Below are 57,671 nucleotides of genomic sequence, written 5' to 3' on the forward strand. Positions count from 1 at the left end.
ACCAATTGTATACAATTTAGAACTTGATAAGTCCCTTAATCGGGGTGCAAAACGGAATCCCAACAAGTGAGTTAAGCCGAATACTTGATCAGTATAGCCGGCTGTATCCGTATAATGCTCTTCAATCATTAAATCAGATTCATGATGAAGTAACCCATCAATCACATGTATAGCATCTCTTGCATTCGTGTTAATAACTTTTGTGTAAAAGGAAAAAAATTGATCACTTACGAATCTATATATAGTCGCTCCTTTACCAGATCCATAGTGTGGATTCGAGCTAGCACTCAAAGAAGACACCCCAATTTGAACACGCATTCCGTCCGATGATGAAGTAGTACCGTCACCCCAGTAAGAAGCCAAAGGTAGCCGATGTTGAAAATTAACCAATATCGCCTGAGCACGATTTAGTGCATCATCGTACATACGCCACTGACTTGCATTAGCTAACTGATGATAAGAGATATTTGGTGTAGCCTCTGCCATTTTCGTAAGTCCAATATTTGTTCCCATAGCCATAAGTGAAGCAAGTGTAATAATGATTTCTTCCTCTTTAGGTGGTTTGTTTGTGGATGCATGAATAAATTGTTGCTCGAAGCCTGTCCAGTTCGCCACTTCTAGAAGTAGGTCTGCAAGTTTAACCCGAGGTAACATGTGATAGAGTTTAGAACTTAGTTGTTTGGCTTCCTCTGGAGTATCCTTTTCTAAACGCTGGAGATGTAGGTTTCCCTTGTCAATATCTAATACTGTTCAACTTGTAAATTAGAGATAAATAGACACTTGATACAACTTGAGTTCGGAGCTAAATGGTAGTCAATTATCATCACTATTTTTTACTATGACTTCACCATTAGGGTATCTATGCTTAATATAATCTCCTCCCCAATCACAAAGTACCTTTAAAACTTTTTTTAACGATTCTCCATGTTCTGTAAGGGAATATTCAACTTTTGGTGGCACTTGATTGTATACTTTTCTAGATATTAAGCCATCTTTTTCGAGCTCTTTTAATTGCTCGGTGAGCATCTTTTGTGTAATACCAGTTACCAAGCGTTTTAATTCACCTGTTCGTATAGGACCTCTTGTTAAGTGATATAAAATATGCGATTTCCATTTTCCACCAATAACTTCTAAAACCACTTCGATTCGATTATTGTATTCCTTCTTCATAATGAACTCCTTTATATATCCAATAGGTACTTTTTCGTGCCTATATTACGAAAAAGTGTCTATATCACGAAAAAGTGCGTACTTTTCATTATATCAGTACTATACCATAATAGGGTTTGTTAGCAACTTATGAACAAGAGTGTTGTGACTTTATTCATTGAACACCTCATGCATAACGAGTTAATTATCATACATGATGGAGGTAGTAAAAATATGAAAAAAGAAAATCGTACTGCAAATTTTTATGACGTGATTCGCGAACGTCGTTCGGTTCGCTTTTATGATCCTTTAGTTAAGATCAAAGAAGAAGAAATTAAAGAGCTGCTTGAAGAGGCTATTCTTGCACCAAGTGGAACAAATCTAAATCCTTGGCGTTTTATGGTATTTACAGATTCTACTCTTAAAGAGAAGCTACTTCCAATGGCTTCAGGACAACAACAAGTGGTTGATGCATCCGCAGTTATTGTGGTGTTAGGAGACATGAATGCTTATTCAATGGAGAACGCTGATAAAATCAATCAAAGAGCTGTAGATGCGGGGTATATGACAGAAGAAATTAAAGACAGAATCAACAACAGTGTACAGGGATATTATGGTTCTGTAAGTGAACAAGTAAAAAAAGAATGGCAAATGCTTGATGGTGGTCTAGTAGCCATGCAACTCATGCTAGCTGCAAAGGCAAGAGGATACGATACCGTACCTATGCTTGGCTACAGCATTGAAGAATTCCGTAAGGAATTTAATGTCCCAGAAAACTTAGTTAACATCCTAATGCTTGCTGTTGGTAAAGCAAGAGAACCAGGATTCCCAACAGTAAGATTAGGGGTTGATGAAGTAACTTACTGGAATGGAAAACTTTAATCATTACTATTTAATAATGTATTTTACTATTGTAGGGGGACCATCGACAAAGAGGTTCCCCCAATACTAAAGGCGCAATAAAAAGTAAATTATCAAAGTAAAGAATCGGGCGAAATTTTTATTAAATCAATATTGAAATGAAAATACGCTCCAATTATGGATATTAAGTATCTATATAAACTACGAAAGAAGGTTTTTTTATGAAATTAAGTGTTTTGGATCAAACTCCAGTTTCAAATGGACAGACTCCTCATGAAACTATACAAAATACTATTGAATTAGCTCAATTAGTAGATGGTTTAGGATATCAAAGAATATGGTATTCCGAACATCATGGATCTGCAAACTTAGCTAGTGCTTCACCTGAAATATTGATTGCCCATATTGCATCAGTGACGAACCAAATTCGTGTTGGTTCTGGTGGAATCATGCTGATGCATTACTCTCCATTAAAAATGGCTGAAATATTTAAAACATTAACGACATTATATCCTAATAGAATTGATTTCGGTGTAGGCCGTGCACCCGGTGGTGACCAATTTTCTACTCTTGCATTACATGAAGGAAAACAACCGAACCTGTTCAACCAGTACGATAAATTAGTGGAAACGATGATGTTTATGTCAGAAACGATGCCTATTGATCATCTATATAATCGTACACTGGCAGCTCCATTGAGTGCTCCATTACCTGAAGTTTGGCTATTAGGATCTAGTGGCAGCAGCGCTGCACAAGCAGGACGATTTGGTATTGGATATTCGTTTGCTCAATTCATTAGTGGACAATTATCTGCCGAAATGTTGGAGTCTTATCGTACAAATTTCACTCCTTCGGAGTTTATGCAAAACCCTCAAATTAATGTTGGTTATTTCGTGATGGCGGCAGAAACAGCTGAAGAAGCTGAATATCATGCAGCTAGTTTAGATTTAAACTTATTATTTTTAGATAAAGGGATGCCTTTGCAAATATTATCTCCTGAGGAAGCATTAAATTATTCTTATACCGAAATGGATAAGATGCATATACAGAATAATCGTAAACGATTCTTAGTTGGGAATGCAAAAGATGTTGCAAATACGTTACGTGCACATGATGAAAATTTTGGTATTAATGAAGCTGTGATTGGGACAATCAGTCATAGTCATGAAGCAAGACTACAGTCTTATAGATTACTTGCACAAGAACTTTTATAAAAAGAAAGGTGGAGAAAGAAATGATTGAAATTTTAAATCGAATTAACATATTAGCTAAGAAACAAAAAGAAGATGGTTTAACACAAACAGAATTAAAGGAGCGTCAAGAATTACGTCAAGAATATCTTCAAGTTATTCGTGGTCAAGTAAACAGCACAGTTACAGGGTTAACAATATTAGACCCTTTAGGTAATGATGTTACACCTGAAAAATTGAAAGAAGAACAGCAAAAACAATCATTAAAAAAGAATGATGACGCATGAAAATGACGGCTGGCGTGGAACAAGCTGTATATGCTCTTTTATTGCTTAATCGTTTACCTAAGCGTGCTATGTTATCAGGTGAATCATTAAGTCAACAACTACATGTTTCTCCAACTTATCTTCAAAAATTAATGAGAAAACTTGTACGAGCAGGGCTTGTTTCTTCAGTGCCAGGTGTAAAAGGAGGCTTTCAATTACAAGCTGTTCCTGAAAATATTCGAATATATGATGTGTATATTGCTGTAGAAGGCTTAGAATCTCTTTATCGTTCAAATGGCATCTTTCATACAATGTTTCAATTAAAAGAAAATACAACCTGTCTATTATCCGATGTAATGAAAGAAGCTGAATATGCTTGGCAATCTATCTTAAAACGTACAACGATTGCTGTATTACACCAGGCACTTAATAATACCTCTTCAAAGGAATCTCTTACTAAAATTGATTCTTGGTTAAATGAAAAGGTTGTCTTATAAAATCATTCTCATTTTGCTGGTTAAGGGAAATGAGAATTACTAAAACAATTCAACAATAGAAATAAAGGTCTGTTGAAATATATGTTCTAAATAAATAATTTTTAGGAGGGAATTTAATGTTTGTTAGAGTGGTAACTTTAGATTGTAAAGCGGGAATGGAAGAACAGCTTCGAGAAATGGGACGGCTTGTGCTCGTACCTATCAACAAAGAGGCAGGCTGTATTAGTGCATATTTCTTAGAGCCTAGCATTGAAAACGATAATACTTCTTTTGGTGTAGTAAGCATTTGGCCAGATAAAGAAACATTAGACACTATGAAGAATAGTGAAAGATATCGAAATTCAATTCAAAACATGAGTCCTTTAATTGAAACATTAACGGATCGTCTATATTTGACTGTTTGAATGGTTGACATATTGATAATTTTACGAATAATGATCATGAAAAATATAAGACGTATAAATCAAAGGTGCAATACTAGTTTATAAACGGGTCATAACTGGAATTACAGTCCAAATTATGACCCGTTTTTTCTTGTATCTAGGTCGCATCCCTAATCACTACAAAAAGCGTCATAGTTAGAATAGACAATCTAACTCAGTGTATGTAAAAATTTTCTTAGCGTATATTCTCGTTAAAATGTGGGTGGGACCCCTCGTTGATCCATCTGGTCTAAATCTTTTAGAGATAAGTATCCGAAATCTCGAATACATAAATCTCCTGGGCATAAGGTATCTAAACACTCTGTACCAAAGGTTTTATCATTATTTTTACCTGGTTCCATTTGAAAATTGAGGAATTTCCCACTATGTAAATCATACTCTAGTTGAATCTTAATACCGGCTGTTTGTGCACATCCTCCTGAACCAGGATAAATAGGGGATAAATGATTGGGTACTTGAAAAATAGTAGCATCTAAAATACTTATACGTTGAAAATAAGAAGTATATTGGTTTTGGATTTGAGACGAATCGTTTAGTTAGCTTTTGACTAAAAGAGAGAATATACGCTGTAGAAATAAAACAGCGCATCGGTTAAAACGTTGATTAAGTCCTTCTGGACTCATGAGTGTAGCTGTATTTGCATAAAGCTGACTACATAATCGAGTGAGAGAATCGCTTGCTACATGTCGACTGATCCAAATACATAAAGCAGCCATATCTCGTGCGCCATACTTACTTTTACGTTTTACAAAACCTGTCTCCTGTGCGAGTTGTTGGAAGATATGTGGAGATAGATATCGCTGTAGTTCTTCAGCGAATAAATGAAACTCATCTTGAATCGATAGATTCATACAAAAACGCCATCCTTTCTGTATATTTCTACAAAAAGAATAGCGTTTTTTTCGTTTTATGGATACAATTTTTTAGCTTGATGGATGTGGCATCCTACCCCATATATGAATTTATACTTATTTATTTACTGGAATTACACTAAAAAAAGATTTTAATTTAGAGAATGCTTCTAAATCTCCCATTGTTGAAAAAATTTCTTCTTCTTTAAGATGAACAACAATTGAAGGGATAGTCTTAAGCATCCCAATAGATTGTTTCTTTTCATTAATCTTCATTATTTCTTTATAATCAATTTCAATAAGAACCTTATTTACTTTCATTACTTCTGTATAAAAAAACATTCTCATATTCGTTGCTACTAAAGTTCCAGGTATATTAGGGCTATTAAACACATTACCAGCTAATATTGAAAGCCCGCTTTGGTTTTTATAATACGCTTGAATATAATTTTTCACCAATTCATTCTCATACAACAGATCTTGTTTTATCATAAATATCTCTCCTTATATGGAAATAAAATAACTAATAATAAATTATTATGATATTTTTTAAAAAACTTTATATTAGTATATTACCATTAAATATCGCTATAAAGATTCTTTAATTTTATTATTAATGAAATTAATTAAAGGTGTACCGCCCCATGCCCATCAAGCTAAAATTTCATTTTAGGGTAATTCTGAATTCTTAAGTTGATGGGCATGGGATACCGCCAGCATTTCGGAAAAAAACACGCTAAGCAAAAACATACAATAAGCTGTCCATATGGACAGCTTATTTACATAATTATCGTTATTGGAAGTCATTTAAAAATTTTATATGTCGATTTTTTCTTTGCCCTTGCGGATAAACCACCGTATCAAAGCTAAAAGTAGTATGAAAAGCGGTATTATTTGAATAAAGAAAAATCTTTTCCAAAAATAAAGTGGATTATTATATGTAAATTCTGTTGCCGCCTCATTTGTATAAGAAAGAAACAAACGAACCTACCAAACAAGAAATTGGAATTGTGAGTAGATTTATCGCTAAACAGATCATTATCAATGATAGATTTTTAGCCTTAATTTTTGGTGAAACAGACATGAAAAATAAAAATATTGAAGTGCCGGATATAAGAAAAAATGGTATTACATAAAAAATTAACATAATATTCTCCATGATTTTGATTGTACCATTAGCAAAGACAATTTTGTGCAAATTTGTATGAATAGGGTATTCATAATCAGTTAACATAACGTCCTATTATCGGTAGCAAGAAAAAAGCGAATCCCTATTTTCAAAAGGAATTCGCCTTTTTCTTTTTCTATAACCCTATTCATATACTTCCCTATACTGGCGCGGTTTTAGAGTTCTCCTTTGTTACTGAATGAGCCGAAAAACTGTATAGAACCTTGCATACTCTTAGCGTGGTTATTTTCCTAAATGCTGGCGGTACTCCTTATTTAAGAATATGGCCCGATTGCTGAACTATTGAGGAGATAGCTTTAATTGGATATATTACCTAAAGTGACCCCTCAACCTACGAATCGTTTCCATACCCCTAGTAAGTGTTATTCATATCTGTAATCGTTGCGCCTATGCTTAATCCGGCATGAATAAAAAGGAAGGTCAGGATACAGACCTTCCTACCGGCAATCATTTAAAATTAATCAAGGCTGCTTCTTAACAAGACTCTGATGGGTTTGGTTCAAATGCGTTAATAAAGTGAGTGTGAGTTAATTTTAAATCATCATTCCATATTGCTTCATAAATAGCCTGATTAACAACACTTTCCACATCTGCTCCGGTTTTCAAGTTAAAAAATTCTTTTTCTAGTAATGACTTATCATAGGGGAATTCCAATTTTGAAAGATAATAACCGAGTAATGCTCGAATCCCTTCGTGAGTTTGGAAAGGTACTTCCACTTTCAAATCAAAGCGACCGGCTCTTAGAACAGCATGGTCCATGTTGTTCATATAGTTTGTAGTTCCGACAACCAATACATCGGTTAATTCATCGTATCCATCCATTTGCGAGAGTAGTTCATTAACTAAGTCAGCTCCGCTTGTGTTGGTTTCCCTAGAAGATGTTATTGCATCAATTTCATCAATAATCATCATACATGGTGCAAGCTCTCTTGCTTTTTCAAAGTATGTTTTTAACTTGTTAGCAGAGTCACCGTGATATTTGGATAGAATATCGGAGCCTTTTAAAGAAATGACGTTCATGTTTAACTCGGATGCAAGAGCTTTTGATAAATAAGTCTTCCCTACACCGGTTGGTCCATGTAACAACAGACCTTTAATCTTTCGGACGCCTTTATACTTGTGTTTCATCACCCACGGCTTAATCAACTTCTTCTCCAGCTCTTTTTTTGTTTCATCGAGTCCAATTACATCTGACCATTTTACGTTGGGCTTATAGGATAATACTTCTCTTCCTGCTGTTGGGATAATCTTATTCTTTGCCTGTTTAAAATCATCCATAGAAACACAAATGGAAGCTACATCTGTGATTTCTGACTCTATGTCTTTTACATGTCTTCTTAGGGAAAATAAAGCAGCCTCTTTGCATAGTGCAGCAATATCCGCTCCGACGTATCCATGCAAGGTCTTTGCTAATTGGGTTAAGTCAACATCCTCGGATAAGGGCATCTCTCGACTGTGAATTTTTAAAATCTCTTCCCTTCCCTTTTCATCTGGCGGAGCAACATAAATTTCGAAGTCAAATCTTCCTGGTCTCCTTAACGCGGGATCTAAACTATTCTGGCGATTAGTTGCAGCCATTACGATAACCTGCTCTCTCTCTTGCATTCCGTCCATTAACGTTAATAATTGAGTGACGATTTTATTGTAATGAACTTCTGTGTGACTATCCCCGCGTTTAGAGGCAATTGCGTCGATTTCATCAAAGAAAATTATCGAGGGTGCATTATTTTTAGCAGTATTAAATATTTCTCTTAGTTTTCTTTCTGACTCACCAAAATATTTATCTAAGATTTCTGGACCGTTTACCGTATAAAAGTTCATGGATGTTTCATTAGCAACCGCTTTGGCTAATTGGGTTTTTCCGGTTCCTGGTGGTCCATAAAATAAAATTCCTTTATACGCGGAAATTCCGAGATGTTCAAACACTTCAGGATACTTAAATGGTATTTCAACGCTTTCACGAACCATACGGATTTCCTGATCGAGTCCACCTATATCATTGTATGAAATATTTGTGGTTTCAGGAGTAGGTTCACCTTTTTCTTTATCCTCGCCGTCTAAATTGATGGATAGGGAATAGCGATTTTTCTCGTTCTCTCGCCATTTCATTTCTCCTATTGTTCGAACAATAGGAACGACTCCTGACTCATCTAATATAAACTTCTCATTCTCATTCAAATCAATATCGGAAGGGAGTTCATTTACCATGCGGATTAAGTCATCTTGGTTAAAAAACGGGCACAACGTAATAAGTTTCTTCTTGGATTCTGCTAGCAATAGTTTAATGATGCGTTCTTTATCCACATGAAAAGTCTTATTTTCCTTATCCAAATTCCCCTGCCGATACCATATGTTTCGGATTTCGTCCCCATAATAATAGCCTTCAGACCATTCAAAGTCCCTTAACACTACATCTAATCGTTTGCATCCAAAGTACTTCCCTTGATCATAATCGCTTAGACCTTCACTGCAATACTCATCTGGTAACAAGCTTTCGTTTCGCCTTTTAGAGCAGTCTAATGTTTGTTTTAGTGTGTTTAATTCATTTGTACCTGCTGGTTCGTCGTTAACAAATAACTCTGTGCTTTTCCAACCCCTTACGCTTTCCCAAAGTTTTAAAGCCTTCGGTAGTGATTCGAGGCTGTAATCCGCTTTATGGATAAGGCTTTTTCCTATGATTTCTTCTTCGTAACGAGTTGAGTATTTTTTTGCCCTGCGGACAGCTAAATTGTAATTTTGGGAAGAACTTTTCCCAAAGTATATTTTTATCATGTGTAGCCCCCCCGTTGCTTGAATAAACTCTTGTTAACTCTATTTTGAATCCATAACATTCCAATTCGCAACCATTTTTTAAACAAACAATTAACCTTAGTTACATAAAGGCTTTGTTAAATATCGTTATTGATTTTTTAGCCATAGAAAACCCGAATTTTATCTTGGTTCTTAAGTTCTTTCTTGAACTAATGCTCCCGTTCGTTAAAGAAGGCATTAAAATAATTATTTAATTAAATGCTAAAAGCAGCGAGATTTCACTTTCGAAATCCACTGCTTTTATACTTGTTTTTATAAGGGATAGCATCACATGCCCATCAAGCATATATACTATTGCGCTTCTTTTTGGGTACCGCCACATCACCATCAAGTTAAAATTTTAAAATGCCCCAAAAACAAAAAATTAGAATCTTTTATAGCAATGAAGTTCATTTTTATTGTTTTTGGGACAACCTTTTCTGTTAGGCTGATGGGCATGTGGCGGTACCCCTATAGTAGCTTTTTACACTCTAAAATAAAGTCAATATCCTCACAAGTAGTATCCTCATTGTAAATACGTTCAATAACTTCCGCTGCATACTCTTTATCTTCATATGTTTCTGCTAATCTCTTCATATAGTTTTTTACAATTTGTATTGCTTCTTCCTGATCTAAATTGTTTTTCATTAATTCAGGGTTGAAATATCCCAATTCGTACACTCCTTTTCATTAATGTAATAATGATTTCGCTCTCTTTTCTCGCATATATACTGCAAATTGTTTCCCTTCTGTTGCTCCTTGTTTAGCCGTTCCAATATACACTAAATCATCCCATTTGGAAAATGGGACCATTTCACTATATCTTTTCCACTCATCGTTTATGTTCACTACATTGTATCGTCCCTCATTTGCTAAGAAACTCATACCAAATTTAAATTGAAATACTAATCCAGTTGCATATTTTATAAGAATTCTTCTCAAGACGGGGTACTGCCAACACTTTGAACCCCCACGCTAAGCGAAGGATTACTAAACTACTTTTTCAATAGATTGAACAATATAATCGCACACAAACCCATCCACGCTTTGTTCTAAATTAAATTTCATATTTAAAGTTCTGCTAATTTCATCAATAAACATTGCTAAATAGCCGATATCCGTAGAGTCATTCCTGTCTTTTGTATTAAAATATGGAGCGATATTAGTGAATAATTTTTCGCATTCTAGATAATGCTTTTTATCAAAATTTGGAGTGTAATCTGAAAAAATTTGCATTATGTCCAAATCAGGTAACTCCTCACCAGGGATATTTGCATCTAGATAGTTCTCCCAATAGTTTGTCATAACGTTAACTATGCGCTTATAAATAAGATTCTGTGCTTTTAAAGAGATATTTGAACTGTTTTTTGTATATTCCATTAATCTTTTTAAGCCAAACCCATTCCAATGCTCAATTCCACCCTCAATAATATACCCACCTCTTAAATCTTTAGATACTAACTCAACTATCTTATCAAAGTTAATTTTATTATTTTCTTTGTCTATTATTACTTCGATAGGAGGAAATTTACGAGGGCTTTTAACTGATTTTACTTGGTCAGCACTAGTTATAAAATACTCAATTTGTGCCATCACAATATTTCGGATTTGCTCTGCTTTTAAATATATTCTTTGGTCAAGGTAGCTTTTGTTTTGTATGTGATGATCAACTGTCGATAAATTATCCTTTTTAGGCTTGTCGTGTTTATCACTCGCTATTTCCAAACAGTAAGCCATTTCAGCTAAGCTTTCATTGTTGAAATAACTAAGTTGAGTAAATGAATCATTTTCTTTGTTGCTAAAAATCCTCCAAAGTTGACTATCTTTATAACCCTTTAACTCTAGAGATTCAATTTTTGTAAGCTGCTCTCCTGAATGAACAATAAGTGTTCTTTTAGATCCCATAATCTTTTTAGATATTTCATTGCATTATTTAGTCGATACAGATTGTTAACAAAATGATCCGCTTTCATGTCTGGAATACCTGATTCATTTCCTATACCTAAAAAACCATTGTCTAATTGGTCGAAATAATCAATACATCCTCGAATAATCCAAACCAGAGAAGCTTCTGAATTATGAAAAGTAGTTTCAGTTTGATGTTTTTCTTGATACTCATTAAATTTATCTTTTAAATCTTTTGCCGTGGTATTAAATTCTGTTGAAAGTTTCACAATAATTGGCTCCATTAAATTACTCCATTCATCTAAAATAATTAGTAATTTTATTATATCATTTAGGGTTTTAAGACGTTATTTAGCACCTTTTATAATTTGAAACGAACGATACATTTAAAAATACGATGGAAGTAAAAAGTACTGGTAACACACTAGCAAACACCCCAATTATTCTAATATAACCTTTAATCAATATCAGTGTGAGATGATGAATGAAAAAAAGAGTGGTCAGACAAAATTGACCATTCTTTTTTTCATTCACCTGTACTTGTTGGACAAAAATCCATAGTTTACTCTTCCATTGGTTTTAAGTTTGCTACTGCCATACAATATTTAATCATAATCGCTTCCTTATCTAAATAGTTTTTACTGTGGTCCCAACCAAAATTATGGAAACATTCATGCAGAATGGTACTTGCCCATATGTTTATTGCATTAGCGTTATCGTAGTCTGAGTTTTCTCCCAGTACGATCCCATTAAGAGAAATATTGCAACAACGTAATTGATTAAATGCGTTTAATTCGCCTGTTCCTAAAGTAATCTTATTGCCCTCTGGTTCTTTTTCAAACTTGTCTATTATTAGCAAATTCCGCTTACTACAACTCTTCTCTAATGAGTCGTTTTTAATTAAACGAAATGCTAAATAAACCGCATAATTAAGAGCGCCCCATTGGTTCTCATTTTTAATAAATTCCATAAATTTTTGGTCGTAAAAAGGTAAGTTGCTCTCACGAGGACAGGAACCAGACTGAGCGTCATCCATAGGAATCCAAGTAGTTTGGGACAAAAATTTTATTGCGGAGTGTATTATTTGTACTTGATTATCTGAAAAAGAGTGGTGGACTCTATATATTAAAGAAAAAACTGTCGAAGGATTAACTTTTAAATGAGGTGGAATTTCATATTCAACCTCATAAGTAGTGTAAGGAATGTTGTTTATTAAATTAGCGGGAGATACAAGTTTTAATCCTTTTTCTAATAATCCATTGTTTAATGAAATGTTGATTTTGCTATTATCCATTTATTTTTTTACCCCTTCGTAAAAAATCGAGAATCAATAATAGTTTGTACTTTCTACTATAAATTATGTAAACATTAATACCTTTAATATATGGTAAGTGTATTTTGCATGTTCTAAACCCTTCTACAATGATTTTATGTTGATAGAGGTAAGTAAAGCAGCAATTGATTATAGCAAATATATTTGCATGGAATATATAATTAGGTATCACATAACTGTTTTTTATAATAATACATAAAAGGAGAAATATTATGGTTCGATTCTACCTATCTGATTTATTGAAGCGATGTAATTATAACTTAAATAGGACTTTATTAATAAGACACTCCACAAATCATGAACGCTTTGTAAAGGCTTATGGTGAAGATTCTCTTCGCGAATACACCCAACATCAAGACCCTGGCTTCTTTGATAACTACGAGATAGTTATAGTGTTTTCTGCCGACAAAAGTACAACAGCGAGATACTTGAAATCGTATGAAGTAAAGCATGGTGAACCGTATCATATATCGAAAGATTGCGCTAAATTCTTATTAGAACCCTATAATAATAACATTATGCATCCTTTGTTTGAAATGAATAATGATACATTGAGTGAGTATGAGAACAAGCTATTTATAGATTGGGGAAAAGGTATGAGGTATTGGCAAAAGGCTACCAATGAGAAACCCATTACACAACTAGCTGATACAAACCAATACAACTTCCCTGGATTTGAAAATATGTCGTTGATGTACAATGAACTAAAGGAAATGGTTACTAATGGTGATACATATAAGGATTGGCACATAGCTTTAAGTTCTATTAATGCTATATATGCAATAACAGACTGTTCTAACGGCAAACTTTACATAGGTTCTTCATACAATAAGAATGGATTACTTGGGAGATGGAAAGAGTATGTCCATACGATACATGGAGGGAACAACAAACTTATACGTAAACATAAGCAGGACGCCATGGCTCACTTACAATTACAATACTCCATACTAAAAGTGCTACCTAAAGATATTACACCGTTAGAAGCAGTTGAAGTTGAGAAGAGATATAAAGAGAAGCTACAAACCGTTAAGTATGGTTACAATGAGAATTAGAATTAGAACTTGAGATGTATATATATTCGATACATATTTTTTTGGGAACAATAATGTAAAATAATAATTTACAAAACTTATTGAAACTTTTATGGAAAATAACCCCTTACCCATATAGATTATGTAAAATGAATTTAATCTTCTTGGATATTTACCAAACTTCATAGCAAATATTTTAATCAGATTAATAGTTTTGGAGAGTCTAGTGATTGATATTAGGTGCCTAAACTTTGCTTTATGTCACAGACAATTGATATTACTATTTAAATTAACATTTTAAGAAGTGCGTATATTATATGCACTTCTTTTTTATAAAGGAAAACTTGCCCCGGATCTTAATTTTAATAAGAGGGGGGTAGAAGCTTTATAATCTACGTTTATTTCTCCTAACTATTAGAAACGTAGTTATAATCTTTAAAATTTCAAAGAATCTAAAGCGCCGATAGAGGAATGGTGGTGGCATTTAGATAAGGTTGTTTCGTTGCATAATTTTATGTTTAATGGAGAGGTATATTGTCCCTAACAGTTGGAGGCAATACAGAGAATCCCCTTATTGTGGTTTTTATTAATTTTATATACATTCTGGTACATGAAATTATACAAACTGATTTATCCCTTGGTTTTTCTTTTAAAAATTCTTATAGTATTTTATATAAATGTTATGGTATTGTATAGATAGAAAATTTGTTTCCATTGTTTATACTCTATTGTACGTAGCGTGAAGGACAAACCTTACGCCCAGTTAACTCGGGCGAGGTTTGTCCTTTTTTTACTTTAAGGAGGAATTTACTATGAAAAAAGTCTACAAAATTGGAGCAGTTTTAACAACCTTATGTGTTGCTTGTATCGCGATCTTTACTTTAACTAAGAATGAATCAGTCAAAACAGAAACTGTAACACCAGAAAAAGCAATTGTATCTGCTGCAGATGCAGAAAGAGCACCAAAAAATATAAAAGATATTTCAAAAGAAGAATTAAAGCAAAAAATAGAATCCCATGAAGAGTTTATTGCATATTACTATCAACCAACCTGTCATTATTGCAAAAAGGCTGCACCGGATATCAATAGTATGTCAAGAAAACATGATAGTACGATCTATCGTATTGATATTTCTACACCAGAAAATCAAAGTGCATTTCAAGAGTTTGATATCCCTGGTACTCCAGTTGTTGTAGCTTATAACAGAGGAGAAGAGGTTGAACGGCTAGAAGGAGCAGTGTCAGCTGCTACATATGATGGATTCTTTGCAAGACGTAATTCGAGCGCTAGCTAGTATAGTGCTCGTTTTTCTTTTATTAAGAAAGGAGAATTAACATGCAACAAAACGCTCGTATTCATTCTTTAGACATAATAAGAGGTATAGCCATACTATGTATCCTATTTGCTAATCTACCTACTATGACGGGACTAGATCCCTTTAATCAAGCAGGTTACTCCGGTACAGATAAAGTGATTCGTTTTTTAGTAGATTTGTTTATTCAATCAAAGTTCTATACTATTTTTGCATTCTTATTTGGGATAGGATTTTATATCTTTATGAAAAATACAGAAGCAAGAGGCTATCCTATATATATGTTATTTAGCCGTAGATTGTGTATCTTACTACTCTTCGGTTTACTCCACTTCATCTTTCTATGGTATGGAGATATTCTACATGCGTATGCTTTAGCTGGCTTTATCCTATTGTTCTTTTATAAGCGATCTACTAAGCTTATTTTTATAGCCGGTTGTAGTTTTTTACTTGCTAGTTATATACTACGTGTTATTTTATTTTTACAAGCAAGCCCTTCTATTCCCGAAGAGGTACCAAATTACTATCAATACATGTTTACAGGCAACACCACTAATCAAACAGTGAATCTATTTACACATTATTTACATCAAGTAAAAGCTCGTTTGTTCTTTTTAATGACACAAGAATTTAAACAACTACTAATTGGAATCCTAGAATATATTGGCTTATGTTTAATAGGCTTATGGGCTGGCAAGAAAAATATTTTCAAACGTGTATCGGAACTTGAAAAGAAAATTAAAGTCTTACAGTGGAGTTCACTATTTATTTCATGCTTACTCTCTCTGCCTATTATCTATTATTTTATAGAAACTGATATTTATTACGCTAGCCATATCCAATTATGGATTCTTTTTGGGGGGAAAACGCTAGCTATATTCTATATTTGTTCCCTACTTTTAATTTGCGAGAAGAAAGGAAATGTAAAGTGGCTGCACCCCTTTATGAACGTAGGTAAGTATGCTTTAACTAATTACATCACCCAAAGCATACTAACGCTTGTCATTCTTTCGTGGTACTTTAAAGATATCTCACTCGTATATTACTGGCAACTATGTATCTTCGGCCTTTTTATTTGCTTCGTACAAATTATATTCAGCAAGATTTGGAGTAAACACTTCCGCTATGGTCCTATTGAATGGGTATGGAGAAAAGGAATTTACAAGGGATAACCTATTTTTACTAATTAGATACCATTAACTGAAAAATATGATAAAATATTATATGAAAGATTAAGGATATATTCGTGGTTTTAAAATGATTTTATTCAAATTAAAGTGGTTCAAGTCAGAGGAAGGCACCTTAGGGTGTCTTTTCTTTATATAATTTATGATTTAAACGTATAACGAATTGTGAGTGCGTATCTGCTGCCTTATTATCCTGTAAAAGAAAAAATAAGTTAAATTCCCAAAGATATCTAGCTTTTAGTTAATTACATACACCACTCCATGATATAATTACATCTATATATATTATTTAAAGGGTGATAATAATGAATTCATACACAAATAAGCAAAAAACAGTATCCCTTATAATAGCTTCATTTATCTTTTTCAGTTTTATATTAACTGGTATATACAATTTTACACAACCAAGTTTCTTTTACGTAAATTTAGGAGGTTTAGTCCTCAACAGTTTTATGTTATTTGTGGCAGCTAAAGCATTAATAAAACATATTAAAGACTAAGTATATACAACGATAAAATAAATTTAAGCTTATTTGAGGTATCGCCACATCACGATCAAGCAAATAAAATTGAGATGGAGGATTCAACATGAATAATCTAAAAAACTTCTTAAACGAGAATCTTTTCATTAAATATTCTCTATATATAATATTAGGAGCTGGACTAGTAAAAACAGGTTATGAATTTGGCTATTTCATTACAAACTTCACGTTATAAAACAATAAGTGGTGTTAATTAATATAACACCACTTACTAGTAGTCAGTAGATATAGTAATCTAACAAAATCCCCCATGAAAAATTGCTACATTATAGAACTTGAAACATAACAACAATTAAGTTCATACTAGCATGAACAAGAAATGATACTAGTAACCTATTGGTACGCACATATACTACAGCAAGTATAAGTCCGATTAGAAAGTATCCAAATATAAATGGAAAATCAAAATGCATAATAGAAAAGAAAAATGAACTTATTAGTATACTCCAGGTTTGTTTAAACTTTCGAGTTAAAATATTTATGGCCGCATAACGAAAAACAAACTCTTCTACTAAAGGTGCAAGAAGTACAATTGAAATAAGAGCCACAGGAGATATAGTTGCAGCAGCGACTGTACTAGACGTATTTTCTGATTGCGTAGTTAGCTGGAATACACTATTATCTAACATACTACCAACCATCTGCGCAAGAAATACTAATATAATCCCAATTAAAATCCATACCAATGAATTTCTTGATAATTTAATCGATAACTTTGGATCACTCATCATTTCTTTACTATATATAAGAAAAAAGATTACCAATGTGAGTGAAAATCCAATTAGTTCCCAATGCACAAGAAGTTGTTGGATCGCTTGTTGTTGGTTTCCCTGAATATCATACCAGCCTGTCTTCGCTAGCAATTGCACTCCTATAATTCCAACAAATTGAGTCATTACAAAATAAATGAGAATGATGTAGCTTGATTTAAATAAATTACTATTATTCATATCATTGTATTTACCTTTCAATTAGTATATATAGTTAACAATCTAAAAAGATTAAAATTCACCTTATTTGTATTAAATTAACGCTTTGGTTTAGTTTTCTTCTATAGGTTGCATTGCTTCTAATTGAACAGACATAACTACATAATGTTGTTCATTACATTTTTTGCAAAAGCCATGATAATGTTCATCGTTAACTTTACCTTTTGCACGTACCTCTGTACGGTTAAAAGAATCGCAATGTTTGCAATACCATTTTATTATTATCGTTTCAATCATTTCAATCTCTCCCTTTTTACTAAAATTCAAAATTTATTACAATAACGATTTCATATACATGCTGTCATTACACCTTTTGTAATCCAATTTACAGCTAAGAATAGTGAAGCTTTTCATTAGAATTATAATCTGCTACATTGACGTTGCAAATCTACTTTTATTTCAATTATATATATTGATTAAGTGATTAAAAGCCCAAACAATTCTCTCGAACTACCTACTAAAATCAAGCCGCTTGCAGGTGCTTTAAACCTATTTCTAATGCACCGGTTCCACCAAACCCCTGATTAAATAAAAGCGGGACATTATACTTCTTCGCATATTCTTTTGCTACATCAATGGATACATGGCCACATGCACCTTTTTGAATTACAATAACATCACATTTTTTAATGACACTCCGAAACGTCTTCTTTATACCACCATGATTTTTCCCGTCATGAAAAATCACCTGACAATCTCTTTTTTCCGCTAGTTTTTCTAACGTCCTACCATTTGATCCACCTAATACTAGAATTGTATTCATTCCCACTCACTCTCCTTATTTTTCTGTTTTGTATATGTACTTGGCGATGTTAGCAGTACAAGAGTACAAACTACAATATTCATTAATACTACGGCTACTACAATTAATATGGCAAAGACCGGCAACAACAGCATAAAAATAAAAGCACTTACGACCAAGCATACAAAGATGAACCCATTACTCATGTCTTCATAACCGTCTAACCCTTGCACTATATTTAAACTATGCATCCAAACCGTGATAGCATCCCAATGTTCTACTAATAGATATCCTCCACCCAAAAACAAAGCCCATCCGAATAATGTCCCTAAAAATCCTGAACCCCTTCCAGAAGAATATCCCGCAAAATAGTTTGCTGCTGTTCCAAATAACATTCTCATTTTTTCTTTCCTCCATATCTATTTCAAATCAGTTATATATATAGATTTCATTTAGCTGTGGTTTTATTATATCAGAAAATTATGAATATTTAATAAATATTTTTAGAGTACTCTTTATTTTTTTAGAAAGGGTTGTGTTTTTTCTTCCACAACCCTCATTTTCCACTTAATCCACTGGTACTTCTTCTTGCCCGTGCGGAATTTGTTCAATTGGTGTTACAATTTGTGCATATTGATTTACTTGCACTTTAAATTGACGTGGTTCAAGGAAATTCACTTGTTGAATTTGAACTTTAATGTGGTACGTATCTACTTTTTTTCCGCGTTCTATTTTTGTAATACGAGCATTATAGAATTTATCTCCATGCAGGAAATATCGTTGTACAGCTTCTGTAGCAAGCATGCGCTCATTACTTGTCATTTTCATTGGCTCAATACCAAATCCAGCCTTTGTAAACAAATATGGTACATCATAACTGCTGGAAGATATTTTTCGTAGTAAGTCTTCTACTGTTTTTGTTTTCGCGATATATTCCTCTTCTTTTGTATCAAATCCCTTTGGCTTATCTCCAAGCATCTCTATTTCATCTTGATTTACTTGTTCTTCCTCTTGTACTTGTGATTTCATCATGTAACGATGAATGGTATTATAGGTAGCTACACCTAGCACTAAAACTATGACCCCCAATACCACCAAGTACTTACGAGGCATATTGGACAAAATATTGATTACTTTCTTCATCTTCTCTCATCCCTTATCAGTCTATAACATTACGGATTTGAGTCATATGTTGTCCTCTTGCCGTATAGTTTAGACCTGTAATTTGTACACCCTTATCATCACCAATATGAATCATTTTCTGGTTCCCCATATAAATTGCAACGTGTCCTGGGTTTTCATAGAAGATGAGGTCTCCTGGTTGTGCATGATTGATGTCTGGTACTTGTTTACCTTGTCCAACTTGAGCACCTGTCCAATCTCCAAGTTGCACACCTACACTTGTTCTAAAGACATACTGCGTAAATCCTGAGCAATCTGAAGTGCCACCCGGTGGATTACGATCCCCTAATACATATCTCACTTTTCCTTGACCAAGCCATTTTTTTGCTTCTGCTAATACTTTTTGTCGTTTGTCATTCATCATAATAGGTGAACCACCAGATGATAGTCCTGGATTATCATTTTTCTTAAAGAATTTCATTGGATCCGTTGGTTGGTCGTTAATACGAATTTGGAAATCTAAATGAACAGCATAACCAGCCATATTAAGTAAACCAGTATCTTTATTATAGTTAGAACCGCCCATCTCCCCAATAATTTGTCCTTTTGTTACCATGGTTCCTGGTGCAACTGATATTTTACTCAAGTGTAAGTAGCGAGATACAATGCCATTTCCATGGTCTACATAAACACCTAAACCACCACCATTTACATTTCCTGTTTGGTTCGTTACAATACCAACTTCCATCGACCACACAGGGTCTCCAGCTTTTCCGGCGGTCATGGCCCCAATATCTACAGCGTTATGTTGTTTTCCACCACGAACCGCATCAAACGTATCTGTAATACGCCCTGATTTCGTTGGCCATTTCCAACTTTTATCAGACACCCATTCTCCATCCCCGGACGCTACACAACCTAAATCCTTGTAATACTTCAAAACTTTGGTAACGTACGTATAATCCCCATAACACGCTCCCACTTTGGTTCGGAAGTTATTAGGATCAGAACAACCACCCGGATTTAAATGTGCCTTACTTCTTGAGAATTCAATGGCTGTTTCCTCTGAATAACCACCTTTTGCTAATGCATAGCTAATAAAACCACTCCCAAAATTATATGACTGTAAGGCGAGAGCGACGTCACCATTCGCTTGTCCTAGCACATCTTTAAATTCCTGTACTCCTGCTTCAATAGAAATATTCGGATCTGTAATACACCCCATTCGAGCATTTCCTTTTACACCTATACAAGATGGACTCAAGTCTCCATAATGTCCCTCTGATGCTTGCATCGGGTCATTTCCTGCTCCAGCTGATTCCTGCATCATTTGAGCTGCCAGAATACCAACATATTCAGCGACACCATGTTTTTCTGCCATCTCTTTAATTTTTGGAAGATAACCTGTTACTTTTTCATTGATATTAACAGGCTCTCCACCAGGACTAACAGAACCTACGCACATGCCCCCGATAAATCCACCAGTTGGGGCTAGATGTCCATACATTCCCTCTAACATCCCTGCAGCTAATATCTCACGCGCACGATCTTTTTGACTCTCACTAAATTTTGCAAGTTCCATCGCTTTCTCTAGCCCATGAGAAGAGGTTGTCACCTTTTTACTACCACTAGCATTAATTTCATCTATTTTTTTCTTAAAATCTGTATCTCCCAATATCTTTTTTACATCTGGACCTGAAAAACTCTCTGATTTTGTTTTCTGCATCTCCTTCTTTTTCTTTTCGCATGGTCCATTCGGTCCTGCCTCACATACCTCTTTTTCCGTATATTCTTCATATTGGATATCCAAAAAATATGAAATAGCATCATGTGGATCTTTACCAGTGAGATCATTATCATACCGCGCCATGTCAAAAGCGACAATCTCTTTCCAATCCACATTTAGAGCCATTGAAACTTCCATATACTTTTTCACTTGTTCTTCTGTTTTACTTTCATCATCGGTAAATGGTACAAAAGATGCTAAAATGACACACACCACAATAATCAGCGACATAATGATAGCCGCAGGTAATCCAACCGCGGCTAATATTGACCCTACAATTTTAAGTGTTGCCTTTTTTAGCAGTTTGGCAGCAGCTTTCGCTGCCGCCCTTCCTGCTTTTCCTGCCAATTTTGCCATTTTCCCGCGAGCTTGCATCCCTTTTTTCTTGATAAAGTGAGACGCTACATCTTTTAAGGGATTGCTTTTTTTCTGTTCATTTGGATCGTTTGGGTTCTTACTCATAGACTTGTCACACCATACTTTCCATGCTCATGATTTCGTCTTTTTCGTTGTGCTAAACGTGGATTTGGCGCAAATGGTATCAGATTTTGCGGATCATATTCTGATAAATTCAGGTGTGTCTCTGCACGTACGGTTTCGTCTTGTGTGTGTGTAACCAAAATTTCTTCTCTTGGTTTAATGCTACTATCTTTTACTTCACAATTTCTTTCAATTCTTTGGTTTGTTTGTAAACGTGTATCTCCTTTTCCAAATGGTGAGATACGTGAAACCGTACCATCTGTTGTAGTAGCTACCATATAACTACGGTCTCTTTCTACGACCATTTGTACATTCTTATATCCACCCTGGTCTAAATCGGACATGTAGAAATTCCCATTGTCTACTTTATGATTCACAGTGATTGGCGGTTCGCTCATTACTGGTTTTTGTTGTATTGGTCTTGGATTTTGATTTCCTACCAATTGATTTGGATTTGCATTAATCGAGCGATTTATACTAATTTTCCCACCACTTGAATCTTGTATATATGCTGGAGAAGCTTTCATACCATTTCGGTACTGTGTCAACTGCCCGTCTGCAATATTTAAATCTTGATATACCATTTGTCCGGAACGAATGCTACTATCTCCACTACCATAACGAGATACAACTTGTGTCATCCCACTGGAATCTTTTGCTTCAATCCATGACTTGTTATTCGTCGTAACTAAACGTACAGCCCCTTTGGCAACAGATTGCGTTCCTGTATGGTCTGTTGTTGTTGGTACCATTCTCTGAATCTCTTGAATTTCTTTTGCTTCTGTTTGAACAGCTTTGTTATACAGATTATACTTACTTACCGTACGTGAAGCTGCTTGATAAGCACCAGCGCCACCAATAACGCCCGCTGCATAACTGAGTCCTTTTGTTACATTGTAATGGCGTTCTGCTGCGTTACCTCCTAACGAAGTATGAACAGCAGCTGCAGTTCCACTCATCACTCTTTGTACTACATTTCCACCCGCTTGCTGAACAGCATCTGACGCATTAAAGTATGCTTTTGATACGTTTTCTAATCCTTGTATATGCGCAAGGTGTTTGGCACCTTCCATCATACTTATACCTACCATCTTACTTTGCTGTGTCATACGTCCCACTGCTGAAGTTGGTATAGTCATTTTCCCTGCACTTTGCGAAATACTTGCTACACTAGCTGTTGCATCTGCATACGAACGTTCAATCTCACGTACCGAAAGGTTACCAGCTTGTGCCAGGCTTGCTTGCGTTTGCGTAGCTGCATACACATCTTTATTGATCGCACCACCTGTCGCGACACCATGAGATCTAACTCCTTGAATAGAACTTATAATCCCTGAACTTACTTGTTGGCTCACCGTTCCAAGAGTTGCATGATTTTGTAGACCCTTCGTTAATTCAGAAGCAAAGGCACCTTTATTTATATAAGATTGTGTATGCAAACTCTTACCACCTGCATCTTTTGCTTGCACAGGCATCGCTCCTGATTGTACCGCTGCTTGCTGAGCGATTGTTTTAAATTCATTTCCTTTTTCATTCAAGTGTGCCTGCCACGCTTCTAATTTTTGCTTTGGATACATAGTTGGAGACAAGTTTTTCATAAAGTTTTCTTTGTTCTCTGCTGCATACCCTTGTTTAAAGGACTCTGTAGAAGCTTGTACCAGGTTCCCAACATTACTTACTTCTTTTGATTGCTGATTTCCGTACCCATTTGTTAAACTATGTGTTTTCACTCCATTTACCGCTTTTTGAATACCTGCTGCACTAGATACACCTATTGCATTTATATTTGGATTGCTTTGTAATTGATGCGATAACTGAGAAGCAAAAGCTTCCTTATTGGCATAACTAGTCCCATCTTTTTGTTGCACAATCCCCGCTTGTTCGGCAGCTTTCTGTGCATGATTTTCGAACCCTTGTACTTTGTGACCTAAATGCTTGTTCCATGCCGCTTCTTTTTCTTGTTGTGGTACATCTGCAGGAAATTGCTTCATGAATTCAGCCTTATGATCTGCACTATACGCCTTTTTAAATGCAGCAGTAGAAGCACCGACAAGAGCACCAACCTGTCCCATGTTTTTATGGCCACTCTCTAACGTTTCTCCTTTTACATCCTCAACTGCTTTTCCGACTTTTCCTAATGCAAGTTGAGAAGCAAAAGCATCTTTATTCACATAGGACTTATCAAACAAGTTATTTCCTTGCTTATTTGGATTGCTTTGTAATTGTTGTGATAACTGAGAAGCAAAAGCTTCCTTATTGGCATAGCTAGTCCCATCTTTTTGTTGTACAATCCCTGATTGTTCGGCAGCTTTCTGTGCATGATTTTTAAATCCTTGGACTTCCTGACTCAAATGCTTGTTCCATGCCGCCTCTTTTTCTTGTTGTGGTACACCTGCAGAAAATTGCTTCATAAATCCAGCCTTATGATCTGCAGCATACGCCTTTTTAAATGCAGCAGTGGACGCCCCAACAAGAGAGTCTACTTGTCCCATGTTTTGATGACCACCTTCTAGTGTTTCTCCCTTTACCCCTTCAACTGTTTTTCCAAGTGCAAGTTGAGAGGCAAATGTATCACCAGGCATAGCCCCCGCTTTTATTGCCGCTTGTTCTGCATGATTTCTAAACCCTTGTACTTTTGAATTAAGATGGCCGTTCCATTTTTTCTCTTTTTCTTCCGCCGACATATTTTCTGGCAGTTGACTCATAAACGCATCTTTATGATCTGCCTCATATCCCTTTTGGAATGCGTTAGTCGCAGCATTGACTAAATCTCTAGCATTTCCATATGGTGTAGCGTTTTTCTTCATATTTTGCAAATCTTGTTTACGCTGATTATTGAAATGAGACATTTGATCGCTATTTGTTTTCGCTACTTTTTTAGCAATCTCTGCATCAGAAGCACCAGGGAATGCTTGTTTTAATCGACTAGCAACTGCAGAATCCGAATTATCTGCTTTCCAAGATTCAAAATCTTTTGTAGCTAAATCCTGTGCAATATCTTCATCCGTTAGTTCTGGATAAGATTCACTATTTAACCCATTATAAGTGTCTGTACCCTTCTTCACACTTGAACCAATATGTTTTCCTAAGGCTACAGCTCCTTCTCCTACTGTAGCAGCAGATCTTCCAGCAACCGCACCAGTAAATCCGCCCGCTTTACTGCCAGCCAATGTCCCTATTGCCATTCCTTCTGGTCCAAACCCAGCTCCTGTTGCCATACCTGCAAATCCACCAGCCGCTTTACCAATTGAACTTCCAATTTGCCCTGCTTTTAACATGCGAGCTGCACGAGATGTTGTACCTACATCTGTCCCTAAATTTGCTCCTAATGCATTTTTCAGGTTATCAGCATCTTCTTTTTTATCTTGCTCTCCATCTTTACTTCCTCCTGTTTTCTCATTATTACTACGATGGTCATCACGTATTCCCTTAACAATTCCTGCCATACTTGCTAAGGCACCCATTCCAAGCATTGTGCCTGCTCGATTTACTGCTCCCACCGTATTTGTACTTAAACCAATAAAACTTTTTACAATCTCACCTATAGGAATAAACATAGCAAATAAGATTAATTTAATAATAGTGTTATCTGATTTACCTACTAGCACAAAAATGAGCCATATGGTAATCGCATGGATACCTTGAATGAGTACTGTACCAACAAACTCTCGGATCCAATATAGTGTTTGTTGTTTCTTTTGCGGGAATAACCACATACCAACCATAATCGGTCCCATTAACATCAAAATATAAAGAGATACAGCCCGCATTAAGTAGAAGAAGTTTGCCCAAAGTGATAATCCAACTTCTATCAACATCGCGAAAATTCGAAATAAATAATCATCCTTATTTTTATCCATAGACAATTCAGCAATTGTCTGACCTGGTTTAAAAATGTCTAGTGAATGTTCTCCTATTGCTCTTTTAAACTCTGATGTTACCCAACTATTAATATCAAATACAAAGTTATAAAAGAAATCTAAATGCCATATACAAATGGAAACAATCAATAAATCCTTCGTATATTCAATGATATATGTTCGATTCGTTGGATTAATGGCAGCTGCTGAATACTTAGCCCCTGCAAATACAACACTGACTAAGACTAAAAAGGCTGCAAATTTAAACATGACTGGTAATCCTGAATTTAATACATCTCCAGCCGTCCCCTCTTTAAATAAAAAAGCTAATTTTGTACTATCCCCACCAAAAATTAAATCGGGGATAGAATCAATTAATAAGTAGATTGGAGAAAGAAAGGTCTTGACCATAGAAACTATTAAGCCGCCGACCCATCCTATTATCTTATCAAGCATAATTTCACCTTCCTTATCTCTGGTACGCTATTACCCTGCGTATCCTTGTACTTTCTTCATATTATTTAAAAGCTCTTGTAGTACGGCTTCATTTGATTCAATAAACATCATTTCTTTGTCTGATGGATCTGTTTGAATCCAAACTGAACTATCTCCTACACGGAAGATTCCTTCTCCTTTTCCTGGGTTGTTTAGAATAATATCAAGCTCCCCAGCCGTTAAGTTAAAGTTCTCTTGGATTTTTTTCTTATCAATCTTATTTTGCTCTAAGAAGAAATAAGAGAAAGTAGATTGCAAGATACCGCGCGCTTTTACATTTTCTAAAATACGAACAAAGTCCTGACTTGCCCAACACATGCCGGCATTTCTTTTACGTGAACGACGTGCTACTTTTTCTAAGAAGTTAACCGTCTGTTCATAATCGATAAACTGCCACATTTCATCCACATATAATACTTTTCGCTTAATAGCGTGTTCAGGACTCTTAATCCAATGCTCCCAAATATAGTTCAAAATAACGTGGAAGGCGATTGGTTTTAAAAATCCTTCCTCTAAATGACTAATGTTGAAATTAACAACACGTGACTCATTTAACTGCGTTTCTACACCACGGCCAAAATGACTTTGTCCATCAAATAATGGCTTTGAACCATCACGTAGGAATGGACGAATCGCCGCAATTAACTCTTCCGCTTTCACATCGTCTCCATGATGTTCTACTATTACATCGTAGATTTCTTTTAACTCTGGCTCTGGCTTTCTCACTTGGGACTGAATTAATTGTCCATCCACTTTTTTCACTTCATCTGTATATAAAGATGAAGGGTGTGAGGTAATACCATGTTTATCAAACACTTCACGGATTGCATCTTCCAGCATCGTACGCTGGAATACATTTAATCCTGGTTGATCAAAATCTTGTCCACGAATAATAATGTCAAAGAATCCTAGTATTTCATTAATTTTCTCTAAAATAGGTACAAATCTTACATACTTCACGCCATCACGCTCTATGAGTTCTTTCTTATCGTATTGTTCAAGCGCTTCTAGTTCTTCATCTTTATCTGTAATCTGAAGTTCTGTTACCGCGATTGCACAAGGGTTAATAATGATATTACTTTCTGGTGAAATATTTAAGTTAATACCACCTAGACGTTTTGTAATTTTTACGAATTCGCCCTCTGAATCGATAATCATTGCATGTGTATCTGCAAGTGACGTTTCACGTGCTAACTTCATCTTTAAAAGTAAACTTTTCCCGGAACCTGAGATCCCCGTCACACCAATGTTATAATTTGGTGGGCGATAATCTGCATTCCCGAACGAATTTAAAAATTCTATTTGTCCAGTAATTTTGTTCTTTCCTATTGGTATACCACCATTAAATCTTCCGGATCCTGACACAAACGGGGCAAATGTACACAAGGCACGTCTATCGATATTTCGGTATGTATCTTGCAAAGTGTTTGGTGCACCTAGTGGCATAACAGCTTTCAAACCACTTTTCACACGATTCCAAGTACTTGCTATCTTAAAGTGTGATGCTTGCATTTCATCCTCAAGATACTCACATAAAACGTCTAATTCTTTCTTTGATTCTGCATACGCAACAGCCATCGTACTCACCATATAGGAGTCATTCTCATTAAATTGAATTTCATCCATTAAATTGTTTGTATCTTGAATTTTTGCATCTAAGTCTTTTTCTTGATCAATGTTTCCTCGTGTGCGTTGGAAAGAAAGGTTTGAACGTAGCATCGTTAGCTGCATATCTAACGATCGCATCGCCTTCGCTTTTGGCTCTTTATGAATATCAATCATGACATCGACTTCCCCAGCTGAAGTTAACATGTTCAACCAATTGGTTTGCATCATACGAGGGTATCCATCACGTGGAATGTAAAACGGACGGAAGAAGGTATTACTTCCTAAAGACTGCTTAATCACCCCATAGTCTTCTGCATCAATTTTCATGCCTTCTGGGGCAATGACATCAAACACGGTTGTTTGATTATCTAATTGAGTGGGTACCTCTTCTTGCTCCTGCTCTTCCTCCTCTAGCTCTAATTCATCTGTTTTTTCTGCTTCTAATTTCTTTTTTTCTTTTTTCTTTTTTCCAAACAACTTCATATTTACGCCACCCCATTATTTGATTTTTCAGCTTTTTCTTCTGCTAGAACTTTCTTTATTAACTCTAGTTTTCTCTCATTTGTTTCACCTGTTGAATACAGAGAGAAGTTTTCATTTTCAATTAAATCTTGGAAACGTGCTTTCACAGCTTTACGACGATTAAACGCTACGTATAAAAGTTCTATCAATTTATCTTTCGTTAACATTTCTACATTAATTTTTGCTTTTGATAATAAATTTCGCGAAGCATTATAACGACGATATAATTCGTTAAACGCTTTATCTACAATCTTTTCTTCCAATTCTTCCTCTGTATCAGCTGTAATCGTACTAATATCCACCTTGTATGGGTAAATTAAATAACGTTTTTGCTCATATCGAGGCTGCGAACGTTGCCAGTACTCTAAGTTATCGATAACTTCTTGACCATATAGTATTGTCTCTGGTGTAAGGTCCTTCGCACCTTTCATCGTTTCTGTCATTTTTCGTACAGGATCTGTTAAATCTACAAACTTACTTTGAATATATACTTTTGTATTAAACTCTAATGTGGTTAACCATGATTCAATTTTGATATCAATCGCTTCTTGTTCCATATTGGAGAGTAAGTAATAATTAACTGGATGCGCTTCCGCAATCAAGACAAATGTGTCATCATGATAACGAATCATATGATTATCAATTTCCTTAATGTCTTCTACAAAAGCGCTAAAGAAATCAACATTATCCTCATCAACTTCTGATTCAGCAGGCATATTCTTTTTATTTTTCTTTCCACCTTTTTCAGCAGTGTGTTTCTCTACTCCGCCTTGCTTTTTCCCCTTTTTCTTAGACCCAAACAGCGGTTTTCCGTTCATTTTCCGATAAAAGAAAAATCCTACAATGGCTATCGCCGCAAAATATATCATTTCTAACATTTATAAATTCTCCTTTGCCCATGTAGTTGGCTCGTACCCTTTTCTCCACTTGCCTTTTTCAGAACGGCTACGCATTTTGATAAGTAAAAACTTATCTAGATACATGTGTTGTTTTTCTTTATAAATAAAAGCAAAAGCTATTACACCTACTACCGTTGGTATTGCTAAAATTAAGCAAATAAAAAATGCTACCACCGCATCAATAGGTGCAAATAGCCGCCATAAGAATGGTACATATAAATAAAGAGATGCTCCGCCACCTAACAGATAAATCAATTGGCGTTTACTCAATACACCTAACAGTGTTTTTTGTTCCGAGGTCATATCAACAGGAACGGTTACTTTTCTCATTTTGTTTCCTCCCTTGTATAAGAGAAGCTCTCCCCAAATAGAGGAGAGCTTTTACAAACTCTTATGTTAGATTGTTGTAACCCAAGCAGCGATGTCATATGCTTTGATCATGACAAAACCACCAATTGCGGCACAAGCAAGTCCAAGCATAGCTTGCGTACGATTCTCAGGGTTTTTACCTTGTGCTCCAGATAGTTTAATAGCTGCAAATACAACGCAAGCTGCCACCCAAATTCCCCCAAAACCAATTAAGGTTTTCACCAAAGTGTTCATGCTTTTTTGGACGGTTTCAGCATTGGCACCACTGCCACTACCACCAAGACCTTTCGTAAAGCTACTTTTTGCCAGTAAGAAATCTCCTACTGATGTTGTCATAAGTTTTGCAGACAACCAATTCAACATAATTCCTGCACCTCCGGGTGGTTTTGCTCGCAAAACGCAAAAAGACCCCAATACACGCACACGTCCCCTAAGGACATGGCGCATATTGAGGTCTTCTCTTATATGCGAACTGATAAATTTTTTATTTTATTGTTAAATCTTATTACGTTTATATTATAGCAATACGATTTTAAAAATACAAGTCCTTATTGACCAAAAAAAATAAAAGCTAAATAGACGATTCCTTTTCTATTTTACTTTTATTGCTTCTTATTATCTTTGTTTGGATCGTACCATACCATTTGAATTTGAAATATATCACTGTCCTTAAGACCTAAAACATTCATTTCTTCTTTAAATGAGCGCCATGGTTCTATTTTTATTGATTTCGTACTTTTGTCTCTAAGCGTATACACATGTACATAATACGCTTCATTTTTCTTTTGTTTACATAATAACCTCTATTTTACTGCAGTATAACAAATCATATATCTATATAAAAATTACATAATTAATAATTGCATTACGAGAAAATACACATTGATTAGTTACCCGTTTCGTTTCTCTTTAGTTATAAATTATAACGAGAGAACTTCACCACTTTTTATTCGCTTCCTTGCGATAATTGTTTGGACATATAAAACTACCCCTACTTTCACTTTGTTTAGAAGTGAAAGCAGGTGGCATAGTACTTTTTCCTAAAATGAACGGTGAAGATATGAATCGTGAGGTATGTTTTAAATAAATTGAACGGACATTGAAAATGTGCTTGATGAAAATGAACGCAATTTAATAGAAATGAAGTATCTAGGGAATCGAAAGGTGAATGATTCGGTTGTGTATAACGAGCTGATGATGAAACGTGGTCCGTTTTATGAGAAGAAAAAAGTAGTTATCCGCTTGATAGTTACTGCTTTAGGAATTATATAAATGGGGTTTTATCTTAATGAAAATGAGATTATGGACTTTTATGCTGTTGAAATAGATTAATATTTGATTCGTGCAATTGGTTCTACTCTCACTTTGTCATATAACAGAGTTTTTTCTATAGAATATATCTCTTAATTTGCAATTTACATTATTAATATACCATTCTAATTTTTACCGTACTAAAATCATTATTTGATTTGATCCTGTACGTTTCATAACACGATATCCGTTAGTTGTTGCTGTTGCGATTCCCTCATTATTTGATTTGCAATAGTTGCCTACTTGACAAGTACCATCATCACGAACAAGTAGCTTCCCGACTAAACCTACAGCTACCCATTCAGGTCTAGTTAGTCTTGAACTACAAGGGATATTTGGGTCCCATGCTGGATTGAGTTTTTTCTTTGTTTCTATGCGTTCGGGCATAATCATATTTCCTTCATTATCTTTTATGGCTTCTACGACAACCTCTTCGTATATTTCACGATTCCATTCATCTAGTAAGTATTTAGAGCATGTAGGATCTTGAGTATCCGCTAAAATTCCAGGGCGAGAACTTGTAATTCCTACGATATAATCATCATTTGCATTAGCTTTTCTTACTTTATCACTTGCGCCGTCAAAAGTAACAAAATATCCAACGTCAATTGGTTGACCATCAATTGTTTCAAACATTTCAGCATAGTCACACGCACCAGCCGCTGTTATATATGCACTAGCTGTTACGGTACTATCGAAACAAGCAGATCCATTATTTAAAATTTTTGCAACTACACCAGTAATGTCACATTGAGCTGCACCATTGACTAGATACCAAGAGAATGGAAGGTCTACTGCAGGGTTAGGACCTCCACTTTGACCCATAACATGGACACCAGCTAAACCATTTGCACATGTCGCTAATCCTTCTGTATGAGAAAAATCACCATCCGCAATTGTAAGGGAACCTTCGGCATGAGATGCTTCGCCACTTGCTATTGTAGAGAGTCCTTCGGCATGAGAAACTCCGCCACTTGCTATTGAACCAGCCCCTTCTGCATGAGAAGCGCCGCCACTTGCTGTAGTTCTCGACCCTTCCGCATGAGCTGCAACCTCACTCGCCCTTGTAAAAGTCCCTTCCGCATGGGAGTACGAAGCGTTTGCAACTGTAGATTGCCCTTCCGCATGAGAAAATTGCCCACTTGCAATTGTACCACCCCCTTCCGCATGAGAAGTATCGCCACTCGCAATTGTAAAAAAGCCTTCCGCATGTGAATTACTTCCAATGGCAGCTGTACCATCCCCCTCTGTATGCGAGGCGAATCCACTTGCAATTGTATTACGCCCTTCCGCATGAGAAGTATCGCCACTCGCAGTTGTAGATCGCCCTTCCGCATGTGAAGTAAAACCACTCGCCACTGTAAGAAAACCTTCCGCATGTGAAATACTGCCACTTGCAGTTGTAGATCGCCCTTCCGCATGTGAAGGAAAACCACTCGCAACCGTAAGAAAACCTTCTGCATGAGAGGTAGTTCCACTTGCAATTGTACCCCTCCCTTCCGCATGAGAGGTATCGCCACTCGCAATTGTAAAATCACCTTCCGCATGAGATGCAATTCCACTTGCTTCTGTACTTTCCCCTTCGGCATGAGAGATATCGCCACTTGCCACTGTAAGAGAACCTTCCGCATGAGATGCAAACCCACTTGCTTCAAAACTATCACCTTCCGCATGAGATGCATCCCCACTTGCCACTGTAAGAGAACCTTCCGCATGAGATGCAAACCCACTTGCTTCAAAACTATCACCTTCCGCATGAGAGAAATCACCACTCGCGATTGTGTTCCCCCCTTCCGCATGAGAAACAAACCCACTCGCGATTGTGTTCCCTCCTTCCGCATGAGAAGTAAACCCACTCGCAGTTGTAGATCGCCCTTCCGCGTGAGAAATATCGCCACTCGCGATTGTGTTCCTCCCTTCAGTATGGGAGGCAATTCCACTTGCTTCAGTAGTATCACCTTCGGCATGAGAGGTATCGCCACTCGCGATTGTATTCCCTCCTTCAGTATGGGAGGCAATTCCACTTGCAGTTGTAGATTGCCCTTCCGCATGAGAAAAATTTCCACTCGCGATTGTGCTCCTCCCTTCAGTATGGGAGGCAATTCCACTTGCAGTTGTAGATTGCCCTTCTGCATGAGAAAAATCGCCACTCGCGATTGTGTTTCCCCCTTCAGTATGGGAGGCAATTCCACTTGCTTCAGTAGTATCACCTTCGGCATGAGAGGTATCGCCACTCGCAATTGTAAGAGAACCTTCCGCATGAGACGCAAATCCACTTGCTTCTGTCCTAGCACCTTCCGCATGGGAAATATCGCCACTCGCAATTGTAAGAGAACCTTCCGCATGGGACCTCTGTCCACTCGCTAAGCTACTACTTCCTTCCGCATGGGAACCTGATCCACTCGCAATTGTATCAGTACCTTCCGCGTGTGAGCCATCTCCAAGGGCTCGTGTAAAAGAACCTTCCGCATGGGAGACAAACCCACTAGCTTCAGTAGTATCACCTTCCGCATGAGAAAAGTCTCCGCTCGCGTTGGTAATAAAACCTTCCGTATGAGAATAGCTTCCACTCGCGTTGGTAGAAAAACCTTCTGCATGAGAAAAGTCTCCACTTGCTATGCTAGAACCTTCTGCATGAGAGCCATCTCCACTTGCCCGGCTACTACTGCCTTCCGCATGTGAACTATTTCCACTTGCGAGTGTTCCAGAACCTTCTGCATGAGAAGCGAATCCACTAGCAATTGTATCAGTACCTTCCGCGTGTGAGCCATCTCCATTTGCTTGAGTACGCATCCCTTCTGAGTGAGAGGCAATGGCATTAGCTACGGTTTGACTACCTTCCGCATGGGAACAATCTCCATTTGCGACTGAGCAACAACCTTCGCCATGAGAACAATCCCCGTTTGCTTCTGTGCCACATCCTTCCGCGTGTGAGCAATCTCCATTTGCTGTCGTACCACATCCTTCTGCGAATGAACAATCTCCATTTTCTACAGGGCTTCCTTCAAAGGAGCATTCTCCAATATTGCCAGCTACATCACAAACTAATGGTGGGGCAGGTGGGCCGGTTGGGCCAGTGGATCCGGTCGGCCCAGTAGGTCCTGGTGGCCCATCAGGTGGTCCAGTGGGTCCGGTCGGTCCGGTGATGCCAGTCGGTCCAGTTGGAAACGTGAATGGTGGGACAGGTGGGAATGTGGGGCCAATTAAACTTGGGTCTAGTGCAGCTCCATATAAGCTTTCATTCGAATCAAATTGATTTTCTTTTGACATAATCCACCTCCAATATTTCAACTCTTTACTAATACATGTAAATTACGAATGAAATATGAAAATACAAGGTTAATTAAAGCTTGTATTATTGTTGTTAAAAGAAAAATTAAATGAAAACACTATTTTATTAGTAAGTAGTTCGAAAGAAGGGTTTAAGAAGTGGTAATCTCCGAAAAAAAAGGGGACATTAAATGCTCTCAGGAAAATAATTATGTACTAAATAAAAAACAGGTACCTGTGTATAGTCACAATTACCTGTTTTTTATCATTTATATCTACTCTTTATTTTTTAAAATCTCATTAACCTCTTCCACACTTAATTCTACAACTTCGGCAACTTGTTCTATAGGTAACCCGATTTTAGTCATTTTGTGAATCATCTCTGTCTTAGTTGCTGTCCTAGCTTCTTTTGCAGATTTTTCTTCTGCCGTTTCAATTTCAGATATTCTATCTTTTATTGCCTTCTCTCTCGCCTCATATAAGCGTAAAAAATCCTTATCGCTACTTAATCGCTCCCAATCCTCTATCGCTTTTTTCAAAATTGGATCTTTTTCCATTGTTATCGCCTCCAGGATTGTTGTTAATCTCTCATCCTCATGCGCAGGAAATAATAATAACCAACGCGCTAAGAATCTTCCCATGGATTCATTCGTTCTCCTTGCCATTCTTGAATCACTTTCGGAATTTCAAGAAAATGCAACTGCATATTTTCGGTAATGATACGTTTAGATTTTTTGTTCATCACCGTATTAACATTATGAAACTCTTGCTCTTCTGGAAATAGAATGGAATCCACTATATTAATACAAATTGTTGGTCTTAATTCCGTGTACTTCATCCCTTGAGTCATTTGGGAATAATACATGTCTGACCAGTAGAACAAAGAACGCTCTATCATATCTTTTTTGTCTCGAACTTGAATCTCTATATTAATTTTTATACCACTATTTAACGTGGCTCGCTAATCTAAAATAGACAATTTATCGTCCTTCTGCTCTCTTGGAAGATGCGGATCATCTAAGTGTAAAGATGCAATTTCTTCATCGATAGATGATTGTAGTACCGCGTTAAGAAACCCAATTAATATATCTTCATTTCCTTCTACTCCAAATAAACGCGTGAACTACCCGCCACTTAACGTCCTAACGGACTGTTTGAAGTGGGGGCTTCTCGGTTAGTCGTTACTTTTGATAGCTAACGAATGCGTCCTAAGACAGCCGAGCTAATTCCCTTGTTCCAAAGGTTATTTTATTGCTATTTATGCTAACGCTAATAGGCGTATTGCTTCATTTTTGATATTGATAGCTGCGTTATAATCTCTATCGAGATTTACACCGCATATACAAGAATATACTCGTTCAGACAATGACATATTTTTTAGATTTCCACAACTGCTACATGTTTTTGTAGAAGGAAACCATTTGTCTATTTTCACAAGCTGTTTTCCTTGTTCATTTAGTTTATAAGCTAAGAAAGAAGTGAACATACCCCAACCATTATCAACAACACTTTTTCCAAAATGAAGTGATTGCGACATTCCTTTCATGTTTAGGTCTTCAATAGCTACAACATCAAAATGAGTAGCTAACTCTTTAGACTTATGATGAAGGAAGTTCTTACGTTGGTTCGCTACTTTTTCATGTAACTTAGCTATACGGATACGTTGTTTATCCCAACGAATAGAACCTTTTGTTCTTCTTGATAATACTCGTTGTGCCTTTGCTAATTGGTCTAATATTTTACGATAGAACTTAGGATAATTGGCTTTCTCACCCTCAGAACTAACGTATAATCCATCCATCGCAAAGTCTAATCCAACAACTGTTTCTACTTTTTTTTTTACAATTTCTTTTTCGTATTCAGTCAAAATGGATACATAGTATTTACCGATGGATGACATGGAGATTGTACATGACTTGATCATATGGTCTTGTGGTATTTCTCTATGTTGTTTGATACGTACCATTTTCAGTTTTGGTAATTTGATATGACCATTTAGCAACATAATATTTCCATTTACTACATTCGTTGTATAAGACTTTCTGTCTTTTTTGCTTTTGAATGTTGGGAAGTCATTTTGACCACTAAAGAAATTCTTATAGGCAGTTTGCAAGTTTAGTTGAGCATTTGCCAAAGCTAATGAATCAACTTCTTTCAACCACTCGAACTCTTTTTTGTATTTTGCAGGAGTAGGAAGCTTCTGTTTCTTTAGTTGTTCCTTATCACCTTTGTATTTTTCATATATTTCTTTACGTTCAGCCAACATTCTGTTATATACAAAGCGCACACAACCAAAAGTTTTACGCATAAGATATGCTTGTTCTCCCGTTGGATACAAACGAAATTTATAGGATTTATTATGCTTTGTCATATCATTTCACCTCACTTTCCACCTTGATTTTCAATATAATTCTTTACCACGTCTATTGGTGAACCACCAGTAGTTAGTAAGCAAAAACTTCTTGACCAAAACATCTCTTTCCAAAGTTTCTTTTTTACTTGTGGAAAATCTTTTTTTATGAGTCGAGAACTTGCGCTTTTATAAGCATTAATGAATTTTGTCATTTCTGTATTCGGATGTGCCTTGAACAAGATATGTACAAGGTCAACATCATGATTCCACTCTACCAGTGTTATGTTTTAATTATACATTACGAATTATTAGATGGTACGAAAAACTGGCTTGTAAGAAGCTTGCATTGCATCATCCAGCCCTTTCCCTTGCGTTGGGTTCCATGCAGCTATGATTACGTTATAGCCCTCTTGCTTTAACTCTGTCGCAAACGCAATTAAGGCCGCTCTTACTTTTTCATTCTCAACTAAGTCAGCGTCAAATGCTAAATACACATTTTCCACGCCCATATCTTTTAATACAGGCATAACGATTCTCCATGCATTTACACCTGGAATCGCAAGAACTGTTGTCCCTACGTTAGATATTTCTTCTTTATTTAGCCTTTGAGGAATTAAATCAGCAATCAAGTCCGCCTTCATCGGTCCCTCTGTAACCATCACAGATTTTGTTTGATGCAGCGTACCAGATTTCCGATGTTTCAAATGTGAGCTTGGCACCGCTACATGTACAGGAAGTGGATTTTCACTACCTCCTGCACCAGTCCCTTGATTTTTGTTTGCTGAAGAGATCCATAAGTATTTTTGACCTTTATGTATCTTTACAACAACTTTTTCCCCGTCGATTAATAACTCTTTATTTTTTCCTATCTGTAGTTTTCCTTCATAGATACAATCAGCATTTTTGGTTATTTTCACAACATTAGGCTGTTGGACTAGTTCGGCTTGTATACCTGTAGGTCCAGATTTCACATGAACAGAGTTCTTTACTTCATCTACACGAACTTGCCAACCAACAATTTGATTATGTTGGTTTCGGAACGGAATCATAATCCCTGGAAAACCTGCCATTAGGCGAAGAGAAAGTTGTCCTTTCTTCATTTCATAAAAACCGGGTATTCCCTGCCAACAATCTTTTTTGCCCATTTGTTTAAATAACTTCTCCCAAATACTTGTATACGTATTGTCATCCTCTAACTCAATTTGTTGCTTTAAGAAAGAACGATATTGACGTACCTGCACTTGTTCCTCAGTCATTTTTCTATCTTGAAGTAAATGTGTATGATGGTTCTCCTCTAATGGTATGAATTCAATTAAATTTCGATTAAATATATCTAATTCTTCATTACTACGCTTACTATGCCCCTTTACCACATCTACATCTGGTAATTGATACTGTTTCTTACCATTTAGATAATGGATATAACTTGGATTGCTTGAATTTTTACCGTATACCCATTTGCTTTCTACACGGGTACATGCTACCTTCTCCTGCGAAACATGCAACATACAGTTTCCAATCCCATTGCAAATCGGGCATGGAACACGATAAAATTCCCACCAACTACCTCTTGGATGTGCAGTTGTCAAACGAAACTGTCCTTTTTGTATGTTATAATTCATTTTTCCCCACTCCTTGTATACTGTTTATTATATATGGAACTGATACTTCCATTAAACTCTTTATACTTCTATTTAGATATTCCCTTTGCTCACCTAATGGATATACAAAAGAATGTGTATCACAAACTAAATAATCACTTCTATTTTCTTGATCTAGAAAAGCCGATTCTACATATGCTTCAAATGCTCTAGCAAACATCTCGTGATTTGTAGACCAATACTTTTTGGTTCTCTTCTTATCTAATTTAATTGCTGTATCAAAGTATACAGACCCTTTCGCTTGATAGGATATTTCATCAAATTTTTTCCCTGTTTTTTTATAATGAAAAGCAGCTAGCATTTGTGCAGTTCGCTCAAATTCCTTTTCAATTTTACGTTCCATACGCGTTTTTGCTGCTCCTGACAAAGTATCAAGTTTCCTGTACAAACTTGCATGATGTGATTCTAAAATATTTGAAACATTGCCTTTAAATACATCATAACTATCGATAACACCACCATAGAAATACCACTTTCTACTGTAGGCATTTTCCACGTTTATTACTCTGGCCACTTTTCCTTGTTTACAAGCATCTAGCACAGCTTGCATCCTTTCCTTGATAATAGCAGGCAAGATATTCCCGACACTCTTCCCACTTGATAGGAAAGCAAAGCTACCGTTTTGAAAATCATGACTACAATCATACAAGAAATGATCCAATGCATGGCTCCATTCATGACACAATGCTCCAACTCCATTATCACGAGTTATATTAATTACTTTGGTAGAAGGTTCATAATGTGCTAATGCATTGCCGCTTCCTCTCGCACCAATCGCAAGACCTAAGCGTCCTCCTAGCCCTATATATTCAGGTGGAATCCCCAATATACGAGCTAAATCATGTAACGCTTCAGATACATGCCCAATATGCTCTTTTGCATATTGCTCGGTGCAATAATGCCCAAATTGCATTCCCTTTAAACCAAACATAGCAACTACGTCTTCAGGTTTGGTAGCAAGTTCTACTCCTGATCCTTTTCTTTGCAGGGTATCTGGTAGTTTCCTACTCCAAGCAGCTGCGGATTTCTTACGAGTCGTAACCTTTTTCGTAAGTAAATCATTCCATGTTAGTTCATGTGATACACGATGATACGTAGAATTAATACTTTTAGAATTTGTACAAAGTGATATGAATTTCTTTCCTAATATTAATAACTCCATACCATCTGCATCAACAAACTCATCAAAATATTCTTCCACCATTCTTTTAAATGTGTATGTGACACTCTTATTTTTTCTAAATGCAGACCAACCGTTGCTCATTTCCATACCATAAGAAACAACAAGATCTACCCATTGTTCTGAGGTATGTACTGACTGTATATCATTCCATATTCTTCTACATGCTTGAACATACAATTTCCTTGCAGTCGGTGTATCTACAATTGGCTTCTTATTTATCCTACCTACCAGTAGTTGCTTTAACTTTGCAACATGTGGCGGGATATCATTTTCTTTTTCTTGTTCAAAAGAAAATGATATCAGTGTATTTCGATCTAATGCATTTAGCGCCTCTGTTGCAGATTCTTTTTCAATTTCTGCTAAAATTTCTAAGGAAAAAGATACTAAAAATGATTCTTTTAAGGCTCGTAACTCTTTCTTAGCTCCCACTAATTTCTCACCGACATCATAACTATATCGATTGTGAACTTGTTTATCTGTTCTCACATCTTGTACCATTACGTTTTTCTCCTACCTCTAAATCAAACATTTTAAATAAATTCATACTCTAATCCTCCTCAATAAAATAAAAAGACAGAAATTCATAGTAATTTTTCACTACGGATTTCTGTCATTCCCTCTGTCTGCATACTTCCATATGGTTTTGTAAATCATTCACTACGATACACTCACACCTGTTAAAGAGAATAAATCCTCTTTTGTCGGATTAAGTGCTTGTAACCAACTATCTACCTTTAGAAAGTTTACTTTTTTTAATTGTTCGCCTTTCTCCGCACGCTTAACCACTTCTAGACATCCATGATGATGTACAAGCATTGTAAGATCATCTTTCTTAAAAATACAATCTACATCTGAAGACTTTACATGATGGCTATGCAGAATCGGTTTCCATTGCTTGAGCAAATATCCCTCTACCTCTAAAAATCCACGGATGGCTGTAAAACGAAAACTCGTCCCACTAAAGCACTTTTCCAATAAAAAAAGGAAATCTCGTATACATCCATTAAAATAGACATGATACAAATAGATTTCCCCTGCTTGATTTGCCTCTTGTTGCGACAAATTTGATGGTTTAATAGAAAACTGATAACAATCTCGTTCCCAAAACGCTCCTTCTTTTGTAACTCTCATTCGTAATGCACGCAAACTCGGTATAAAGTCATTTGGATGTGCAGAACAAAATATGGATACTTCATAACTCATTTTCACAATAGAATCCCCCTAAATAATAATTTTTGCCCGATATGATAATGGCTCATATAAATTCAACAGATTTGAAAACAACACAAAAAGGGCTTCTTCAAGTCGATTAATAATGTGCATAGCAAAATAAGCTATATATACACTAATCGGCTCAAAGAAGCCCTTTCACAATTGAAACAAGACGCAACTTGCTTCTACAACTCAACCACAACACAAAAAAGGTGTGGGAATAAACGGAATCAATTAAACAATAAATATAGTTATATCTTAATTAATTTATTAAGTATTATCAAGTACCATTATATATTTATATTATTTAGGCGTATAATACAAATATATAAAGGAGGTAGAATATTTTGCCAATGGAGTATGATTCAAATAATCCTAGATTAATTCCTTCAGTTGTATCTTTTATCGATGTATTAGGATTTTCGCAATTGGGCATGAGCGCGATTAACACTGGTGCAGGAGATGTATTTTTAAATCAGATACATACATCATTAAACAAAGCTCGACATGCTATCACCAATCAATTGTCGCTAGCAAAAGTTAAAGTTTTTACTGACAACGTAGTAATTGGATGGCCTATTTATGGAGATGGAGAGGGAGAATTAGGAACCACTTTCCTTAACCTAGCACAATATCAATTTTCGTTAGCGCTTGATGGCTTCTTTATTCGAGGCGGAGTAAGTGTTGGTCCTCATTTTATGGATGAAGAAACCGTTTTCGGTCCTGAATTAATTACAGCATATAATCTGGAATCTCAGGTTGCTGTTTATCCTAGAATCATTTTAAGTAACACAGGTAAACAAAAGGTACTAGATTGTATTAATTACTACTCTCCACAATCTTCATCCCCTTTTAATTTGGAATTACTTGAGGATATGGATGGAGAGTGGTTTTTAAATTACTTACATGTTCTACATAAAATGTACGAAGACAGTGTAGTTGAAGGGGATTATACTCCATTTTTCCCCCATTTAGAAACACATCGCAATAAAATTGTAGGTGCATTACATACCCATGCAAATAACCATAAGTTATTAAAAAAGTATTCTTGGTTAGCCAATTATCATAATTACTTTTGTGATGAATTTGTAGATGGTACACCACTGCATCTTAAAATTGAAGCACCAATTCAAATGTCACCACCAAGAAGAATAATTTCATAAATAATAAAAGCATTCTTACTAAGTAAGAATGCTTTTACATATCCACTATACTATTTTTCAACAATCTTATATCAAAATTAAAAAACTTTATTATCATCTTTTATTACGTTCTGTCTTTTTATTTACCTTAAAACAATCCATTCATAGCTTGCCCACTCTTTTGGTTTCTTATCGTACTTGATACGACCAGTCGTACAGAATGAAGCGATCATCCATTGTATAAGGTTCATCTTGGCATATGGATCAATACAATCCTCTATTTTTTTCAATTGATAGCCTGTACTATTTTTCTGCCAAATTGTATATAAACGAAAATGTGTTGTCGTAACAAGCCTAGCTTTTGTTGTAACTTGCCATTTTGCAATTTTTGTTAAATCTTCTTTTACTTTTCTTTCATAATCTTGTTTTACTACTTTATAACTCTTCTCTTTATTGATTAATCCATTAGAGAATTCAAAAGGCATTTGATGAACCTCATAAACTATTCCTTCTTCCTCCCCTAAAATATTCGATTCCACTAGAAATATATTTTTTAGTTTTAACTGTTCCGTTAATTCTTTTCCGCCTCGATAAAATGGCTTTTTCACTTTCTGCAACAAGATTACCTGAACAATTAATCCAATTAGTAATGGATAAGCTAGTACAAACACCATGTTAATAAACATGTTTACAAGAAGTACTCCAACTAGTGCAAATATCGTAAAGTAAATATACGTTTCTCTTTGATGAATGATTCTACTGTTCAAGCCAAGATACCTCCGTTTTGATATATAGTGAAAGCAACATAAACAAGTGCTCCTAATAAAATAGAACAAGCCCCTGGAAAGCTCTGAATGAGCTGTATTTCTTTCTTTGGTAGTCTCGCACCAAATATAGAGGCAGCATGCTCTAATTGGTCTTTAATAGCTCCTATAAACCCTAAAATCTTAATTAATCGATACACACTGGCAATCCAAAAGAATAGTAAATGGAAAGCTGTTAATGTAATAGCGGTAAGCATAGCCGATTCTTCTACTACATTACTAACATATAAAGCTACCACCATAAGCATTTTCGTATCACCGGGTGAAGAAAATTTAAACGTCTCTAACAATAAACCACATACTAAGGCCATGACTAGTACAATCGTAATCTCTTTCCCTGTTCTTACCCCATCAAAATACGTGATTCCTATACCCACAATTAAGAATAGTAGATGCCACATATTTTTCGTTTTTCTATACTTCAAATCAGTAAATACATTCAGGATCATATACCCTATCAGTATTCCCATTACATATATGCCCATATTTTTCTCTCCTTATTTCATTTATCTCTAGATGATTTATTAAGGTCCACTCACTAACGACCACGTAACCGTAGAAGCGTATGTTGCTTGCTTATTCTTCCCTACATAGGTTGTCCCAGGATCTAGCTGAAGCTGGAATGCATTTTGACCAAAATCTATTTGATATTCTCCAATCGCTACATCTTTTGGAGCCTGGATAACGGTTTGTGCTGCCCCATTATCAATAGGAGCATTTGGAACCTGTACAGTAGGTTTTCCTGTCTCTGGCCCTTTTACTTTTGTTACACTCACTTGATTTTTCAAGTATAGAGAACCCTTTGGCAATTGTTTTGATATGTTCGACTCTGTAAATGGTGATATAGTAACATTCAATCTCCATCCATCCGCTTGATTCCGACTATCATGTATCATGATTTTCCCTAGCGTACCATATGAATTTTGTTTTTCTCCATTTAATTGAATCGGACTGAATTCCACGCTTTTTGGTACAGTGAGCATGTCTACATGCCCTTTTTGTGTGGTAGAAACATGCTTTGTTGCACTTTTATTTCCAGCTTTATCTACTGTTCGGATATGTACATATTGCGGCTTAGAATAATCCGTCGGAAACTGAATGCTAGTCTGATTTGTAAACTGAATACCACTTACATTATCAAGTGATATATCCGGTTTATCATTTACTACATATTCATATCCCTTTACTCCGCTTGTTACAGTTGCAGGCACCTCCTTAGAAAAGTCTGAAGCACCATTCCTACCAACTCCACGAATTTTATAATGATAGATACTCCCTTCATCTTTCGCGGAATCAAATGTTACTTTTGTTTCCTTTAGCTCTCTATTTTCTATTTGAAAACCTTCAGGTGCAGTTGGTACAGCTTGATCCCTTGCTTCTTTATCTACATAGTCAGAAAGTCTACCTTTATATATTTGCTGATTCCCTCGGTATACTTCTGCTTCTGATGCATATCCCACTTTTAGTTCATCTACATATGTTATCCCTTCAGAGTAAGCAAGCATATAAAACGTTACGCCTCGTTGCTCGGTAATATAAAAAGGGTTATTTGCAACTTGGGTATTCATACTAAATGTAGACCATCCATTTATGTCTTTATTAGAATCATCCTTTGTGACCGTACGATTATTTGGTAATTGGATAGGTGCTGCCCATTTTCTTGTTTTTAAGCGGTCACCTTGTTTCATTGAAGTCATAATAGGACTATTTAATACTAACTTCCCCTGTCCAGAACCATCCTGATAAGGAATTACTTTATCTACCATCGGAGAATCTTGATACACATCTTTATTTATGTCTGAAGTTATATGTTTTCTATCCCTTGGTATGTTGTTGCCTGGTTCTCTTTCTGGAAACAAGGAGATATTACTAATTTCTAATTCTTTCGAACCGCTCGGCACATCTTTTAAAACAGTAGCGTTGTAGTAATCAAACTCTCTCCCTGTTTCCCAACTTCCGTCACCATAAAAGCTAATCTTTCCTACTCCTTGTGACTTGGCTTTAAAGGTAGCGGAAATATAAGCATTATTTGGGACGTTTAACCTTTTAAAAACAGCGATAGAATCTGTTCTAACAGTATAGGGATATAAGACTCGATTCCCTCCTAATTTTGTATCAAATACTTTGTATCCACTGGTATCTGCACCATTTGGATAATAGACTTCTGATTGTAAACTTTGATTCCCATTCCCATAAAATTCTCCCCAACCATTCATTAAATTGACATCTTTAGGGTTATTAAAATCAATTTTCCATAGTACATCTTGATCTAAGATATCAATTGCCCATTCCAATTTGACCTCATTCTCTTTTCCACTTGCAGTGAGTGTTGGAATACCATTCTGCTGGCTTACTGCTTGATCAGCTAATATAGTGTTATCTTTTATACCTACAAATAAGCATGCGGCGGTTAAAAGCATGACCGAAGTGAATATCTTCCCCCGTTTCACCCTATCCTCTCCTTTCACTTCTTTAGTATTTATGAGGATTTTGGTTCTTCTCTCTGTTTGGAATGCTTCTTTCTCCACCATACAAATACAAATATTGAAATGATTACGATTACAACACCAGCCACTATCATATATGTTTGATTAGAATACGTCGGTAACACCTTTACTGCACCTGTTTGTTCCGCGTACTCTGTCACATTAGAAGCAGTTATCTGGAATTCTTCTGTATATGTTTTTGGTACACCATTCTCTTTTATTGTGACTTTTAGCATATACTTTCCATCTTTGTACTCTTTCGCTTTCCATGGAATAGCCAATCCTACCTTAGATTTCGGGGCAACATTAAATGCTGGTATATTCCCACGAAATAGGACATTATCCTTAGATAAAACTTCATAAGAAACAGTCACATCCCTCACGATATTTGCATTTGTATTTTGAATAAGTGCATGCACTTGTGGTTGTGTTGGATACGATTCAACGGCTGTGCCATTTAACTTTAGAGACAGGTTATTAACTGAATTTTCAGTCTTGTCTACATTCAATTGTATCGCTACCGCATATTCGATACGGTTATGTACAGAGAAGTTCAGTCCATCTTTTTCAAGATCCTGTGATTTTGTATCTTGGACTAATTCAAACAATAATCCACCCAAAAATACTCCATCTTGATTAGGTGTCGTTAGTTGTACCTCCATGGTCTTCGTTTGATTACCTTCTAAAGTAACAGTGGAAGGAGCTTGCACATACTGATCCATATAAAAACCTGTATCCATTAACTTACTTTGTGAAACTTCACGGTTTGGCACATACATAATACCTCCGTTTGTAGAGGTGAGAGCATTGGCCACTTTTACATTCACTTTGATTGGAGTATTAGCTTTATTGTGTACATCCATTTTCACTGTTTGGTTCTGTTTCTTTTTCACCTGTAAAGTAAAATAGTTTTTGATATCGCCTATCTGATTATCTGGAACATGAATGTTTACATCAAATGGTAGACTATCTTGTTTTTCTTCTGCATAAACAAGCTGAAATGGTTTTAGGCTTAGACTTAAAATGAATATAATAGCCACCAATATACTAATAAAAATTTTATATGCATAGTCTTTCATTTTGCCCCTTCTTTCTATGTACAGAAGAGAACCATATCTATAATATGAATCTCTTCTGCATAATCATTACTAATTAAGGTCCTGTTACAATGGAATAGGTAAGTTTCGACTCATACGAGGTAGCACCAGCCTTATTCTCTACATATGTACTATGAGGGTTTAATGTTAAAGCCATTGACTTATCATTAAATGCTACATTATATTTCCCCATACCTTCATCTTTTTTCGCACTTAAAATCGTAACTTGATTATCTGTATCTATTATAAAGTTAGCTGTTTTAAACTCTGGATTAGGTGAACTTGTCCCGCCTATTTTCGTAATAGCAGCACCGCCACTATTTAGGACTAGAGATCCTTTTGGAAGTGTTCGATTTGATTTTGCATCTCCACTTACTTTAAATTGATCTGCTTTTACATTGATTCTCCAACCATTCCCTGAACCAGTTGCATCTGTCACTGTTAGCACACCAGGATTTGCATTTGTCACTTGTGTTTCTCCACTTAGTGTTACAGCGGTGAAATTACTGACTGGAGTAACAGCAACATTATGTTCTCCACCCGTAATACTTTGTGTTAATTTCGTCTCAGTTGTTGTTGCTGCACTTGCAGGTGTACCCATCAAAGACATGCCAAGAGCTACTGTTGCTAAAGTAGGAATCATTACTTTACTAAATTTCATCATAATACCTCCTAATTTTTATTTTATAGAAGGAGCCACATGATACGTGACTCCCCTTATATACAATCTTAAAGCTTATTTTTTATTCCAAGAATCTACATCTGCATTGCTTGATGCTTTTGTGAATCGAGCTAGAATTGTGTCATATCCACCTTGGATTGCTTTCCATACAAACGGTCCAATGACTAGTACAATAATTACCGCTAACGCGATTAACATACCGTTTTCTGATGATAGCTGTGAATCCTCATTTTTTAACCAACTTTTCATTTTCGTTAACATTTCATTTTGCTCCTTTATATATCAATTTTAGGAATCTACTAAGATAAGAATTTACCTAATTAAAATTTTATTTCTTGTTCCAAGAATCTACATCTGCATTGCTTGATGCTTTTGTGAATCGTGCCAGAATCGTATCATAACCACCTTGGATTGCTTTCCATACAAATGGTCCAATGACTAGTACAATAATTACTGCTAACGCGATTAACATACCGTTTTCTGATGACAACTGTGAATCTTCGTTTTTTAACCAGTTTTTCATTTTTACTAACATTTTATTTTTGCCCCTTTATTTATCGATTTTAGGAAAATACTAGGATAAGATTTTACCTAATTAAAATTTTATTACTTGTTCCAAGAATCCACATTTGCATTGCTTGATGCTTTTGTGAATCGAGATAGAATTGTTTCATAACCACCTTGGATTGCTTTCCATACAAACGGTCCAATGACTAGTACAATAATTACCGCTAAAGCGATTAGCATACCGTTTTCTGATGATAATTGTGAGTCTTCATTTTTTAACCAATTCTTCATTTTTGTTAACATGTGTTTTGCTCCTTTACCTATTCCATTTGGGATAATATCTTTTTATAAACTTGCAAATCCTTGTGATAAGGATTGAATAACAATGACCATCGGATAAATAACAATACAGCCAATGACTGCAACGTTAAATTTATTCATTTCCATTGGTTTATCTTGAATCAGACGGTTGTAGTTCTCATGTTTTAATTCACGCATCATTTTGATTTTCGAATCCATAATACGTAGACTTTGTACCTTGTCCGTTTTTTGCGCTTGTTGTAACGCAATCGTAAAAGTGTTTACTTCTGGACTATTTAAAGCTGCTGCGAAGTTCCTAAACGGTTGATCCGAGCCCGCATACATTTCTAATTCTGCTGTAAGAGTCGATACATACGGACTAAGATGTCTCCCTGCATATATCTGTGCCTTTTTTACTGCTTCTAATGTTGTATGTGTCTTTAACAACTGCAGCAACGGAATTAAATACTCCGGTAATTCAAACTTCCTTGCTTCTATCGCCTGCTTCATTTTTCTCTTTAATAAGTAGTCTGGATAGAAGTAAAGGAATGGCGAAATTAAAACACCTACTTTAAATAAGTAGTAATCATGAAATACACTACAAATTAGGAAAACAGAGGTGAAAATGATGGGATACGCAACCTTCATTTTTAAATATTCTTCTGGGTTTGTATCCAAACCAGCTTCTTCTAGTTTTTTCTGGATCTGCTCTTTCTTTTCTTCTGTCAAATACTTATGTGATAACGATTGGAAAGGAGCAAGCATCATTTGATTCAAATTCTTCTTTTCAATCCGCTTCGCATTTTCTACATAATGGGTAAGTACACTCCCACTGTCTTTTTTGCTTTGTAGAAAGGTGGAGAATACCCAGTACATGACGACAAATATGACTAAACCTAAAAACGCGTCCATCTTATTCCCCCCTTTCTGTCGGGTTATAATTTGCAATCTTTTCTACACGGGTTGCTAGGAAAAATACAATAAACATATTTACCGCTAATGCAATTTTCCCCATCATAGAACCTGCTAAAAATCCATACGCCTCTTTTGACATCACCATAATGACAATCGGCATGGCGATAACTATTAAGCAGTTCTGTACAAAAGCACGTTGTGCTTGTGACAAACTAGAACGTAATCTTGCCAGGTATAGCTTTTGTTTTTCGAAATCTTCTGCAATATCTAGTAAGACTTGCACTGAATTCGCTCCACCTTCTCGGCTACATACTTCCAACATTTCGTGGAAGAAAACCAATTCTCTAAAGTTAAAGGTTTCATTAAACCCTCTAAATGAACGGTGCATTGTTGTTCCACCTTCTAATAAAAGAGAAACTTTTTCTATTTCTTCTTGAATACTTTCATGCATCATCGGTTTCACCTGAAGTAACACACGTTTTGCGTTATTACTAATTTGAAGTGCATTTGCTACAGCTTTCATATAGATAGATAGACGGTCTATGACAACCAAGTAGTAACGTTTTTTTCTTCGATAGAGAAGAAATCTTGGAACTAAAAACCCACATAAAGCGGAAATCAGTGTAAAAGGATCTCTCCCAAAGGAAAAATAGAATACTGCTGCAATACTCATGCCTGAAAGTGCCGTATATACCCAGTACATACTTTTCGACAGTTTCCACTCGTACTTTTGGGCTTCCTGGATAACGGATTGCGGAAGATACATCCTTATTCCTTTGATATTCCGTAATTCTAAGCGTCTTTCTTCTTTCTCATTTTCTTGTACAAATTGAGAAAGGGCAGAACCCTTAGATTTTGTCAAAAGTAAAACTAACAATAGTACACTCATGAATATGAGGAATATACATCCATAAGCTAACAAACTATGCATACTGCACCTCCTGTTGTGTAAGGAATGGTGCATAAAGTGCTGGATTTACAGTAGAAGAACGGAACTTCCTTTCCATATCAGCCGACATTGTCGCTGTAGCGATATGATCTCCATGAATCTTTTCTACTTTCTCATTCATTTCATCATATTCCTCACCTGTCGGAATAAATTGAGAAAGCTGATTGAACTGTATATCATCTTTATAATCCAATAATTCAATCATCTCTGTAATATAGCGATTCCCATCATCTTTCTTTTCTAAAAAGACAATCACATCAAACGTCTGTGAAATTAATTCATATAAATACTTAGCGTCAATGTTCGCACCACTTTGCAGGCACATGAGCATTAAACGTCTTACTGCTTCTTTCGCACTCCTTGCATGGACAGAAGTAAAACCAGGGTGTCCTGTTTGGAAGAAATTTAGCATTTTTAATGCTTCTTTCCCCCTTGATTCCCCTACAATTAATCTCTTTGGCCCTTGACGTAATGCATTCGTTAACAATCTATCAAAATCAATTGCATTCTCTTCTACTTCCGATGCCCTACACTGCATCGGAACAAAATGATGTTCTGGAAAGATACGATGCAAATATAATTCAGGGTTATCTTCTACTACGAGAGTACGTTCTTTCTTCTTCCCTTTCGGAATATGAGAAGCAAGATATTTCATAAACTCTGACTTCCCTGTGCCTGTTGCTCCCGCCACTAAAATATTCATTTTTGCTTTCACGGCTGCGGCCAAAAAGTCCAACATCTCTCTCGATGCTTGATTTGTAGATAACATCCGCTCTTCAGAGGCTCGAAGGTGATCCGCATTCTTACGAATTGTTATCGTTGTACCCAGTCCACCAAGCTCATCTAACGCAATATTGATACGTATATACGGAAATACACAATCTACATATGGCTTTGCTGTATTTAATGATTCTGAAGTACTGTTTACCATCTTGTAGGCTAAGGCTTTCACTTCTTCTTCCGTTTCAAATCGGTAAGGAAATGTACATTCTCCCTCCCCAATTCTTTCGTAAATAATCTCTTTTGTACCATTTATATAAATATCGGTTACATCTGGATCTTTTTTCAAAGGCTCTATAATACCAAATCCAACAATATCGTCACACACCATATTCAGTAATTGTTCAGAAGGTACATCTGAAATGACGACTTGATTACTTAATAAAAAGCTTTTGATGATTTGCTCTACAGCTGCTCTCTTCTCTTTATTCATAAAAGATTCGCTTAAGATATCACGATGTTCTTTTACTAAAAATGCACGAATTTCATCGGTTATATCTTTAATTTGTTGAGCTGTAGTTGTTCCTAACCTTTTAGCCGATTTGGAACGAATCATATAACCGAAGTGATATAAATCAACTCGATTTCGCTTTAAGGCGACTTGTTTTCCCTGTAAATAGCCCCACATACTACTTACCTCCCCTTTTAACTTCGTAAACCAAAGAAACCCTTTTTCATAGAGGATGTATGCTGGAATGGAATATCAAATCCAGCTGCTTCCATAATGTGATGGACCTTTTCATTAATTTGTGGAGAACCAAATTGCATCCCCCATTCATAACTCGTACGATCTCTATCATACGAAATTGCCACCGCAATTTTTTGAGAAGAAAGCTTTTCAATATCCTCTACATAATTCTCATCCGCCATATTTAATACATGAATCATGCGAGGTAATGTTAGCTTAGCTTCTTCTATCAGCTTTAATTCCTGCTTGATTGCTAACGCACCACGAGGGTTTCCATTTAGCACATGAACAACAAGATCTGATTGGTATAAGATTGGGTAACTCAGCACCTCGGATAATTCAGTTGGTACCGATAGAATGATGTAATCGTATTCTGTCTCTACAAGTGATACGATAAATGTTGTTACAAACAATTCTTTGTTTTGAATCTCAGGGAATTGAGCTGGGTTATAACCTGATGGAAATACTAGAAAATCCATCTTATCGTGCAATTTTTGTAACAGCTTTGGATTCAATTTTTTCTCTAGTAAATCTTGCTTTGTGCAAATGTACTGCAAGAGATTGTATTCATTTTCTTTCCTTACAAGCTCTAATATATTTTTGCTGTCATGGCTAAGACCTGTTCCAACTGCAAAACTCGGCCTTACTTGGTCTGCTTCTACATACAGCACCTTTTTCCCTAAATGAGCTAACTCATTTGCCATCGCAATACTTAACGTGCTTTTCCCTACGTTTTCGTTTGTCGCATAAAATGCAACCATTCTGACTTGCCGCTCCATCTTAATACCCCCCTTTCTTATTTGGATTCGTTCAGATACTGTGCAACATATTCTTTTACATTTTTAGAAATTGGATTGGTTGAATGTTTCTCTACATGGTCTAAAATGTTCTTCTGATCAGATATTTGCGAGAACCCTTCCCCTGGTTGTAATTCCTTCCCTGTTTGTTCTACCTTTTGTCCGACTGCAACAGGAATAACATCTCCAAGTGTCTTCGCACGGTTTAGATATTGAAGTTGTTCGGGTGAAACAGCCAATGTATATAAGCGGGTTACCTTCGGCTTTTGTTTTCCTTCTTGTTCCTCTTTTGATTCTTTCTTTTCTAACACGAATGCATCTTCTGTATTACTATCTTTTGCTGCCGTAACACGTACACGTTGGAAAAGACCACCGAATACAACCTTCTCATTGTCTCCTTCTTTCACAACCTGTTTGAAATACAAGTCCACGTATGTGTTAGGAATAATACTATTCCCTGCGCTTGTTTCAAGATCGACGAGTAATGGGAAGGCAACTTCTCCATTTTTTAAATTTAAAATTGCAGAGTCTGGCAACTCTTCTTTCTTTACTACTTTATTTTTGAAGAGATAGCTATTTTCTGTGATGGGTTGCCCATCTTTTGTCCATTTTCCTACAACCTCTTTCTTATTCATACGTAATGCATTGGGTGGAATGGCATCCCCAGGTAATGTGCGTTCAACCAGCATATCCTCTTTAATCTCTGTATGAGCGGGTATATCCTTTGCGGCTACGACAACCTTTGTTGGTTTTACTGCATTCTCCACTGCAAAATGATTGTATCCATAGATACCAGCGACTGTTGCAGCGGCTAGACCTACCGCAGCAATCTGCTTCTTTTGAAACTTAGATGGCTTCAATGTTTGTATTCCTCCTTATGTAGCCTTTAAACGCAAAAAAAGGACACACCTATGGCATAAAGCGCCTTAGGTGTGTCCTTTTAGCTAATCTAAAGTCTATATGAAAATGTTGTATTTATTTTCTTTAATATTACAATTTCAATATTATGATATATACGGTTTTATGTCAATCATTTCTAAAAAATATCTTTTTTTTTCTATTTCAAAGTACATTTTCCACAAAATAAATAACCTTTAAAACATGAAATAAAAGTTCCTTCAGAAGATTTGAAGGAATTTTTGTTTAAATAAATTTATCAATGATTATCAATAGTTATCTCGTTGTAATAGACCTCACTAACCGAATAATGAAAAAATGATTAAACCCGCAGGACCACTTAAATTTCCTGCATTAAACTCTCCGACACGTACTGGAGCTATCGGATTCAAAATATTATAAATTTCTACCGTGTCATCTCCATTATTTGCCACATAAAGAGTGGTTCCTGTAATAGCTAATCCAGCAGGATTAGCTAAATTCCCACCATTAAACTCTCCAACACGTACTGGAGCTATCGGATTCAAAATATCATAAATTTCTACCGTATTATCATCAAAATTTGTTACATAAAGAGTGGTTCCTGTAATTTCTAATCCAGCAGGACCACTTAAATTCCCTGCATTAAACTCTCCGATACGTACTGGAATTATCGGATTAGAAATATTATAAATTTCTACCGTGTTATCTCCATTATTTGCTACATAAAGAGTGGTTCCCGTAATAGCTAATTCAGCAGGTGCACTTAAATTGCCACCATTAAACTCCCCTACACGCACTGGAACTGTCGGATTCAAAATATTATAAATTTCTACTGTATTATCTCCATTATTTGCTACATAAAGAGTGGTTCCTGTAATAACCACTCCTATAGGTTCACTTAAATCGCCACCATTAAACTCTCCAATACGTATTGGAGCTGTCGGATTGGAAAGATTATAAATTTCTACCGTGTCATCTCCATTATTTGTTACATAAAGAGTGGTTCCTGTAATAGCTAATCCAGCAGGATTAGCTAAATTCCCACCATTAAACTCTCCAATACGTACTGGAAATATCGGATTGAAAATATCATAAATTTCTACCGTATTATCATTGAAATTTGCTACATAAAGAAATTTAAGACTCACAGTTGGGCCTGGTCCAGTTGGGCCTGTTATTCCCGTTGCTCCCGTTGGACCGGTTGGGCCTGTTATTCCCGTTACTCCCGTTGGACCGGTTGGGCCTGTTATTCCCGTTGCTCCCGTTGGGCCGGTTGGGCCTGTTATTCCCGTTACTCCCGTTGGACCGGTTGGGCCTGTTATTCCCGTTGCTCCCGTTGGGCCGGTTGGGCCTGTTATTCCCGTTGCTCCCGTTGGGCCGGTTGGGCCTGTTATTCCCGTTACTCCCGTTGGACCGGTTGGGCCTGTTATTCCCGTTACTCCCGTTGGACCGGTTGGGCCTGTTATTCCCGTTGCTCCCGTTGGGCCGGTTGGTACAGTAATTGGTGGAATCGGTGGCAATGTCGGACCTACCAAGTTAGGATCAAATAAACTTGCAGATAGATTTACATTAGATTTTAATCCGTGCCATTTATTTTTCCTCTCCATATATTTCCCCCCCTAAACATACACATCCCCCACGTAATGCAAATTTTAGACAAAGTATTATTTTCTCTACAAAGTTATGATATATAGAAGATGTACTATTCCCTTCAAAGATTTTCCACTCAAATGAATGTATATTTGATGATTTACCTGCCAAGTTAATTATTAGGAAGGCTCAATACATATTGAGTTATGAGAAGACCTTCAATGAATTCCATGTACATTTCAGCTAGTCGATATCTATCAATTAGCTCTACATTTAATTCTTTCGCATACCGTTTGGCGTTTTTCGAAAAACCACCGATTGAAACGATATATCTACATTCTTCAATATTACTTTGTACAAGCGCAATTGCTTTGTAAGACATATCACTGCACATATACTTCACTTAGCCAAGGTATAAATCACCATTTAATCGATGTTCAAAATCCACACCATAATCTCCAGATGCTATCGTTACAACAGTTGTACCGCCGTGCTATTGTTCAATCACATCTGCAACAAATGCTTCAAATTCTAATGGTGTTTGGCGAATAAAAACAGACGGAAATGTACCCGCAGATACCCGCTACCGTTATGGCTGCTAGACCTACAGCAGCAATCTGCTTCTTTTGAAACTTAGATGGCTTCAATGTTTGTGTTCCTCCTTATGTAGCCTTTAAACGCAAAAAAAGGACACACCTATGGCATAATGCGCCTTAGGTGTGTCCTTTTAGCTAATCTAAAGTCTATATGAAAATGTTGGATTTGTTTTCTTTAATATTAAAATTTCAACACTATGATATATACGATTTTATGTCAATCATTTCTAAAAAAAAATCTATTTTTTCTATTCCAACTTACGAATCCCAAAAAACAAATAACCTTTAAAAACGTTGTCATATCAAGGTTTTTAAGCTATTAACTACCCATTAAATATGATATAATAGATGTAACGTAACTGAATATTTCAGGGTGGTCAGTTGCTATCCTTTCTCTATCTTTTTAAAGAGAAAGGAGGTGACTATATGGATATCCTTTTCGCTATAGCAATTGAAATTTTAAAAGTTATTGCTAGGGAAGTCGCTGTATTTTTTGCAAAACTAGTAGGAAAATACCTATCAACGTCTTGGAAGAAAATACAAAAAAAGCGACGAAAAACGAAAAGAACCACCCTCAATGCCAGCAAGCGTCTGAAGGGCGGTTCTAAGAAAAAATAAACTTTTTTTAGCAACCATCCACCTTGCGGTAGCAGTTACATAAGGCGAGATGTTGACGCATCTCGTCTTTATTAGTTTATGCAAAAACTATCTTTGTAATACTTCTACACATATTATAACATCAACTATTGTACATGTCATGTCTCTGCATCCACTATAGTGGACGAAATAAATAAAATTTTTTCTAAAATGAAATCAATTTTGTTCCTGTTTCAAAATACTTTGCAGGAGCGTAGCTTTTCCCATTCCGATTCTGAAATTCACTGCCAATGCACAGAGATACAATCATTACGACGACCCCGATGAAAATTACACGTCTCACACGTTGTTTTTTCTTTTTATCCACTTTAAATTCCCCTTTCTACGAAAAAAAGGCACATCCCAATTAAGGGATGTGCCTTTGGATTATCCATTCAGCTACTAGTTAAAGATGGATTTCTTTTGTCGATTCACCTAATTATACTATATTTAATTTTTATTTCCCGTTTTTCATGTAATACCAATCCGTCAGTTTATGAAGTAATTCTTCTTTACCTACCCAGTTCCAACCTACTCCACTGCCACCTGGGAATGGATCATCTGGGAAAACTCTTCTTTTAATAAAATCATCATACGCAACACCTTTAATTTCTACTTGCTCTGTTAGACATAGACTCATTTCATTAATACCAGCTGGAGCTGTTTCTACATTGAAAGTATATACCCCATCTTTCGTCTTCATTGGTGTATACCATTTTTGTCCCCCATCAATGATCTTTTCTTTTCCAGCCCAATATAAAGACTTAGTTGGTCTTTTACTATCAAATACATGGCCAGTTTTCTCCGATAGATACATATTCCTTGGAGAAAAACTTGATGTAGAACCTGTATTTGTCTTACGTTCTAAATCTTGTTTAGCTTTTAATCCTTCATCTGCGAACGGATATTGTGCTGCTGCTGCTGTAAATACACCAGGGTAATTTTCATTCCATTGATTTTTATATGTTCCATTTATTTGGTATGAAAATCCATAGCCACTATGGAGCTTAGAAGGTGATAGACTATCAATACTTCCACTTAATGTTTCATAGAACATTTCTCCGACTGTATCCTCTTTTGACACACGTTCACTTACTGTTTCTACCACACCTTTTACACTAGTTACACCGCACATCCCTTTCTCATGAGATGGTGCATAGATAGCTGTTTTAATCGGATTATTTTTGTATGTGGTTTCTTCTATATCTATACGATTACCAGCAGGGTTAATTTCCGCTTGAATTGTTCCTTTCCCTTTATGTTGCCAGTCAAGGTTCAATGTTTTCTTTTCTCCCTCAGTTAATCTTACCTTTTGTGATGCCACTTGTTGTCCATTATGTTTTAACACAACTACTGTTTCAGGATTCACATATTTTTCTTCTAATACATCTAACTTTTTAATTTTATTCTTCTCTTTTTCTAGCTTCTCTCTTGTTTTATCTAATCTATCCGCAGCGTTATCGAGTCTATTTTCTTCCCAAGAGCAATCCCTATCATAGTAGTGGTCATTACCTTCTGCATCTACTTCATGGATAGGATTACGTCGGCAATAACTTAGACTAGATTGAGCGCTATCTCGAACCGATTCAGAGCTATTTACTTCCTGCTGGGACTTATTAATATTATTGTTTACCTTCTCTCTATATTGATCACGTTCTGGTTTAAAGTTATCACGTGATACATCTACCCTTGTTTTAATATTCTTTCCTTCTCTTGCTGTCTCTCCTTCAATACGGTCAGCCGAGAAATCAATTTTATATTTGTAATCATCTTCATCGCCTGGATCTGGGTTAGGTGTCACTTCTGTACCACAGTTACCGTCTACATTAAAGTTAACAGTCTTCTCATTTGACTCCCTTTGAACACCATCAAGCACCTTAATTTTCGCAGTATATCGACCACACAATTGTGGCTGCCAATTTACATCTTCTTTTGAAAATCGCCCTGCATCACCTTCATTTGGTCTTTGATTATCTTTTTGCTCACTTGAACGTAAGTAATCTTCTTGATGATGTACAGTTTCCCCATCTTTTATAATATCTATCATCCATTTCACACGATTTCGTTCGCCAGCTTCAGATTGATAAGGATTAACAGTTGTTCCATTAGGATCTCGGTCATTATATCCCTTATTTTTACTTACATATTCGAAACCGTTAAATATAAATTTAACAGGGTCATCCTTTTTGCCACTAGATGCTTTAAATTCTTTTAGTTCAGGCTTACTAGTTCGTACATACCACAAATTATAATTATTCACACTATCTACAGCGCCAGCTCCCGCATAACCACCCGAAAGATAGGCTATATCTCGAATCCAATAAAACTGGCCATACATCTCATTTGTTTTATCATTTCTAATAATATGCTCCTTTATATTTCCCAATACAA

General features: G+C 36.0%; 52 protein-coding genes and 8 pseudogenes (2 of these 60 running past the window's edge). 13 read left to right on the plus strand and 47 right to left on the minus strand.

Translation table 11 applies throughout. The features are described 5' to 3' along the window. Nucleotides 1-744, minus strand: a pseudogene (locus QCI75_RS29750) (Tn3 family transposase) (its annotated part extends 592 nt beyond the left edge of the window); the annotation flags it as partial. Nucleotides 745-813: 69 nt separating this feature from the next. Further along, nucleotides 814-1,170, minus strand: a complete 357-nt coding sequence (locus QCI75_RS29755) for a winged helix-turn-helix transcriptional regulator (protein ID WP_353762109.1) — start codon at nt 1,168-1,170, stop codon at nt 814-816. A 213-nt stretch (nt 1,171-1,383) separates the two neighbouring features. Here QCI75_RS29755 and QCI75_RS29760 point away from each other — a divergent pair, with 213 nt between their 5' ends. From QCI75_RS29760 to QCI75_RS29780, 5 genes are all read left to right on the plus strand, one after another. Further along, entirely contained in the window at nt 1,384-2,031 is a 648-nt protein-coding gene (locus QCI75_RS29760) for a nitroreductase family protein (protein WP_353762110.1), read from the plus strand. A gap of 200 nt (nt 2,032-2,231) precedes the next feature. After that, on the plus strand, nt 2,232-3,224 hold the full coding sequence (locus tag QCI75_RS29765) for an LLM class flavin-dependent oxidoreductase (protein ID WP_353762111.1): 993 nt from the start codon (nt 2,232-2,234) through the stop codon (nt 3,222-3,224). A 20-nt stretch (nt 3,225-3,244) separates the two neighbouring features. Further along, entirely contained in the window at nt 3,245-3,487 is a 243-nt protein-coding gene (locus QCI75_RS29770; RefSeq protein WP_353762112.1) for a DUF896 domain-containing protein, read from the plus strand. Then, nucleotides 3,484-3,963, plus strand: coding sequence for an Rrf2 family transcriptional regulator (locus QCI75_RS29775; RefSeq protein ID WP_353762113.1), 480 nt, complete (start codon nt 3,484-3,486; stop codon nt 3,961-3,963). The genes QCI75_RS29770 and QCI75_RS29775 overlap by 4 nt, the downstream gene beginning before the upstream one ends. A gap of 116 nt (nt 3,964-4,079) precedes the next feature. Beyond that, on the plus strand, nt 4,080-4,367 hold the full coding sequence (locus tag QCI75_RS29780) for a putative quinol monooxygenase (RefSeq protein ID WP_353762114.1): 288 nt from the start codon (nt 4,080-4,082) through the stop codon (nt 4,365-4,367). 248 nt (nt 4,368-4,615) lie between these two features. On the opposite strand, the pseudogene QCI75_RS29785 reads toward QCI75_RS29780, so the two are convergent. From QCI75_RS29785 to QCI75_RS29825, 9 genes and pseudogenes are all read right to left on the minus strand, one after another. Next, nucleotides 4,616-5,257, minus strand: a pseudogene (locus QCI75_RS29785) (IS4 family transposase); the annotation flags it as partial. 117 nt (nt 5,258-5,374) lie between these two features. Continuing rightward, entirely contained in the window at nt 5,375-5,749 is a 375-nt protein-coding gene (locus QCI75_RS29790; protein WP_353762115.1) for a PH domain-containing protein, read from the minus strand. 324 nt (nt 5,750-6,073) lie between these two features. Beyond that, nucleotides 6,074-6,404, minus strand: a pseudogene (locus tag QCI75_RS29795) (hypothetical protein). Nucleotides 6,405-6,920: 516 nt separating this feature from the next. Further along, a complete protein-coding gene (locus tag QCI75_RS29800; RefSeq protein ID WP_353762116.1) occupies nt 6,921-9,218 on the minus strand; it encodes an AAA family ATPase in 2,298 nt (765 codons plus the stop codon). 489 nt (nt 9,219-9,707) lie between these two features. Beyond that, on the minus strand, nt 9,708-9,908 hold the full coding sequence (locus QCI75_RS29805; RefSeq protein WP_353762117.1) for a hypothetical protein: 201 nt from the start codon (nt 9,906-9,908) through the stop codon (nt 9,708-9,710). An 18-nt stretch (nt 9,909-9,926) separates the two neighbouring features. Continuing rightward, nucleotides 9,927-10,127: pseudogene (locus tag QCI75_RS29810) on the minus strand (hypothetical protein); the annotation flags it as partial. 99 nt (nt 10,128-10,226) lie between these two features. Next, nucleotides 10,227-11,141, minus strand: coding sequence for a hypothetical protein (locus QCI75_RS29815; protein WP_353762118.1), 915 nt, complete (start codon nt 11,139-11,141; stop codon nt 10,227-10,229). Continuing rightward, nucleotides 11,078-11,425 (minus strand): hypothetical protein, encoded by a 348-nt coding sequence (locus QCI75_RS29820; protein WP_353762119.1) that lies wholly within the window; start codon nt 11,423-11,425, stop codon nt 11,078-11,080. Before QCI75_RS29820 ends, QCI75_RS29815 begins: the two co-directional genes overlap by 64 nt. A gap of 278 nt (nt 11,426-11,703) precedes the next feature. After that, nucleotides 11,704-12,435, minus strand: a complete 732-nt coding sequence (locus QCI75_RS29825) for a hypothetical protein (protein WP_353762120.1) — start codon at nt 12,433-12,435, stop codon at nt 11,704-11,706. 251 nt (nt 12,436-12,686) lie between these two features. Here QCI75_RS29825 and QCI75_RS29830 point away from each other — a divergent pair, with 251 nt between their 5' ends. The 5 genes from QCI75_RS29830 (at nt 12,687) to QCI75_RS29850 (ending at nt 16,725) form a co-directional block, all read left to right on the plus strand. Then, complete coding sequence (locus QCI75_RS29830; RefSeq protein ID WP_353762121.1) at nt 12,687-13,529, plus strand: GIY-YIG nuclease family protein; 843 nt, start codon at nt 12,687-12,689, stop codon at nt 13,527-13,529. A gap of 791 nt (nt 13,530-14,320) precedes the next feature. Further along, nucleotides 14,321-14,803: a thioredoxin family protein gene (locus QCI75_RS29835; protein ID WP_353762122.1), complete on the plus strand. Its 483-nt coding sequence runs from the start codon at nt 14,321-14,323 to the stop codon at nt 14,801-14,803. A 41-nt stretch (nt 14,804-14,844) separates the two neighbouring features. Further along, nucleotides 14,845-15,993, plus strand: coding sequence for a DUF418 domain-containing protein (locus tag QCI75_RS29840; protein ID WP_353762123.1), 1,149 nt, complete (start codon nt 14,845-14,847; stop codon nt 15,991-15,993). A gap of 320 nt (nt 15,994-16,313) precedes the next feature. Next, nucleotides 16,314-16,508 carry a hypothetical protein gene (locus QCI75_RS29845; protein ID WP_353762125.1) on the plus strand — a complete coding sequence of 65 codons (195 nt, stop codon included), beginning with the start codon at nt 16,314-16,316 and terminating at the stop codon, nt 16,506-16,508. 88 nt (nt 16,509-16,596) lie between these two features. After that, entirely contained in the window at nt 16,597-16,725 is a 129-nt protein-coding gene (locus tag QCI75_RS29850) for a hypothetical protein (RefSeq protein WP_258127040.1), read from the plus strand. 91 nt (nt 16,726-16,816) lie between these two features. Here QCI75_RS29850 and QCI75_RS29855 read toward each other — a convergent pair whose 3' ends face one another. The 12 genes from QCI75_RS29855 to QCI75_RS29910 form a co-directional block, all read right to left on the minus strand. Next, nucleotides 16,817-17,500 (minus strand): CPBP family intramembrane glutamic endopeptidase, encoded by a 684-nt coding sequence (locus QCI75_RS29855; RefSeq protein ID WP_353762127.1) that lies wholly within the window; start codon nt 17,498-17,500, stop codon nt 16,817-16,819. A gap of 90 nt (nt 17,501-17,590) precedes the next feature. Next, on the minus strand, nt 17,591-17,776 hold the full coding sequence (locus QCI75_RS29860; protein WP_353762128.1) for a hypothetical protein: 186 nt from the start codon (nt 17,774-17,776) through the stop codon (nt 17,591-17,593). 226 nt (nt 17,777-18,002) lie between these two features. Continuing rightward, a complete protein-coding gene (locus QCI75_RS29865; RefSeq protein WP_353762129.1) occupies nt 18,003-18,302 on the minus strand; it encodes a DUF2325 domain-containing protein in 300 nt (99 codons plus the stop codon). After that, nucleotides 18,299-18,682, minus strand: a complete 384-nt coding sequence (locus QCI75_RS29870; RefSeq protein ID WP_353762130.1) for a hypothetical protein — start codon at nt 18,680-18,682, stop codon at nt 18,299-18,301. The genes QCI75_RS29865 and QCI75_RS29870 overlap by 4 nt, the downstream gene beginning before the upstream one ends. Before the next feature lie 166 nt (nt 18,683-18,848). Next, the gene (locus QCI75_RS29875) at nt 18,849-19,424 is read right to left on the minus strand and encodes a hypothetical protein (protein ID WP_353762131.1); all 576 of its coding nucleotides are present in this window, start codon (nt 19,422-19,424) and stop codon (nt 18,849-18,851) included. Between the two features lie 16 nt (nt 19,425-19,440). After that, a complete protein-coding gene (locus QCI75_RS29880; protein ID WP_353762132.1) occupies nt 19,441-21,651 on the minus strand; it encodes a lysozyme family protein in 2,211 nt (736 codons plus the stop codon). Further along, complete coding sequence (locus QCI75_RS29885; RefSeq protein ID WP_353762134.1) at nt 21,648-25,985, minus strand: hypothetical protein; 4,338 nt, start codon at nt 25,983-25,985, stop codon at nt 21,648-21,650. The genes QCI75_RS29880 and QCI75_RS29885 overlap by 4 nt, the downstream gene beginning before the upstream one ends. 30 nt (nt 25,986-26,015) lie before the next feature. After that, complete coding sequence (locus tag QCI75_RS29890; RefSeq protein WP_353762135.1) at nt 26,016-28,115, minus strand: VirB4 family type IV secretion system protein; 2,100 nt, start codon at nt 28,113-28,115, stop codon at nt 26,016-26,018. A gap of 2 nt (nt 28,116-28,117) precedes the next feature. Continuing rightward, a complete protein-coding gene (locus QCI75_RS29895; protein ID WP_353762136.1) occupies nt 28,118-29,032 on the minus strand; it encodes a hypothetical protein in 915 nt (304 codons plus the stop codon). After that, complete coding sequence (locus QCI75_RS29900) at nt 29,033-29,383, minus strand: PrgI family protein (protein WP_353762137.1); 351 nt, start codon at nt 29,381-29,383, stop codon at nt 29,033-29,035. Nucleotides 29,384-29,449: 66 nt separating this feature from the next. Then, nucleotides 29,450-29,869: a hypothetical protein gene (locus QCI75_RS29905; protein ID WP_353762138.1), complete on the minus strand. Its 420-nt coding sequence runs from the start codon at nt 29,867-29,869 to the stop codon at nt 29,450-29,452. A 155-nt stretch (nt 29,870-30,024) separates the two neighbouring features. Next, nucleotides 30,025-30,180, minus strand: coding sequence for a hypothetical protein (locus QCI75_RS29910; protein ID WP_353762139.1), 156 nt, complete (start codon nt 30,178-30,180; stop codon nt 30,025-30,027). Between the two features lie 382 nt (nt 30,181-30,562). Between QCI75_RS29910 and QCI75_RS29915 the strand changes: the two genes are divergently transcribed. After that, on the plus strand, nt 30,563-30,694 hold the full coding sequence (locus QCI75_RS29915) for a hypothetical protein (RefSeq protein WP_353762140.1): 132 nt from the start codon (nt 30,563-30,565) through the stop codon (nt 30,692-30,694). Between the two features lie 171 nt (nt 30,695-30,865). On the opposite strand, the gene QCI75_RS29920 is transcribed toward QCI75_RS29915, so the two are convergent. From QCI75_RS29920 to QCI75_RS29950, 7 genes and pseudogenes are all read right to left on the minus strand, one after another. Next, nucleotides 30,866-34,003, minus strand: coding sequence for a peptidase G2 autoproteolytic cleavage domain-containing protein (locus QCI75_RS29920; protein WP_353762142.1), 3,138 nt, complete (start codon nt 34,001-34,003; stop codon nt 30,866-30,868). Between the two features lie 275 nt (nt 34,004-34,278). Further along, nucleotides 34,279-35,090: pseudogene (locus QCI75_RS29925) on the minus strand (Rpn family recombination-promoting nuclease/putative transposase). Nucleotides 35,091-35,261: 171 nt separating this feature from the next. Continuing rightward, the gene (locus tag QCI75_RS29930; RefSeq protein ID WP_353762144.1) at nt 35,262-36,374 is read right to left on the minus strand and encodes an RNA-guided endonuclease TnpB family protein; all 1,113 of its coding nucleotides are present in this window, start codon (nt 36,372-36,374) and stop codon (nt 35,262-35,264) included. A gap of 11 nt (nt 36,375-36,385) precedes the next feature. Further along, nucleotides 36,386-36,643, minus strand: a pseudogene (gene tnpA / locus QCI75_RS29935) (IS200/IS605 family transposase); the annotation flags it as partial. A 21-nt stretch (nt 36,644-36,664) separates the two neighbouring features. Next, nucleotides 36,665-37,978: a DUF3854 domain-containing protein gene (locus QCI75_RS29940; protein ID WP_353762145.1), complete on the minus strand. Its 1,314-nt coding sequence runs from the start codon at nt 37,976-37,978 to the stop codon at nt 36,665-36,667. Further along, nucleotides 37,968-39,744 (minus strand): annotated as a pseudogene (locus tag QCI75_RS29945) (LPD1 domain-containing protein). Before QCI75_RS29945 ends, QCI75_RS29940 begins: the two are co-directional and overlap by 11 nt. Nucleotides 39,745-39,857: 113 nt before the next feature. Then, complete coding sequence (locus QCI75_RS29950) at nt 39,858-40,409, minus strand: hypothetical protein (RefSeq protein WP_353762147.1); 552 nt, start codon at nt 40,407-40,409, stop codon at nt 39,858-39,860. A gap of 356 nt (nt 40,410-40,765) precedes the next feature. On the opposite strand from QCI75_RS29950, the gene QCI75_RS29955 reads away from it, so the two are divergent. Continuing rightward, nucleotides 40,766-41,575: a hypothetical protein gene (locus QCI75_RS29955; protein ID WP_353762183.1), complete on the plus strand. Its 810-nt coding sequence runs from the start codon at nt 40,766-40,768 to the stop codon at nt 41,573-41,575. 122 nt (nt 41,576-41,697) lie between these two features. Here QCI75_RS29955 and QCI75_RS29960 read toward each other — a convergent pair whose 3' ends face one another. The 16 genes and pseudogenes from QCI75_RS29960 to QCI75_RS30030 all read right to left on the minus strand — a co-directional run bounded on the left by QCI75_RS29960 (nt 41,698) and on the right by QCI75_RS30030 (nt 54,430). Then, nucleotides 41,698-42,321, minus strand: coding sequence for a hypothetical protein (locus tag QCI75_RS29960; protein ID WP_353762148.1), 624 nt, complete (start codon nt 42,319-42,321; stop codon nt 41,698-41,700). After that, nucleotides 42,318-42,863 carry a hypothetical protein gene (locus QCI75_RS29965; protein WP_353762149.1) on the minus strand — a complete coding sequence of 182 codons (546 nt, stop codon included), beginning with the start codon at nt 42,861-42,863 and terminating at the stop codon, nt 42,318-42,320. The genes QCI75_RS29960 and QCI75_RS29965 overlap by 4 nt, the downstream gene beginning before the upstream one ends. A 39-nt stretch (nt 42,864-42,902) precedes the next feature. Continuing rightward, nucleotides 42,903-44,828 carry a WxL domain-containing protein gene (locus tag QCI75_RS29970; RefSeq protein ID WP_353762150.1) on the minus strand — a complete coding sequence of 642 codons (1,926 nt, stop codon included), beginning with the start codon at nt 44,826-44,828 and terminating at the stop codon, nt 42,903-42,905. Nucleotides 44,829-44,857: 29 nt separating this feature from the next. Continuing rightward, complete coding sequence (locus tag QCI75_RS29975) at nt 44,858-45,943, minus strand: WxLIP family cell surface protein (protein WP_353762152.1); 1,086 nt, start codon at nt 45,941-45,943, stop codon at nt 44,858-44,860. A gap of 73 nt (nt 45,944-46,016) precedes the next feature. Next, on the minus strand, nt 46,017-46,622 hold the full coding sequence (locus QCI75_RS29980) for a WxL domain-containing protein (protein WP_353762153.1): 606 nt from the start codon (nt 46,620-46,622) through the stop codon (nt 46,017-46,019). 75 nt (nt 46,623-46,697) lie between these two features. Then, nucleotides 46,698-46,904 (minus strand): hypothetical protein, encoded by a 207-nt coding sequence (locus QCI75_RS29985; protein WP_002069495.1) that lies wholly within the window; start codon nt 46,902-46,904, stop codon nt 46,698-46,700. A 67-nt stretch (nt 46,905-46,971) separates the two neighbouring features. Further along, nucleotides 46,972-47,178, minus strand: coding sequence for a hypothetical protein (locus tag QCI75_RS29990; RefSeq protein WP_098342195.1), 207 nt, complete (start codon nt 47,176-47,178; stop codon nt 46,972-46,974). A 71-nt stretch (nt 47,179-47,249) separates the two neighbouring features. Beyond that, entirely contained in the window at nt 47,250-47,453 is a 204-nt protein-coding gene (locus tag QCI75_RS29995; RefSeq protein WP_219303767.1) for a hypothetical protein, read from the minus strand. A 42-nt stretch (nt 47,454-47,495) separates the two neighbouring features. Beyond that, nucleotides 47,496-48,362: a hypothetical protein gene (locus QCI75_RS30000; protein WP_353762154.1), complete on the minus strand. Its 867-nt coding sequence runs from the start codon at nt 48,360-48,362 to the stop codon at nt 47,496-47,498. A gap of 1 nt (nt 48,363) precedes the next feature. After that, nucleotides 48,364-49,296: a hypothetical protein gene (locus QCI75_RS30005; RefSeq protein ID WP_353762155.1), complete on the minus strand. Its 933-nt coding sequence runs from the start codon at nt 49,294-49,296 to the stop codon at nt 48,364-48,366. Next, entirely contained in the window at nt 49,289-50,722 is a 1,434-nt protein-coding gene (locus tag QCI75_RS30010; protein WP_353762156.1) for a TadA family conjugal transfer-associated ATPase, read from the minus strand. Before QCI75_RS30010 ends, QCI75_RS30005 begins: the two co-directional genes overlap by 8 nt. A 17-nt stretch (nt 50,723-50,739) precedes the next feature. Further along, complete coding sequence (locus QCI75_RS30015; protein ID WP_353762157.1) at nt 50,740-51,561, minus strand: AAA family ATPase; 822 nt, start codon at nt 51,559-51,561, stop codon at nt 50,740-50,742. A gap of 17 nt (nt 51,562-51,578) precedes the next feature. After that, nucleotides 51,579-52,439, minus strand: a complete 861-nt coding sequence (gene cpaB, locus QCI75_RS30020; RefSeq protein ID WP_353762158.1) for a Flp pilus assembly protein CpaB — start codon at nt 52,437-52,439, stop codon at nt 51,579-51,581. Between the two features lie 336 nt (nt 52,440-52,775). Further along, nucleotides 52,776-53,636: an LVIVD repeat-containing protein gene (locus QCI75_RS30025; RefSeq protein ID WP_483299491.1), complete on the minus strand. Its 861-nt coding sequence runs from the start codon at nt 53,634-53,636 to the stop codon at nt 52,776-52,778. Between the two features lie 336 nt (nt 53,637-53,972). Then, nucleotides 53,973-54,065 (minus strand): annotated as a pseudogene (locus tag QCI75_RS30650) (exosporium leader peptide-containing protein); the annotation flags it as partial. Between the two features lie 155 nt (nt 54,066-54,220). Then, nucleotides 54,221-54,430 (minus strand): restriction endonuclease, encoded by a 210-nt coding sequence (locus QCI75_RS30030; protein WP_353762161.1) that lies wholly within the window; start codon nt 54,428-54,430, stop codon nt 54,221-54,223. A gap of 640 nt (nt 54,431-55,070) precedes the next feature. Between QCI75_RS30030 and QCI75_RS30035 the strand changes: the two genes are divergently transcribed. Further along, nucleotides 55,071-55,262 (plus strand): hypothetical protein, encoded by a 192-nt coding sequence (locus QCI75_RS30035; RefSeq protein ID WP_353762162.1) that lies wholly within the window; start codon nt 55,071-55,073, stop codon nt 55,260-55,262. 475 nt (nt 55,263-55,737) lie between these two features. On the opposite strand, the gene QCI75_RS30040 is transcribed toward QCI75_RS30035, so the two are convergent. Continuing rightward, nucleotides 55,738-57,671 carry the 3' portion of a hypothetical protein gene (locus tag QCI75_RS30040; protein ID WP_353762163.1) on the minus strand. 418 nt of this gene lie beyond the right edge of the window, so 1,934 of the gene's 2,352 nt are visible here — the last part of the coding sequence; its start codon lies beyond the right edge, outside the window — the gene reads right to left on this strand; it ends in the stop codon at nt 55,738-55,740.

Origin of the sequence: Bacillus cereus group sp. RP43 (assembly GCF_040459645.1) — a bacterium.
GTDB classification, from domain to species: domain Bacteria; phylum Bacillota; class Bacilli; order Bacillales; family Bacillaceae_G; genus Bacillus_A; species Bacillus_A mycoides_C.

What these genes read in the sequence shown, in the direction of transcription:
- QCI75_RS29755 (WP_353762109.1), bottom strand. Translation starts at nt 1,170, where the DNA reads ATGAAGAAGGAATACAATAATCGAATCGAAGTGGTTTTAGAAGTTATT.
- QCI75_RS29760 (WP_353762110.1), top strand. Translation starts at nt 1,384, where the DNA reads ATGAAAAAAGAAAATCGTACTGCAAATTTTTATGACGTGATTCGCGAA.
- QCI75_RS29765 (WP_353762111.1), top strand. Translation starts at nt 2,232, where the DNA reads ATGAAATTAAGTGTTTTGGATCAAACTCCAGTTTCAAATGGACAGACT.
- QCI75_RS29770 (WP_353762112.1), top strand. Translation starts at nt 3,245, where the DNA reads ATGATTGAAATTTTAAATCGAATTAACATATTAGCTAAGAAACAAAAA.
- QCI75_RS29775 (WP_353762113.1), top strand. Translation starts at nt 3,484, where the DNA reads ATGAAAATGACGGCTGGCGTGGAACAAGCTGTATATGCTCTTTTATTG.
- QCI75_RS29780 (WP_353762114.1), top strand. Translation starts at nt 4,080, where the DNA reads ATGTTTGTTAGAGTGGTAACTTTAGATTGTAAAGCGGGAATGGAAGAA.
- QCI75_RS29790 (WP_353762115.1), bottom strand. Translation starts at nt 5,749, where the DNA reads ATGATAAAACAAGATCTGTTGTATGAGAATGAATTGGTGAAAAATTAT.
- QCI75_RS29800 (WP_353762116.1), bottom strand. Translation starts at nt 9,218, where the DNA reads ATGATAAAAATATACTTTGGGAAAAGTTCTTCCCAAAATTACAATTTA.
- QCI75_RS29815 (WP_353762118.1), bottom strand. Translation starts at nt 11,141, where the DNA reads ATGGGATCTAAAAGAACACTTATTGTTCATTCAGGAGAGCAGCTTACA.
- QCI75_RS29820 (WP_353762119.1), bottom strand. Translation starts at nt 11,425, where the DNA reads ATGGAGCCAATTATTGTGAAACTTTCAACAGAATTTAATACCACGGCA.
- QCI75_RS29825 (WP_353762120.1), bottom strand. Translation starts at nt 12,435, where the DNA reads ATGGATAATAGCAAAATCAACATTTCATTAAACAATGGATTATTAGAA.
- QCI75_RS29830 (WP_353762121.1), top strand. Translation starts at nt 12,687, where the DNA reads ATGGTTCGATTCTACCTATCTGATTTATTGAAGCGATGTAATTATAAC.
- QCI75_RS29835 (WP_353762122.1), top strand. Translation starts at nt 14,321, where the DNA reads ATGAAAAAAGTCTACAAAATTGGAGCAGTTTTAACAACCTTATGTGTT.
- QCI75_RS29840 (WP_353762123.1), top strand. Translation starts at nt 14,845, where the DNA reads ATGCAACAAAACGCTCGTATTCATTCTTTAGACATAATAAGAGGTATA.
- QCI75_RS29845 (WP_353762125.1), top strand. Translation starts at nt 16,314, where the DNA reads ATGAATTCATACACAAATAAGCAAAAAACAGTATCCCTTATAATAGCT.
- QCI75_RS29850 (WP_258127040.1), top strand. Translation starts at nt 16,597, where the DNA reads ATGAATAATCTAAAAAACTTCTTAAACGAGAATCTTTTCATTAAATAT.
- QCI75_RS29855 (WP_353762127.1), bottom strand. Translation starts at nt 17,500, where the DNA reads ATGAATAATAGTAATTTATTTAAATCAAGCTACATCATTCTCATTTAT.
- QCI75_RS29860 (WP_353762128.1), bottom strand. Translation starts at nt 17,776, where the DNA reads ATGATTGAAACGATAATAATAAAATGGTATTGCAAACATTGCGATTCT.
- QCI75_RS29865 (WP_353762129.1), bottom strand. Translation starts at nt 18,302, where the DNA reads ATGAATACAATTCTAGTATTAGGTGGATCAAATGGTAGGACGTTAGAA.
- QCI75_RS29870 (WP_353762130.1), bottom strand. Translation starts at nt 18,682, where the DNA reads ATGAGAATGTTATTTGGAACAGCAGCAAACTATTTTGCGGGATATTCT.
- QCI75_RS29875 (WP_353762131.1), bottom strand. Translation starts at nt 19,424, where the DNA reads ATGAAGAAAGTAATCAATATTTTGTCCAATATGCCTCGTAAGTACTTG.
- QCI75_RS29880 (WP_353762132.1), bottom strand. Translation starts at nt 21,651, where the DNA reads ATGAGTAAGAACCCAAACGATCCAAATGAACAGAAAAAAAGCAATCCC.
- QCI75_RS29885 (WP_353762134.1), bottom strand. Translation starts at nt 25,985, where the DNA reads ATGCTTGATAAGATAATAGGATGGGTCGGCGGCTTAATAGTTTCTATG.
- QCI75_RS29890 (WP_353762135.1), bottom strand. Translation starts at nt 28,115, where the DNA reads ATGAAGTTGTTTGGAAAAAAGAAAAAAGAAAAAAAGAAATTAGAAGCA.
- QCI75_RS29895 (WP_353762136.1), bottom strand. Translation starts at nt 29,032, where the DNA reads ATGTTAGAAATGATATATTTTGCGGCGATAGCCATTGTAGGATTTTTC.
- QCI75_RS29900 (WP_353762137.1), bottom strand. Translation starts at nt 29,383, where the DNA reads ATGAGAAAAGTAACCGTTCCTGTTGATATGACCTCGGAACAAAAAACA.
- QCI75_RS29905 (WP_353762138.1), bottom strand. Translation starts at nt 29,869, where the DNA reads ATGCGCCATGTCCTTAGGGGACGTGTGCGTGTATTGGGGTCTTTTTGC.
- QCI75_RS29915 (WP_353762140.1), top strand. Translation starts at nt 30,563, where the DNA reads ATGAAGTATCTAGGGAATCGAAAGGTGAATGATTCGGTTGTGTATAAC.
- QCI75_RS29920 (WP_353762142.1), bottom strand. Translation starts at nt 34,003, where the DNA reads ATGTCAAAAGAAAATCAATTTGATTCGAATGAAAGCTTATATGGAGCT.
- QCI75_RS29930 (WP_353762144.1), bottom strand. Translation starts at nt 36,374, where the DNA reads ATGACAAAGCATAATAAATCCTATAAATTTCGTTTGTATCCAACGGGA.
- QCI75_RS29940 (WP_353762145.1), bottom strand. Translation starts at nt 37,978, where the DNA reads ATGAATTATAACATACAAAAAGGACAGTTTCGTTTGACAACTGCACAT.
- QCI75_RS29955 (WP_353762183.1), top strand. Translation starts at nt 40,766, where the DNA reads ATGGAGTATGATTCAAATAATCCTAGATTAATTCCTTCAGTTGTATCT.
- QCI75_RS29965 (WP_353762149.1), bottom strand. Translation starts at nt 42,863, where the DNA reads ATGGGCATATATGTAATGGGAATACTGATAGGGTATATGATCCTGAAT.
- QCI75_RS29975 (WP_353762152.1), bottom strand. Translation starts at nt 45,943, where the DNA reads ATGAAAGACTATGCATATAAAATTTTTATTAGTATATTGGTGGCTATT.
- QCI75_RS29980 (WP_353762153.1), bottom strand. Translation starts at nt 46,622, where the DNA reads ATGAAATTTAGTAAAGTAATGATTCCTACTTTAGCAACAGTAGCTCTT.
- QCI75_RS29985 (WP_002069495.1), bottom strand. Translation starts at nt 46,904, where the DNA reads ATGTTAACGAAAATGAAAAGTTGGTTAAAAAATGAGGATTCACAGCTA.
- QCI75_RS29990 (WP_098342195.1), bottom strand. Translation starts at nt 47,178, where the DNA reads ATGTTAGTAAAAATGAAAAACTGGTTAAAAAACGAAGATTCACAGTTG.
- QCI75_RS29995 (WP_219303767.1), bottom strand. Translation starts at nt 47,453, where the DNA reads ATGTTAACAAAAATGAAGAATTGGTTAAAAAATGAAGACTCACAATTA.
- QCI75_RS30000 (WP_353762154.1), bottom strand. Translation starts at nt 48,362, where the DNA reads ATGGACGCGTTTTTAGGTTTAGTCATATTTGTCGTCATGTACTGGGTA.
- QCI75_RS30005 (WP_353762155.1), bottom strand. Translation starts at nt 49,296, where the DNA reads ATGCATAGTTTGTTAGCTTATGGATGTATATTCCTCATATTCATGAGT.
- QCI75_RS30010 (WP_353762156.1), bottom strand. Translation starts at nt 50,722, where the DNA reads ATGTGGGGCTATTTACAGGGAAAACAAGTCGCCTTAAAGCGAAATCGA.
- QCI75_RS30015 (WP_353762157.1), bottom strand. Translation starts at nt 51,561, where the DNA reads ATGGAGCGGCAAGTCAGAATGGTTGCATTTTATGCGACAAACGAAAAC.
- QCI75_RS30030 (WP_353762161.1), bottom strand. Translation starts at nt 54,430, where the DNA reads ATGTCTTACAAAGCAATTGCGCTTGTACAAAGTAATATTGAAGAATGT.
- QCI75_RS30035 (WP_353762162.1), top strand. Translation starts at nt 55,071, where the DNA reads ATGGATATCCTTTTCGCTATAGCAATTGAAATTTTAAAAGTTATTGCT.